Source organism: Bradyrhizobium cosmicum (assembly GCF_032290525.1).
GTDB classification, from domain to species: Bacteria; Pseudomonadota; Alphaproteobacteria; order Rhizobiales; family Xanthobacteraceae; genus Bradyrhizobium; species Bradyrhizobium cosmicum_A.
In genome coordinates this window covers 1-55,717 of record NZ_JASXTA010000030.1, presented here as the reverse complement: position 1 = coordinate 55,717, position 55,717 = coordinate 1, and the positions used below count along the sequence as shown (strand labels likewise).

At 65.1% G+C, this 55,717-nt stretch carries 54 protein-coding genes and 2 pseudogenes; 15 read left to right on the top strand and 41 right to left on the bottom strand.

From position 1 onward, the window contains the following. Positions 1 to 350: 350 nt before the first annotated feature. Positions 351 to 2,015 (top strand): PAS domain-containing methyl-accepting chemotaxis protein, encoded by a 1,665-nt coding sequence (locus QSV46_RS35025; protein ID WP_314962492.1) that lies wholly within the window; start codon positions 351 to 353, stop codon positions 2,013 to 2,015. Here QSV46_RS35025 and QSV46_RS35020 read toward each other — a convergent pair. After that, the gene (locus QSV46_RS35020) at positions 2,012 to 2,392 is read right to left on the bottom strand and encodes a cupin domain-containing protein (protein WP_314962489.1); all 381 of its coding nucleotides are present in this window, start codon (positions 2,390 to 2,392) and stop codon (positions 2,012 to 2,014) included. The two genes, QSV46_RS35025 and QSV46_RS35020, sit on opposite strands and share 4 nt — an antisense overlap. 91 nt (positions 2,393 to 2,483) lie before the next feature. Between QSV46_RS35020 and QSV46_RS35015 the strand changes: the two genes are divergently transcribed. From QSV46_RS35015 to QSV46_RS35000, 4 genes are all read left to right on the top strand, one after another. After that, complete coding sequence (locus QSV46_RS35015) at positions 2,484 to 3,272, top strand: SDR family oxidoreductase (RefSeq protein WP_314962486.1); 789 nt, start codon at positions 2,484 to 2,486, stop codon at positions 3,270 to 3,272. Between the two features lie 127 nt (positions 3,273 to 3,399). Beyond that, positions 3,400 to 3,831 (top strand): hypothetical protein, encoded by a 432-nt coding sequence (locus tag QSV46_RS35010; RefSeq protein ID WP_314962484.1) that lies wholly within the window; start codon positions 3,400 to 3,402, stop codon positions 3,829 to 3,831. 285 nt (positions 3,832 to 4,116) lie between these two features. Beyond that, on the top strand, positions 4,117 to 4,458 hold the full coding sequence (locus tag QSV46_RS35005; RefSeq protein ID WP_314962482.1) for a hypothetical protein: 342 nt from the start codon (positions 4,117 to 4,119) through the stop codon (positions 4,456 to 4,458). Positions 4,459 to 4,858: 400 nt separating this feature from the next. After that, the gene (locus QSV46_RS35000; protein WP_314962480.1) at positions 4,859 to 5,221 is read left to right on the top strand and encodes a hypothetical protein; all 363 of its coding nucleotides are present in this window, start codon (positions 4,859 to 4,861) and stop codon (positions 5,219 to 5,221) included. A gap of 107 nt (positions 5,222 to 5,328) precedes the next feature. Here the strand turns inward: QSV46_RS35000 and QSV46_RS34995 are convergent, their stop codons facing one another. The 4 genes from QSV46_RS34995 to QSV46_RS34980 form a co-directional block, all read right to left on the bottom strand. Next, the gene (locus QSV46_RS34995; protein ID WP_314962478.1) at positions 5,329 to 5,742 is read right to left on the bottom strand and encodes a VOC family protein; all 414 of its coding nucleotides are present in this window, start codon (positions 5,740 to 5,742) and stop codon (positions 5,329 to 5,331) included. Between the two features lie 39 nt (positions 5,743 to 5,781). Continuing rightward, positions 5,782 to 6,318 (bottom strand): SRPBCC family protein, encoded by a 537-nt coding sequence (locus tag QSV46_RS34990; protein WP_314962476.1) that lies wholly within the window; start codon positions 6,316 to 6,318, stop codon positions 5,782 to 5,784. 90 nt (positions 6,319 to 6,408) lie between these two features. Continuing rightward, the gene (locus tag QSV46_RS34985) at positions 6,409 to 7,695 is read right to left on the bottom strand and encodes an RNA polymerase sigma factor (RefSeq protein ID WP_314962475.1); all 1,287 of its coding nucleotides are present in this window, start codon (positions 7,693 to 7,695) and stop codon (positions 6,409 to 6,411) included. Beyond that, complete coding sequence (locus QSV46_RS34980) at positions 7,692 to 8,060, bottom strand: YciI family protein (RefSeq protein ID WP_314962472.1); 369 nt, start codon at positions 8,058 to 8,060, stop codon at positions 7,692 to 7,694. The genes QSV46_RS34985 and QSV46_RS34980 overlap by 4 nt, the downstream gene beginning before the upstream one ends. A gap of 144 nt (positions 8,061 to 8,204) precedes the next feature. Here QSV46_RS34980 and QSV46_RS34975 point away from each other — a divergent pair, with 144 nt between their 5' ends. Next, the gene (locus tag QSV46_RS34975) at positions 8,205 to 9,170 is read left to right on the top strand and encodes a glyoxylate/hydroxypyruvate reductase A (protein ID WP_314962469.1); all 966 of its coding nucleotides are present in this window, start codon (positions 8,205 to 8,207) and stop codon (positions 9,168 to 9,170) included. 24 nt (positions 9,171 to 9,194) lie between these two features. Here the strand turns inward: QSV46_RS34975 and QSV46_RS34970 are convergent, their stop codons facing one another. Continuing rightward, complete coding sequence (locus QSV46_RS34970; protein WP_314962466.1) at positions 9,195 to 10,055, bottom strand: LysR substrate-binding domain-containing protein; 861 nt, start codon at positions 10,053 to 10,055, stop codon at positions 9,195 to 9,197. A 107-nt stretch (positions 10,056 to 10,162) separates the two neighbouring features. Between QSV46_RS34970 and mdcA the strand changes: the two genes are divergently transcribed. The 3 genes from mdcA to QSV46_RS34955 are packed head-to-tail and all read left to right on the top strand — an operon-like array spanning position 10,163 to position 15,129. Then, positions 10,163 to 11,809 (top strand): malonate decarboxylase subunit alpha, encoded by a 1,647-nt coding sequence (gene mdcA / locus QSV46_RS34965; RefSeq protein ID WP_314962463.1) that lies wholly within the window; start codon positions 10,163 to 10,165, stop codon positions 11,807 to 11,809. Between the two features lie 13 nt (positions 11,810 to 11,822). Continuing rightward, a complete protein-coding gene (locus QSV46_RS34960; RefSeq protein WP_314962461.1) occupies positions 11,823 to 13,112 on the top strand; it encodes a malonyl-CoA decarboxylase in 1,290 nt (429 codons plus the stop codon). A gap of 49 nt (positions 13,113 to 13,161) precedes the next feature. Continuing rightward, entirely contained in the window at positions 13,162 to 15,129 is a 1,968-nt protein-coding gene (locus QSV46_RS34955; protein WP_314962458.1) for a methyl-accepting chemotaxis protein, read from the top strand. Positions 15,130 to 15,149: 20 nt separating this feature from the next. Here QSV46_RS34955 and QSV46_RS34950 read toward each other — a convergent pair whose 3' ends face one another. Continuing rightward, a complete protein-coding gene (locus QSV46_RS34950) occupies positions 15,150 to 15,800 on the bottom strand; it encodes a TetR/AcrR family transcriptional regulator (protein ID WP_314962456.1) in 651 nt (216 codons plus the stop codon). A 117-nt stretch (positions 15,801 to 15,917) separates the two neighbouring features. Between QSV46_RS34950 and QSV46_RS34945 the strand changes: the two genes are divergently transcribed. Next, positions 15,918 to 16,562, top strand: a complete 645-nt coding sequence (locus QSV46_RS34945) for a glutathione binding-like protein (RefSeq protein WP_314962453.1) — start codon at positions 15,918 to 15,920, stop codon at positions 16,560 to 16,562. A gap of 44 nt (positions 16,563 to 16,606) precedes the next feature. On the opposite strand, the gene QSV46_RS34940 is transcribed toward QSV46_RS34945, so the two are convergent. The 8 genes from QSV46_RS34940 to QSV46_RS34905 form a co-directional block, all read right to left on the bottom strand. Further along, a complete protein-coding gene (locus QSV46_RS34940; RefSeq protein ID WP_314962451.1) occupies positions 16,607 to 17,911 on the bottom strand; it encodes a TRAP transporter large permease subunit in 1,305 nt (434 codons plus the stop codon). Positions 17,912 to 17,942: 31 nt separating this feature from the next. Next, positions 17,943 to 18,536, bottom strand: a complete 594-nt coding sequence (locus QSV46_RS34935; RefSeq protein WP_314962448.1) for a TRAP transporter small permease — start codon at positions 18,534 to 18,536, stop codon at positions 17,943 to 17,945. A 10-nt stretch (positions 18,537 to 18,546) separates the two neighbouring features. Continuing rightward, positions 18,547 to 19,548 (bottom strand): TRAP transporter substrate-binding protein, encoded by a 1,002-nt coding sequence (locus QSV46_RS34930; protein WP_314962445.1) that lies wholly within the window; start codon positions 19,546 to 19,548, stop codon positions 18,547 to 18,549. Between the two features lie 34 nt (positions 19,549 to 19,582). After that, positions 19,583 to 21,241, bottom strand: a complete 1,659-nt coding sequence (locus QSV46_RS34925; RefSeq protein WP_314962442.1) for a hydantoinase B/oxoprolinase family protein — start codon at positions 21,239 to 21,241, stop codon at positions 19,583 to 19,585. Between the two features lie 2 nt (positions 21,242 to 21,243). Further along, positions 21,244 to 23,328 carry a hydantoinase/oxoprolinase family protein gene (locus QSV46_RS34920; protein ID WP_314962441.1) on the bottom strand — a complete coding sequence of 695 codons (2,085 nt, stop codon included), beginning with the start codon at positions 23,326 to 23,328 and terminating at the stop codon, positions 21,244 to 21,246. Positions 23,329 to 23,467: 139 nt separating this feature from the next. Continuing rightward, positions 23,468 to 24,283, bottom strand: a complete 816-nt coding sequence (locus QSV46_RS34915; protein ID WP_314962438.1) for an NAD-dependent protein deacetylase — start codon at positions 24,281 to 24,283, stop codon at positions 23,468 to 23,470. 55 nt (positions 24,284 to 24,338) lie between these two features. Then, positions 24,339 to 25,175, bottom strand: coding sequence for an SDR family oxidoreductase (locus QSV46_RS34910; RefSeq protein ID WP_314962437.1), 837 nt, complete (start codon positions 25,173 to 25,175; stop codon positions 24,339 to 24,341). Between the two features lie 72 nt (positions 25,176 to 25,247). Further along, positions 25,248 to 26,567 carry a solute carrier family 23 protein gene (locus tag QSV46_RS34905; protein ID WP_314962435.1) on the bottom strand — a complete coding sequence of 440 codons (1,320 nt, stop codon included), beginning with the start codon at positions 26,565 to 26,567 and terminating at the stop codon, positions 25,248 to 25,250. Between the two features lie 125 nt (positions 26,568 to 26,692). On the opposite strand from QSV46_RS34905, the gene QSV46_RS34900 reads away from it, so the two are divergent. Next, entirely contained in the window at positions 26,693 to 28,021 is a 1,329-nt protein-coding gene (locus QSV46_RS34900) for a dicarboxylate/amino acid:cation symporter (RefSeq protein WP_314962434.1), read from the top strand. A gap of 265 nt (positions 28,022 to 28,286) precedes the next feature. Here the strand turns inward: QSV46_RS34900 and QSV46_RS34895 are convergent, their stop codons facing one another. The 3 genes from QSV46_RS34895 to QSV46_RS34885 are packed head-to-tail and all read right to left on the bottom strand — an operon-like array spanning position 28,287 to position 31,404. Then, on the bottom strand, positions 28,287 to 29,534 hold the full coding sequence (locus QSV46_RS34895; protein WP_314962432.1) for an amidohydrolase family protein: 1,248 nt from the start codon (positions 29,532 to 29,534) through the stop codon (positions 28,287 to 28,289). A 17-nt stretch (positions 29,535 to 29,551) separates the two neighbouring features. Continuing rightward, the gene (locus QSV46_RS34890; protein WP_314962431.1) at positions 29,552 to 30,049 is read right to left on the bottom strand and encodes a GAF domain-containing protein; all 498 of its coding nucleotides are present in this window, start codon (positions 30,047 to 30,049) and stop codon (positions 29,552 to 29,554) included. Beyond that, positions 30,046 to 31,404 carry an MFS transporter gene (locus QSV46_RS34885; RefSeq protein ID WP_314962428.1) on the bottom strand — a complete coding sequence of 453 codons (1,359 nt, stop codon included), beginning with the start codon at positions 31,402 to 31,404 and terminating at the stop codon, positions 30,046 to 30,048. Before QSV46_RS34885 ends, QSV46_RS34890 begins: the two co-directional genes overlap by 4 nt. Before the next feature lie 108 nt (positions 31,405 to 31,512). On the opposite strand from QSV46_RS34885, the gene QSV46_RS34880 reads away from it, so the two are divergent. After that, on the top strand, positions 31,513 to 32,439 hold the full coding sequence (locus tag QSV46_RS34880) for a LysR family transcriptional regulator (RefSeq protein ID WP_314962425.1): 927 nt from the start codon (positions 31,513 to 31,515) through the stop codon (positions 32,437 to 32,439). Between the two features lie 4 nt (positions 32,440 to 32,443). Here the strand turns inward: QSV46_RS34880 and QSV46_RS34875 are convergent, their stop codons facing one another. Genes QSV46_RS34875 through QSV46_RS34835 form a run of 9 tightly spaced genes read right to left on the bottom strand, consistent with a single transcriptional unit; the run spans position 32,444 to position 40,575 of the window. After that, positions 32,444 to 32,791 (bottom strand): RidA family protein, encoded by a 348-nt coding sequence (locus QSV46_RS34875; protein ID WP_314962422.1) that lies wholly within the window; start codon positions 32,789 to 32,791, stop codon positions 32,444 to 32,446. 13 nt (positions 32,792 to 32,804) lie between these two features. Continuing rightward, a complete protein-coding gene (locus tag QSV46_RS34870) occupies positions 32,805 to 33,926 on the bottom strand; it encodes an FAD-dependent oxidoreductase (protein ID WP_314962419.1) in 1,122 nt (373 codons plus the stop codon). Next, positions 33,923 to 35,341: an NAD(P)/FAD-dependent oxidoreductase gene (locus tag QSV46_RS34865; protein ID WP_314962416.1), complete on the bottom strand. Its 1,419-nt coding sequence runs from the start codon at positions 35,339 to 35,341 to the stop codon at positions 33,923 to 33,925. The genes QSV46_RS34870 and QSV46_RS34865 overlap by 4 nt, the downstream gene beginning before the upstream one ends. Further along, complete coding sequence (locus QSV46_RS34860; protein WP_314962413.1) at positions 35,338 to 35,634, bottom strand: (2Fe-2S)-binding protein; 297 nt, start codon at positions 35,632 to 35,634, stop codon at positions 35,338 to 35,340. The genes QSV46_RS34865 and QSV46_RS34860 overlap by 4 nt, the downstream gene beginning before the upstream one ends. Before the next feature lie 28 nt (positions 35,635 to 35,662). After that, the gene (locus tag QSV46_RS34855) at positions 35,663 to 36,799 is read right to left on the bottom strand and encodes an FAD-dependent oxidoreductase (protein WP_314962410.1); all 1,137 of its coding nucleotides are present in this window, start codon (positions 36,797 to 36,799) and stop codon (positions 35,663 to 35,665) included. An 8-nt stretch (positions 36,800 to 36,807) separates the two neighbouring features. Then, positions 36,808 to 37,614 carry an ABC transporter permease gene (locus QSV46_RS34850; RefSeq protein WP_314962407.1) on the bottom strand — a complete coding sequence of 269 codons (807 nt, stop codon included), beginning with the start codon at positions 37,612 to 37,614 and terminating at the stop codon, positions 36,808 to 36,810. Continuing rightward, on the bottom strand, positions 37,611 to 38,486 hold the full coding sequence (locus tag QSV46_RS34845) for an ABC transporter permease (RefSeq protein WP_314962404.1): 876 nt from the start codon (positions 38,484 to 38,486) through the stop codon (positions 37,611 to 37,613). The genes QSV46_RS34850 and QSV46_RS34845 overlap by 4 nt, the downstream gene beginning before the upstream one ends. Further along, positions 38,483 to 39,517: an ABC transporter ATP-binding protein gene (locus QSV46_RS34840; protein WP_314962402.1), complete on the bottom strand. Its 1,035-nt coding sequence runs from the start codon at positions 39,515 to 39,517 to the stop codon at positions 38,483 to 38,485. The genes QSV46_RS34845 and QSV46_RS34840 overlap by 4 nt, the downstream gene beginning before the upstream one ends. A gap of 23 nt (positions 39,518 to 39,540) precedes the next feature. After that, on the bottom strand, positions 39,541 to 40,575 hold the full coding sequence (locus tag QSV46_RS34835) for an ABC transporter substrate-binding protein (protein WP_314962399.1): 1,035 nt from the start codon (positions 40,573 to 40,575) through the stop codon (positions 39,541 to 39,543). 276 nt (positions 40,576 to 40,851) lie between these two features. On the opposite strand from QSV46_RS34835, the gene QSV46_RS34830 reads away from it, so the two are divergent. Next, the gene (locus tag QSV46_RS34830; protein ID WP_314962396.1) at positions 40,852 to 41,766 is read left to right on the top strand and encodes a LysR substrate-binding domain-containing protein; all 915 of its coding nucleotides are present in this window, start codon (positions 40,852 to 40,854) and stop codon (positions 41,764 to 41,766) included. Here QSV46_RS34830 and QSV46_RS34825 read toward each other — a convergent pair. Genes QSV46_RS34825 through QSV46_RS34785 form a run of 9 tightly spaced genes read right to left on the bottom strand, consistent with a single transcriptional unit; the run spans position 41,756 to position 50,530 of the window. After that, a complete protein-coding gene (locus QSV46_RS34825; RefSeq protein WP_314962394.1) occupies positions 41,756 to 43,129 on the bottom strand; it encodes an amidohydrolase family protein in 1,374 nt (457 codons plus the stop codon). The two genes, QSV46_RS34830 and QSV46_RS34825, sit on opposite strands and share 11 nt — an antisense overlap. Next, the gene (locus tag QSV46_RS34820) at positions 43,126 to 44,709 is read right to left on the bottom strand and encodes an ABC transporter substrate-binding protein (RefSeq protein WP_314962391.1); all 1,584 of its coding nucleotides are present in this window, start codon (positions 44,707 to 44,709) and stop codon (positions 43,126 to 43,128) included. Before QSV46_RS34820 ends, QSV46_RS34825 begins: the two co-directional genes overlap by 4 nt. Positions 44,710 to 44,731: 22 nt before the next feature. Beyond that, a complete protein-coding gene (locus QSV46_RS34815) occupies positions 44,732 to 45,388 on the bottom strand; it encodes an aspartate/glutamate racemase family protein (protein WP_314962389.1) in 657 nt (218 codons plus the stop codon). 8 nt (positions 45,389 to 45,396) lie between these two features. After that, complete coding sequence (locus tag QSV46_RS34810) at positions 45,397 to 46,281, bottom strand: polysaccharide deacetylase (protein WP_314962387.1); 885 nt, start codon at positions 46,279 to 46,281, stop codon at positions 45,397 to 45,399. Next, a complete protein-coding gene (locus QSV46_RS34805; RefSeq protein ID WP_314962544.1) occupies positions 46,268 to 47,083 on the bottom strand; it encodes an ABC transporter substrate-binding protein in 816 nt (271 codons plus the stop codon). Before QSV46_RS34805 ends, QSV46_RS34810 begins: the two co-directional genes overlap by 14 nt. A gap of 15 nt (positions 47,084 to 47,098) precedes the next feature. Continuing rightward, on the bottom strand, positions 47,099 to 47,863 hold the full coding sequence (locus tag QSV46_RS34800) for an amino acid ABC transporter ATP-binding protein (protein ID WP_314962385.1): 765 nt from the start codon (positions 47,861 to 47,863) through the stop codon (positions 47,099 to 47,101). After that, positions 47,860 to 48,717, bottom strand: coding sequence for an amino acid ABC transporter permease (locus tag QSV46_RS34795; RefSeq protein WP_314962383.1), 858 nt, complete (start codon positions 48,715 to 48,717; stop codon positions 47,860 to 47,862). The genes QSV46_RS34800 and QSV46_RS34795 overlap by 4 nt, the downstream gene beginning before the upstream one ends. Beyond that, positions 48,714 to 49,541 (bottom strand): ABC transporter substrate-binding protein, encoded by an 828-nt coding sequence (locus QSV46_RS34790; protein WP_314962382.1) that lies wholly within the window; start codon positions 49,539 to 49,541, stop codon positions 48,714 to 48,716. The genes QSV46_RS34795 and QSV46_RS34790 overlap by 4 nt, the downstream gene beginning before the upstream one ends. A 32-nt stretch (positions 49,542 to 49,573) precedes the next feature. Continuing rightward, positions 49,574 to 50,530, bottom strand: a complete 957-nt coding sequence (locus QSV46_RS34785) for an N-carbamoyl-D-amino-acid hydrolase (protein ID WP_314962379.1) — start codon at positions 50,528 to 50,530, stop codon at positions 49,574 to 49,576. A gap of 151 nt (positions 50,531 to 50,681) precedes the next feature. On the opposite strand from QSV46_RS34785, the gene QSV46_RS34780 reads away from it, so the two are divergent. Further along, positions 50,682 to 51,608: a LysR family transcriptional regulator gene (locus QSV46_RS34780; protein ID WP_314962377.1), complete on the top strand. Its 927-nt coding sequence runs from the start codon at positions 50,682 to 50,684 to the stop codon at positions 51,606 to 51,608. A 27-nt stretch (positions 51,609 to 51,635) separates the two neighbouring features. Continuing rightward, positions 51,636 to 52,349: a type 1 glutamine amidotransferase gene (locus QSV46_RS34775; RefSeq protein WP_314962375.1), complete on the top strand. Its 714-nt coding sequence runs from the start codon at positions 51,636 to 51,638 to the stop codon at positions 52,347 to 52,349. Between the two features lie 289 nt (positions 52,350 to 52,638). Here QSV46_RS34775 and QSV46_RS34770 read toward each other — a convergent pair whose 3' ends face one another. The 5 genes and pseudogenes from QSV46_RS34770 to QSV46_RS34750 form a co-directional block, all read right to left on the bottom strand. Beyond that, positions 52,639 to 53,106, bottom strand: a complete 468-nt coding sequence (locus QSV46_RS34770; RefSeq protein WP_314962373.1) for a nuclear transport factor 2 family protein — start codon at positions 53,104 to 53,106, stop codon at positions 52,639 to 52,641. Positions 53,107 to 53,184: 78 nt separating this feature from the next. Continuing rightward, positions 53,185 to 53,616, bottom strand: coding sequence for a YbgC/FadM family acyl-CoA thioesterase (locus QSV46_RS34765; protein ID WP_314962542.1), 432 nt, complete (start codon positions 53,614 to 53,616; stop codon positions 53,185 to 53,187). Next, positions 53,613 to 53,861 (bottom strand): DUF3768 domain-containing protein, encoded by a 249-nt coding sequence (locus tag QSV46_RS34760; protein WP_314962540.1) that lies wholly within the window; start codon positions 53,859 to 53,861, stop codon positions 53,613 to 53,615. The genes QSV46_RS34765 and QSV46_RS34760 overlap by 4 nt, the downstream gene beginning before the upstream one ends. A gap of 96 nt (positions 53,862 to 53,957) precedes the next feature. Continuing rightward, positions 53,958 to 55,191 (bottom strand): annotated as a pseudogene (locus tag QSV46_RS34755) (ISL3 family transposase); the annotation flags it as partial. A gap of 404 nt (positions 55,192 to 55,595) precedes the next feature. After that, positions 55,596 to 55,717, bottom strand: a pseudogene (locus QSV46_RS34750) (IS110 family transposase); the annotation flags it as partial.

Genomic DNA, 55,717 nt, shown 5'->3' with positions numbered 1-55,717 from the left:
CCGCCCGCCCTCACCTTCAAGACGAACCAACCCTGACGGAACCGACAGGGCGCCGGCAATTATTCCGGAGGTCATTGCGACCGCCGCTAGCGTGCATTCCCGGCAACAGACGCAAAAATAGTTCGAGACGCGCCCGTACAAATACGGCCCCGCCTATGAACTCCGCTGTGCATATAAATCTGGAATGCTTGCACCATGAGCGACATGGCCGGCGCACCTGAAACTACGGAACGGGCGCAAATCGGTGCAAGGGTTTACAGTTGTTCAACACGCTCATGCAACTTTTCTGATCAGGCGAGACGGCGCGGGACCCTGCCGATTCGCTTCGAAGCCATTGCGCGGAGCATCACGTGTTCAATTTTCAAAGCAAGAAAGTCAGGCACGCCGTCGCCGAGGTCGAAGCACTCGACCGGTCACAGGCCGTGATCGAATTCGGGCTCGACGGCACCATCCTCGATGCCAATGAGAACCTTCTCAAGATGAGCGGCTATACGCTCTCGGAGATCAAGGCCAAGCATCACAGCATCTTCGTCAGCCCGGCCGAGCGCGAGAGCGCGCGCTACCGCGACTTCTGGGCCAGCCTGAACCGCGGCGAATTCCAGACCACGCAATACAGGCGCTACGGCAAGAACGGCAAGGAGCTCTGGATCCACGCCTCTTACGCGCCGCTGCGCGATGCGAATGGCAAGGTGGTGAGCTTCATCAAGTTCGCCACCGACATCACGGCCTACAAAATGAGGAGCATGGAGGAAGCGGGCAAGCTCGCCGCGATCAGCCGCGCCCAGGCCGTGATCGAGTTCAACATGGACGGCACCGTCGTCACCGCCAACGAGAATTTCCTGAGCGCGATGGGCTATTCGCTGGACGAGATCCAGGGCAAGCATCACAGCATGTTCGTGACGCCGGAGGATCGCGCCAGCTCTGCCTATGCCGATTTCTGGGCGCGGCTGAACCGCGGCGAGTTCGAGGCCGCCGAATACAAGCGGCTGGGCAAGGGGGGCAAGGAGATCTGGATTCTGGCGACCTACAACCCGATCCTCGACGAGACCGGCAAGCCGTTCAAGGTGGTCAAGTTCGCAACTGATGTCACCGCGCAGAAGATGAAGGCAGCCGACAATGACGGTCAGCTCGCCGCGATCCAGAAGTCGCAGGCGGTGATCGAGTTCAACATGGACGGGACGATCCGCACCGCCAACCAGAACTTTCTGAACGCGGTGGGCTATTCGCTGGCCGAGATCAAGGCACAGCACCACTCCATGTTCGTCGCGCCGGACGAGAAGAACTCGGCGGCCTATCGTCAGTTCTGGGAAGCGCTCAACCGCGGCGGATACCAGGCGGCCGAATACAAGCGGCTTGCCAAGGGCGGTCGCGAGATCTGGATCCAGGCTTCCTACAACCCGATCTTCGATCTCAACGGCAAGCCCTACAAGGTGGTGAAATACGCTACCGACGTCACCGCACAGGCGATCGGTCGCAAAAAGGCCGACAATGCGCGCGGGCTGATCGAGGCTGTCGCCGCCGGCAGCGAGCAGATGAGCGCCTCGATCCGCGAGATCTCCGAGACCATGACCAAATCACGCGAGACGTCGAAGGTGGCGACGACGCGCGTCGAGGCCGCTGACGGCCAGGCGCAGCGACTGAATGCGGCGGCGCAGGCAATGAGCGGCATCGTCGAGATGATTTCGGGCATCACCGGCCAGATCAACCTGCTCGCACTCAATGCCACGATCGAATCGGCGCGGGCGGGCGAAGCCGGCCGCGGCTTCGCGGTGGTTGCTTCCGAAGTGAAGAGCCTCGCCAACCAGGCCAAGCAGGCGACCGACACGATCACCTCCGAAATTGACGCGCTGAACACGATCTCCGGTGATGTCGCCAGTTCGCTGACCGCAATCAAGGCCGCGATCGCAGACGTCAACGAGTTCATCGCCTCCACCGCCGCCGCGGTCGAGGAGCAGAGCATCGTGACGGCCGACATGTCGGCCAACATGCAGCGTGCCTCGGCGGAACTGTCCTAGTCCGCCGTCCACCGCCGCGTCGCTTCAGTCGCCCCATCCGGCAACGCCTCGAAGGCCGGCGCGGCCAGCACGGCGTGGACATGCAGCATCGCCGTGCCCGAATTGCGAAAACCGTGCTTGCGGTGGGCGGGAACCAGCAGCGACTGGCCGGCCGTCATCGCGATACGTTCGTCCTCGATCCACATCTCGGCCTCGCCCTCCCGCACCGACAGGACCTCCTCGACCGGATGGCTGTGCGTCGGCGCGCCGGCGCCGGAATCGACCCATTGCTCGAAGATGCAGAGCGCGGTTGCGCCATTGCGCGCGGATGTCAGCATGCGCGTCTTCACACCCCGCCGCCATTCCTCGAGCGGCGTCGCGCTGGGATCGATAAGCATGATCAGGGCCTTTCTCGTCGGGACCAAAGCGAAGTAAAAGACCACCCTGGGGGCGCCGCGCGTCCCTTTCGAACACAGGACAGATTAGCAAATGCCGCAGGCTCCGCAAAAAGTCGCTTTCGTCACCGGGGCCGCGCGCGGCATCGGGCTTGCGACCGCGAAGAAGTTCCTGGCCGAGGGCTGGCGCGTGGCGCTGCTCGACATCGAAGGCGAGTTGCTCGGCCACGCGGCCGCCGAGATCAGCCAGAGCGAAGCGACGCTGGCGCTGACCTGCGACGTTTCGGACCCGGAAGCGGTGGCCGCTGCGATGAAAACGGTCGAGCGGCGGTTCGGCCGGCTCGATGCGCTCGTCAACAACGCCGGCATCGCCGTGTTCGCGCCGCTGATGGAGACGTCGGAGGCCGACTGGCGCCGCGTGCTGGAGGTCAACCTCACCGGCCCGTTCCTCTGCACCAAGGCCGCGGTGCCCTTGATGCGCGACAGCGGCGGCGGCGCCATCGTCAACATCACCTCGATCTCGGCGGTGCGCGCCTCGACGCTACGCTCGGCCTACGGCACCAGCAAGGCGGGCCTTGCGCATCTGACCAAGCAGCTCGCGGTCGAGCTTGCCTCGCTCAACATCCGCGTCAACGCGGTCGCGCCGGGGCCGGTCGACACGGCGATGGCAAAGCAGGTGCACACCAGGGAGATCCGCGCCGACTATCACGACGCCATTCCGCTCAACCGCTACGGCCTGGAGGAGGAACTCGCCGAGGCGATCTATTTCCTGTGCTCGGAACGATCGAGCTACATCACCGGCCAAATTTTGGCCGTCGATGGCGGCTTCGATGCAGCAGGCATCGGCCTGCCGACACTGCGCGGCGAGCGGCGGAACGGGTAGGCACAGGATTTGTAGGGTGGGCAAAGGCGCTCTTGCGCCGTGCCCACCATCTCTCCGGATTCCCGGCGCCAATGGTGGGCACGCTACGCTTTGCCTACCCTACGATATCGAATGTTCGGAGTGCTCCATGCGACGCATCTTCTTCAGTGCCCTGATGCTCGCATCCGCGCTCTTCGCCGCACCTGCCGCAGCCGAAATCCGCATCATCCAGTCGCCGGGTGGACAGGTCGGACCGTTCCTCGATCTGTTCGAGAAGGTGCGCCAGAGCGGCGAGCGCGTGGTGATCGACGGTCCATGCCTGTCCGCCTGCACGCTGGTGCTGAGCATCGTGCCGGGCGAGCGCATCTGTGTGACGAAACGCGCCGTGCTCGGCTTCCATGCGGCGCGCTCGGTCGACCGGCGCGGACGCGTCTATGCCGAACCGGAGGCATCGGACGCGGTCCTCCAGGCCTATCCTGGCCCGGTACGCGACTGGATCAGCCGCCGCGGCGGTCTCTCGTCCAGATTGCTTTTGCTGAAGGGACGCGATCTGGCGGCGATCTATCCACGCTGCCGATGACCGCTCGGCGGTTGCCAGCCATATGACCGCGTGGAATCCGCTGCTGTCCCGCGATTAGGCAGTTTTGCAAAATTCCGACGGTCCGGACGCGAAATCCGCTCAACCGCTTCGCAATGCCTGCCCAATTTACGCAGTTTCCGGCTTTGCCCGGCCGTCTATGATGGTGGCGTCCAGATTGAGGCCGCTCCCGGGTCACGATGGCCGCAGGGCCGCCGCAATCCCAGCAGTGGTCACTGGGATGGTTCCGCTTTTTCAAGATTGCCATTTTCAAACGGTTCGCAAGCCATGCAGCCCATCGATTTTCGCTATCGCCTGTCAGACCAGGGGCGCATCGTCCTCGGCCAATTGAGCTCCGAAGAAACCCTCGAGTTCGAGCTGCTGTCGCGGCGCGATCGCGAGGGCCTGATGGACCTGTCGTCGGAGCTGCGCCTGCTCGAGCTTTATGTGAAATATGTCGGCGCGGGCGCTCAGCCTGTACTCGCGCGGTCGGTACCCGCGTGGCAGGCGAGCGAGGCACTGCAGCGACGAAGGCCGCCCGGACCGACGGCACGGCCGCGCAACTACATCCTTTCGATGCTGGTGATCGCAAGCGTCAGCTTCACGCTGATCGCCTTGCTGGTGAGCTAGCAGGCACCCGCTTCGTCAGGCCTAGTAGAATGCCTGGATCATCTGCGCCAATTCCATACTCACGCAGATGAGCATACCCCAAAGTGCAAAGTTGATCTGCAGCGCCGCCGCCATCGGTCGCTCCCTTCCAAATCACGTCCGCCCCAGTTTGTAGCTTTTATGAACGAATGATTAGCGATTCTGACGCGCAGTTCACAGCCTATTATTGCGCCAGTTGTTGTGCGATGCGGTCCGTGCCTTTTCACGAAGCGGCCTCACTGCTCACGCAAAGTGGTGCGAGAGCATGATTTCATATTCGGCCATGCCGGCCATGTCGTTTCCCTTAGGTTCCATTTAACTGGCGCGATGCAAGCTTCCGCATGCGGAATCTGTGTGTCGCGTACCGCACCAAGGGTTCGGCATGATGCGACACGGCCTCGTCTTGCTTACTTTTTGCGCAGCGCTCATCGGGTGCGCGGTGGCGCCGGCACAGGAGCGCCGGCCGATCGCGTGGGACGGCCTCGGCCACGATCCGAACAGAGTCTCCAGCCGTGCCGCTATCACAAAGCGGCGCGCGGTGAATCCGGCACCTGCGCAGGACGATCCCAATCAGGAGCGGGAAAAAGTGCTCGGCACGCTGCGTCCCTATTCCGAGGCGTGGTGGGCCGTTCACGACGAAATCGAAGCGGAGAACGACAGGCAGCTCGGTACGAAACTCGTGATCTGCCCTCGCTGCGTTCGCCAGCCCTCGCCGGACGAGGACGTGACCGGGTCGATCCGTTGAGAGACTACGGCCGATCGCGTCTGACGCGATCCTCCAAATGCGTCCCCTCTCCTGCAACGATGGAGAGGGGACGTGGCTCAACGAAGCATGCAGGCGACCCGCGCCTGTTACATGCCTTCTGCCGGGCAGTTCACCATCCAGGGGATGCCGAACTTGTCGACGCACATGCCAAAACCCTTGGCCCAGAACGTCTTGCTGAACGGCATGGTGACGGTGCCGTCGTCGGCCAGCGCGTTGAACTTGCGTTCGCCGTCCGCGGGGTCCGTGACCGTGAGCGAGATCGAAAAGCCCTGCGGCTTGTGAAAATGCTCCGGCGGCCCGTCCGAGGCCATCAGCACGCTGCCGTCGGGCAGCGACATCCGCGCATGCATGATCGTCTTCTCGCGGCCGGGCGCGGCGGGCACGTCCGGCGGCGCGTCCGACGCCCGCATCATGGCGTCGATCTTGCCGCCGAGCACCTTGGCGTAATAATTGAACGCCGCTTCGCAGGTGTCCTGATAGAACAGATAGGCATTCAGCATCGCTTCTCTCCTCTTCGCTTCCTTGAACAGTAGGCCTCGTTACTTCTCGGTAAGCTTCTTCAGGCTGGCGAGGCCGGCCTCGAAATCCTTGCCGATCATGCTGTCCATGTTGATGAAGACCTGCATCAGCTTGGACATGAACGGCGCCGGACCGTACATCGCCCATGTGACCAGTGTGGCATCGCCTTGCGGCACAAACGTGAACTCGGCGGTGTTGTGGCCTTCGAACGGGCGCTCGAAATCGAGCTTGATGCGGAGCTTCGACGGCGAGCTTGCCTCGAGGATCTCCATGTGGCCGGCGCCGACATTGTTGTTGCCGTCCCAGGCATAGGTCGCGCCCTTGCCTGCCGCGGTTCCGCCAAAGCTGCGCTTCATGGCGGGATCGCGGCTCTCATAGGGCGACCAGCCGGTCCAGCGGTGGAAATCGGCGACTTGCGGATAGATCGCATCGGCCTGCGCCCTCACGACGAGTGAGCGGTCGACACGGAAGGTGTCGGGTTTCGTCAATGCGAAGACGAGGACGGCGGCTATGCCGGCCGCGAGCACAAGGGCGATGATGGCAATGGCCTTCAGCATGAATAGCTCCCTGGATACGGGCCTAGGACGAACGGGGGAAGCCATGGGCGACACGATGAAGCGGATTTTTTTCACCGCACATTGCGCGTCCTACTTCGCCTTCGCGCCTTCCTTCACTTTCGGCTGGCTGTCCCGGATCAGGCGGTCGATGTGCATGCGGATGTGGGCGGCTTCGGCGGACGTATTGGCGAGCGCGATGGCGCGGTCGAAGGCGATGCGGGCTTCGTCGCTGCGGCCAAGCTGCATCAGGAAGGCGCCGCGCACGCCGTAGAAGTGGAAGTAATTGGCGAGCTTCGGCGCCAGCGGCTCGATCAAATCGAGCGCGGCTTGCGGCCCGCGTACCTTGGAGACCGCCACCGCGCGATTGAGCGTCACCACTGGCGAAGGCTGCACCACTTCGAGCGCGCCGTAGAGCAGGTCGATCTGGGTCCAGTCGGTCTCCTCCGGCGTCGCCGCGCGCGCATGCAGCGCGGCGATCGCGGCCTGGATCTGATAGGGACCGCTGCGGCGGTGGCGCATCGCCTTGTCGATCAGCGCCAGGCCTTCCGCGATCATGGCGCCGTTCCACAGCGAACGGTCCTGGTCGTCCAGCAGGATCAGCGAACCGTCCGCCGCAAAGCGCGCGGCGCTGCGCGCATGCTGCAACAGGATCAGGGCCGTGAGCCCCATGATCTCCGGCTCGCTCTGGAACAGCCGCAAGAGCAGCCGCGCCAGCCGGATCGCTTCCTCGCACAGCGGCTTTCTGATCTCCGCAGTGTCCCCGCTCGCGGAATAGCCCTCGTTGAAGATCAGATAGATCATCGCGGCGACACCGGCGAGCCGCTCGGAGCGCTCGACCGCGCCGGGCGCCTCGAACGGCACGCCGGCGTCGGCGACCTTCGCCTTGGCGCGGGTGATGCGCTGTTCCATCGCGGCTTCCGAGACCAGGAAGGCGCGCGCGATCTGTTTCACCGTGAGCCCGGAGACGATGCGCAGCGCCAGCGCGATCTGCTGCGTCGCGGGCAGCCCCGGATGGCAGCAGATGAACATCAGCCGCAAAATGTCGTCGCGATAGTGCGAGCCGTCGAGCCGCTCGGCGAGCGCACCTTCGGCATCGTCGAGATCGGAGATGGCCTGGTCGTCCTCGGGCAGCGGCTGTTGCTTACGGGTACGGCGCACTTCGTCGATCGCGACGTTGCGGCCGACCATGATCAGCCAGGCGGCGGGATCGCGCGGCGGCCCGTTCTGCGGCCAGGTTTTCAGCGCGCGCAGGCAGGCATTCTGAAAAGCCTCCTCGGCCGTATCGAGATCGCGAAAATAGCGCAGCAGCGCGCCGACCGCCTGGGGTCGCGCCGAGGTCAGCGCGGTCTCGATCCAGCCGGTGTCGGCCTCGCTCACGTCAGGTTTCCTCCCGGCCTGAACACGCCGACGGGACGCACCTCATAGGCGCCACCGGGATTGGCAGCGCCGAGGTCGCGTGCAACGTCGAGCGCGTCGTCGAGGTTCGTGCAGTCGACGATGTAGAAGCCGAGCAACTGCTCCTTGGTCTCCGCATAGGGGCCATCGAGCACCAGCGGCGGGTCTTCCTTGCGCAGCGTCGCCGCCGCGGTGGTCGGCAGCAGCCGCGCCACCGGGCCTAGTCGGCCTTGCTTGGTGAGGTTGTCCTGCACCACGGCGAGCTTCTTCATCACGGCCTCGTCCTGGTCCTTGCTCCAGGAGCCGACGAAGTCCTCATCGTGATAGCACAGGATCGCATAAAGCATGGGCAGCACCTTCCCTGAACGCTTGTTTTGAAGACGATCCTATATGCCCTGCCCCGACAGTGCTGCGGAAAAAATTTGCGAGAAAAATCCGCCAGATCGTGCCAAGGAGGGCCACCAAAAGCGGAACCCGACGAGGCACTTCGAATGACCAAAGGCGCACTGGCCGTCCTGATCAACAGCACGCAGCAGAACTGGCTGCCGGAGCGCTGGAAGGCGCGGTTCGAGGCGGTCTGCGGCGGCCGCCGCGTGGTGTTGCTGCCCGCTGCCGGACTCGATCCCACCGAGGTGCACTATGCCGCAGTGTGGAAGCCGGTGCCGGGCGACCTCGGCGCCTTTCCCAATCTTCGGGCGATCTTCAACCTCGGCGCCGGCGTTGATGCGCTGATGGCGGACGGGAGCCTGCCTGATGTGCCGCTGGTGCGCGTCGCCGTGCCCGACCTGACCAACCGCATGACCGAATACGTCGTGCTGCACGTGCTGATGCACCACCGCCAAGAACTCTATTTGCGGGACTCGCAGCGCGCAAAACGCTGGGAGCCGAAATATCAGTGGCCGGCGAGCGCGGTCACCGTCGGCGTCATGGGGCTCGGCACGTTAGGTGCCGATGCGGCCGACGTGCTGCGGCGGCTCGGCTTCCGCGTCGCCGGCTGGAGCCGCAACCCGCGTGCCATCGAGGGCGTCGAATGCTTCCATGGCACGGCCGGAATCGATGCGTTCCTGCGCACGACCGACATCCTCGTCAGCCTGCTGCCGCTGACGCCGGATACGCACGGCATCCTCAACCGTGACGTCTTCACCAAACTCAACCGCAAGAGCCCGCTCGGCGCGCCCGTGCTGATCAACGCCGGGCGCGGCGGCCTACAGAACGAAGCCGACGTCCTGGCCTGCCTCGACGACGGTACGCTGGGCGCCGCCTCGCTCGACGTCTTCGTGCAGGAGCCGCAGCCGAAAGAAAGCCGGTTCTGGACCCATCCGAAGGTGTTGCTGACCCCGCACAACGCGGCCGACACCGACGCGGATGCGATCTCGGCCTATGTCGCCGAGCAGATCGCGCGGTTCGAGGCCGGCGGCGCGCTGGAGAATGTGGTGGATCGGGGCAGAGGGTACTAGCTTGCCCGAAGGGGGCGATCCGGCTCAGATGGTTGGGCGCATCGGCCCCTGCGCGAGCGCGAGCAGCGCCGCGGCGAGCGCGACCGCAGCCTTGTCAGGCCGCGCCTTCTCATAGATCGCGAACTCGAGATCAGGAAGCGGCGGCAGCCCTTCCGCGACGCCGAGAACACGCAAGCCCGATGTGATCGCGCTGAGTGGCAGTGGCGTGATGGCGAGCCCCGCGACGGCGGCCGCGCGCACGCCGGTCAGGCTCGGGCTGGTGTAGACGATCTCCCAGGCGAGCTCGCTGTCGCGGAGCGCCGACAGAGCCGCATCACGCGAGACCGAGCGCTCGCGATACAGCGCCAATGGCACGGACACGCCCGGCACCAGATCGAACGTTTCGGCCGCGGCCCAGACCAGCGGCTCACGCCAAACCAGCCGTCCCTTTGACGTTCCGAGCGGACGCTTGGCGAAGACGAGATCGAGACGGCCCGCACCGAGCTGCTCGATCAGCTCCGCACTGACGCCGATCTGCACTTCGAGCTTGATCCGCGGATGGAGCGCGGCAAAGCGGCCGAGCGCGGGCGGCAGCGAGCCGCCGGCCACTTCCTCGACGACACCAAGGCGTACCATTCCTGACAGACGCGGCGCGCTCAGCCGTTCGCGTGCCGCCTCTTCGAGCAGAAGCAAACGGCGGGCGTCACCGAGCAGCATCTCCCCTTCGTCTGTCAGCGCGACACTGCGCGTCGTGCGCCGGAACAGCGGCCGTTGGGTTTCGGCCTCCAGCCGCTTGATCTGCTGGCTGATCGTCGACTGGGTCAGATTGAGCCGCTCCGCCGCGCGGTGGAAGCCGCCACAGTCAGCCACCGCGACGAAGGCCCGCAACAGTTCGAAATCGAGCATGCCATTGATCCGTATTTATGATCAATGGTATTATACAATATCATTTCTATAATCAATAATGGACGCCTACGTTCGCATTGGCCAACAGCAAGCGAACGAGGCTCATCATGTCAGGCTCATCACGACACCAGGCCGATCGCACGTCGCGGCTGACGCGCGCCCGGGACGTCTGCGGCTTCAGCGGAAAGATCTGCCCGGCCGAACGCGCGACGCAATCGCTCGAAACGATCATCGCGCCCGGCGACCGCGTCGCGCTCGAAGGCGACAATCAGAAGCAGGCGGATTTTCTCGCCACCGCGCTCGCCAAAATGGACCCGACTCGCGTTCACGACCTGCACATGGTGCAGTCGGTTCTGGCGCTGCCCGACCACCTCGCCGTGTTCGAGCGCGGCATCGCCAACCGCCTCGACTTTTCCTTCGCGGGGCCGCAGGGCCGCCGCCTCGCCGAGCTGGTCGCCGCGAAGGCCCTGAAGATCGGCGCGATCCACACCTATCTCGAACTCTATGCCCGGATGCTGGTCGACCTCACGCCGCAGGTCGCGCTCGTCGTCGCCGACAAGGCGGACCGCGACGGCAATCTCTACACCGGTCCGAATACCGAGGACACGCCGACCATTGTCGAGGCCGCCGCATTCCGCGGCGGCATCGTCGTGGTCCAGGTCAACGAGATCGTCGACCGGCTGCCAAGGGTCGACATTCCCGGCGACTGGGTCGACGTCGTGGTGCCGGGTCCGAAGCCGTATCGGATCGACCCGCTGTTCACGCGCGATCCCGCCAAGATCCGGGACGAGAACGTCCTGATGGCGATGATGGCCATTGCCGCGATCTACGAGCCGTTTCAAGTGGCGCGCCTCAACCATGGCATCGGTTACGCGACCGCGGCGATCGAGCTCATCCTGCCGACCTTCGCCGCGCAACGCGGGCTGAAGGGCAAGGTGGCGCGGAATTTCGTGCTCAACCCGCACCCGACGCTGATCCCTGCCATCGAGGCCGGCTTCGTCGACAGCGTCTATTGCTTCGGCTCGGAGCTCGGGATGGAGCGCTATGTCGCTCACAACGCCGATTTGTTTGCGGTCGGCGCCGACGGCAATTTGCGCTCGAACCGAGCGCTGGCGCAGATCGCCGGACAATATGCCTGCGACCTCTTCGTCGGCGGCACGCTGCAAATCGACGCGCAGGGCAACAGCTCGACCGCGACCCGCGACCGAATCACCGGCTTCGGCGGTGCGCCGAACATGGGCGCGGACGCGCGCGGCCGGCGCCATGACAGTCCGGCCTGGCTGCTCGCAGGGCAGGAGGCGGGCGAGAGCCTGCGCGGCCGCAAGCTGGTGGTACAGATGGTGCAGACGCGCCAGCCGAACGGCGCGCCGAGCTTCGTCGAGCGTCTCGATGCATTCGACCTCGCAGTCTCCGCCGGCTTCGCGCTGCCGCCGGTGATGGTCCATGGCGACGACGTCACCCACGTCGTCACGGAGCGAGGCGTCTGCAACCTGCTGCGCTGCCGTTCGGCGGACGAGCGCGAAGCCGCGCTTCGCGCCATCGCCGGCGACACAGATTTCGGCCGGCGCCAGTCCCCCGCGATCACGGAGAGCCTGCGCCGGAGCGGCATCGTGATGCTGCCGTCCGACCTCGGCATCGAAACGACGACGGCGACCCGCGACTGGCTCGCCGCCAAGACCATCGACGATCTCGTCACGGCATCCGGCGGATTCTACGAGCCTCCCGCAAAATTCCGCAACCACGCAACGGTTTGAGAAGGAGATGACGATGTATCCGGCCAGCCAAATTCCAGACGGCACCCTGCCCCCGCCCCCGCTCGATCGCGCCAGTCAGCTCGCGGCTTCGCTGCTGTCGGAGCGCGGCGAAGCCTCGGGCGCACTGATCGCACGCGAGCTGCACGACGCCATCCGGACGCTTGATCCCGCGGCGAGCTTCGGCTTTCAACGTTTCCTCGCAACCGCGTTTCAGCCCGACCAGGCGGCGCTGCGCGCAGCCGCCGAGCGCTACCTAGTGGACAATACGGCCGAGGCCGCTGCGCAATTGGCCAGGGCAGCCGATCCGCCGCGGCAGGAGGTCTTGCGCCGCATGAACATGGCGCCGGGCGGCACCGCAGCGCTGGCCGCGATGCGTAGCGAGATCGGCGCGCGGCTCGGCACGGAGCCCGAGTTGAAGCTGCTCGACGCCGACCTGAAGCATCTGTTCGCGTCCTGGTTCAATCGCGGCTTTCTCACGCTCCAGCGGATCGACTGGCAATCGCCTGCCGCGGTGCTGGAGAAGCTGATCGCCTATGAGGCGGTGCACGAGATCCGCGGTTGGGACGATCTGCGGCGCCGGCTCGCGCCCGACCGGCGCTGCTTCGCCTTTTTCCATCCAGCGCTTCCGGGCGAGCCGCTGATCTTCGTCGAAGTGGCACTGGTGGAGGGGCTGGCCGCCGCCGTGCCGCCCTTGCTGGTACAGGATTTCGACGCCGATGCGGCACGCGCGCGGGCCGCGCGCGCCGACACCGCGATCTTCTACTCGATTTCCAATTGCCAGGACGGGCTGCGCGGCGTCTCGTTCGGCAACTTCCTGATCAAGCAGGTGGTCGAGGAGCTGCGCAGCGAATTTCCGCGGCTCAATCGCTTTTCCACGCTGTCACCGGTACCGGGCTTCCGACGCTGGCTCGGCCGTCAAGCGGCCGACGACGGCCAGCTCTCGGCGCTATTGCGGGAGACCGACGGGCAGACGTGGTGGCAGGATCCTGTCGAGGGTGAACGCTTGCGCGCCGGCCTGCTGCGCTCATGCGCACATTATCTGACGCAACCGGTGACGGCCGGACGCCGGATCGATCCGGTGGCGCGATTTCACCTCGGCAATGGCGCTCGGCTCGAACGCATCAATTGGCTCGGCAACACCGCCCCGCGTGCGATCGAGGAATCCTTCGGGATCATGGTCAACTACCTCTACGACCACGACAGCATCGAGGAGAACCACGAGGCGTTCGCGCGGGACGGCCGGATCGTGCGGTCCGCGGCAGTGGACGCGCTACTGGGAGGCGACCCGTTCACGCTCTCTTAGCGAAAAGTTGATAGGCGTTCTTAACCAACGGTGAAAGAACGAGTCGGACATGCGGGCGAACCTCGGCCTCAGGATGCGGATCACGGTTGCGCTGGCGGTGACGGCGGCGGCAACCGCCCTGTTTGCCGTGCTCGGGGCGATGTGGATCATCGCCGGGATCATCGACCGCGCCGACCAGCGTGAGCTGCGCAGCCATTACGATGCGCTCCAGTCGCGCCTCACCGAAGAGTCCCGTCGCGCCGCCGCCATGAGCGCGGTCGTGGCCGCAATGCCCGCGACGCAGGACGCGATGGCCAAGCAGGACCGCAATGCCCTGGTCGCCCTATTCGGGCCGGTCTTTGCCGCAACCAAATCGAATTACGGCGTCGAGCAGTTCCAGTTCCATACACCGCCCGCGACGTCCTTCCTGCGGGTGCACCAGCCGGCGAAGTTCGGCGATGACCTCTCGAGCTTCCGGAAGACCGTCGTCGACGCCAACCAGGAGCACAAGGTCGTGGTCGGCCTCGAAGGCGGCGTCGCCGGGCTCGGCATCCGCGGCGTGGTGCCGATCGCGCAAGCCGGCAAGCATCTCGGCTCAGTGGAGTTCGGCCTGACCTTCGGCCAGTCCTTCCTCGACGACTTCAAGCTCAACCGCCATGTCGACATCGCCTTCCATCTCGCCGACGGTTCGGGCTTCAAGCTGTTTGGCGGCACGCTGAAGGGCAAGAGCTTCTTCGATGCGGACGATTACGGCCGCGCCGCCGGTGGCGACTTTACGGTACGGCAGGCCAGGCTCGACACGATGCCGGTCGCCGCCCTGCTCGGCCCGATCAGGGATTTTTCAGGCAAACCGCTCGGCGCCGTCGAGCTGGTGATGGACAACGCCGACTACGAGGCCTCCGCCGACGGTGCCTGGCTGCTGGCAATCGGCATCGCCGCGCTCGGGCTCGTGCTGGCAGCGATCGTCGGCTATCTCATCGCCCGCAGCATTTCGCGCCCGATCCTGTCGATCACCTCGGCGATGCGCGAACTTGCGGACGGCCATCTGGACGTCGCCATCCCCGTCAGCAGGGCGAATGACGAGGTCGGCGCGATGGTAAAGGCGGTCGCGGTGTTCCGCGACAACGCCGTCAGCTTCAACCGGCTCCAGGCCGGACAGGCCGACACCAAGGCGCAGTCCGAAGCGGAGAAACGGCGCGCCTTTGCCGCGCTCGCCGATAATTTCGAGGCCAGCATCCGCGAGGTCGTCACCACGGTGTCCGCGGCCGCGGTCGAGATGGAGCACACGGCGCGCTCGATGTCGGATATCGTCGAGCAATCGCGGCAGCAGACCCGCACGGTGTCATCTGCCTCGGCGCTCGCCTCGGAGAACGTGCAGACGGTCGCCGCCGCAGCCGAAGAGCTGTCATCGTCGATGACCGAGATCAGCCGCCGTCTCGCACATGCCACCGAAGTGGTGGGCAAGGCCGCCAGCGACGGACAAAGGTCCAACGCGCGCGTGCAGAGCCTGGCCGACGCGGCGCAAAAGATCGGCGACGTCGTCTCCTTCATCAACGGCATCGCGGGGCAGACCAATCTGCTCGCGCTGAATGCGACGATCGAGGCGGCGCGGGCGGGCGAAGCCGGCCGCGGCTTTGCCGTGGTCGCCTCCGAGGTGAAGGCGCTGGCGACGCAGACCGCGAAGGCGACCGAGGAGATCGGTGCGCAGGTGACGGCGGTACAAGGAGAGACCGCCGGTGCCGTGGACGGCATCCAGTCGATTTGCGCGACGATCCGAGAGGTCGACGAGATCTCGGCCGCGATTGCGGCCGCCGTCGGTCAGCAGGGCACCGCGACGCAGGAGATCGCGCAGAACGTCCAGCAGGCCGCCGCCCGCACCGGCGAGGTCTCGCAGAACATCGCAGGCGTCACCGACGGCATCGCCGCGACGGGAACGGCCGCGGAAGAAGTGTTGGGCTCGGCCATCGAGCTGTCGAAGCAGTCGCAGCGGTTGCGAGACGAGGTCGATCGCTTCCTCGCGCAGATTCGCGCGGCGTAGGCAGGATCCGGGACGACAGCCTACCCCTTAACCCCCACCATCATGTCGATCGCGCCCTTCACGATCGCCTCCAGATCCTTGCGCGAGACGCGGGCGCGGGAGCGGATGGCGATGGAGTGCACGGTCGCCGATGCGATCTGCGCCAGCACGGCGGGCTCGGCGCTCTCCGGCAGCTCGCCTTTCTCCTTTGCTCGCCGGAAGCAATTGGCAAACGCCTTGTCGAGCTCGGTCAGCCCATCCAGCACCATCGCGCGGATCTCGGGATCGCCAACCGCCTCGGAGGCCGCGGTCACCACAGTGAAGCAGCCGCGCGGGCCGGTCTCGCCGGAGAGGTAGATGTTCAGCGCGCATGCGAAGATGCCCTCCAGGCGCTGGCGCAGCGGCATCTCGTCGCGAAAGATCTCGGCCATCGAGGCGCGCGCGTCGTCGCGGTAGCGCTGGTAGCTCTTGATGTAGAGTTCGCGCTTGTCGCCGAAGGCACCGTAAAGGCTCGGCCGGTTCATGCCGGTGGCTTCGCTTAAGTCGTCCAGCGAGGTCGCGGCAAAGCCCTGCCGGCGGAACAGGTCGAGCGCCTTGCCGAGCGCGACGTCGGGCTCATAGGCGCGCGGCCGTCCGCGGCGCTTGGGCTGGTCGGATGCCGCTGCGGGCGGCCCTTTTGATTTTTGTACCATCTCGCAAAATAATCCTTGACCGTCGATATAATATGCAAGATGGTACAAAAATCAATCTGGCCAGGTTGAGCGACACTCACAAAAGTGACACCGAGGAATTGCCCAAGGAGGCCCAAGATGGATCTTTATTTCTCGCCGCTCGCCTGTTCGATGGCGACCCGCGTCGCCCTGTATGAAGCCGGCGCGGAGGCGAATTATCTCGAAGTCGATCCACCGACCAAGAAGGTGCTGAACGACGGCACCGATTTCCACTCCGTCAACCCGATCGGCCTGGTGCCGACGCTGCGCACCGACGAGGGCATGGTGCTGACCGAGAACGCCGCGATCCTGCAATACGTCGCCGACCGTTTTCCGCAATCCGGCCTCGGCGCCGTAGCAGGCATCGAGCGCACGCGGCTGCATCAATGGCTCTGCTTCATCGGCACCGAACTGCACAAGGGCCTGTTCATTCCCGTGCTTGACCGCAAGGCGCCGCAGGAGATGAAGGCCTACGTGCTGGAGAAGAACCTGTCGCGGCTCGACTATCTCGACAATTACCTGAAGGGCCGCGACTTCCTGCTCGACCATTTCAGCGTGGCCGATGCGTATCTCGTCACGGTCATCAACTGGACCATGGCGACGCCGCCGATCGAGCTCGCCAAATGGCCGAATGTGAAGTCTTATTACGAGCGCCTGCGCCAGCGGCCGTCGGTCGCGAAAGCGATTGCGGAGGAGTTCGAGCTGTACAAGGCCGAGCTCGTCAGGAAGAAGGCTGCGGCCTAAGACTGCTTGGTAAGACGCCGTCCCGGCTCGCGGCCGGGGCGGCGCTATCCGTACAGCACCCGCGGCAGGATCGTGACAATCCCCGGCCACAGCGTCAGCAGCAGCACGAAGCCGACCATGATGATCAGATACGGCATCGTGACGCGCGCGATATAGCCGAGGCCGTCGTCGGTCAGGCCCTGGATCACGAACAGGTTGAAGCCCACGGGCGGTGTGATCTGCGCCATCTCGACCGCGAGCACGAGGAAGATGCCGAACCAGATCTCGTCGAAGCCCGCGCCTTTCACGATCGGCAGCACGATCGGCAGCGTCATCACGATCATCGAGAAGCCGTCGAGGAAGCAACCGAGGATCAGGTAGAAGATGATCAGCACCACGATCAGCATGAAAGGCGACAGGCCTAGCCCCTTGACGAAGGCCGCGACTGCCTGCGGGATGCCGAGAAACGCCGCGGCGTTGCCGAGGATCGAGGCACCGAGCACGATCAGCGCGATCATGGAGCAGGTCACGACCGAGCCGATCAGCACGTCGCGCACCACCTGCTGCGACATCGAGCCCTGCGCCCAGGCCACCAGCGCCGCGCCGAGCACACCGACGGCGGCGGCTTCCGACGGCGTCGCGAGCCCGCCATACATCGAGCCGAGCACGCAGGCGATCAGGAAAAGCGCCGGCGCGAGATCCTTCAGCGCAGCAAAGCGATCACCCCACGGTACCTGCGAGAGCTTTGCCTCGGTCTCCGGCACCATCGCGGGCTTGAGCGTCGTGTGCAGCATCACCCACCCCATGAAGGTGGCGGCCAGCAGCAGGCCGGGCAGCACACCCGCGGTGAAGAGCTTCAGGATCGAGACGTCGCCGAGCACGCCATAGATGATCATGATGTTGGACGGCGGGATCAGGAAGCCGAGCGTGCCGGCGCCGGCGAGCGAGCCGATTGCGATGTCGCGGGAATAGCCGCGGCGCACGAGCTCGTTGAGCGACATGCGGCCGATCACCTGCGTTGTCGCGGCCGACGAGCCGGAGATCGCCGCGAAGATGGTGCAGCCGATCACGTTGACATGCAGCAGGCGGCCCGGCAGCAATCCGGCCCAGGGCGCGAGCCCCTGGAACAGCGAGCGCGACAGGCGGGTGCGAAACAGCAGCTCGCCCATCAGGATGAACAGCGGCAGCGCCAACAGCTCCTGCGTGGTCAGGATGTTCCAGGCGTATTGCGGCAACAGCTTGTCGAGCGGGATCGAGCGGAACATCGCGAGCAGCAGCGTCGCGGTGAGCGCAAGCGTGAGGCCGATCCACACGCCGCACGCCAGCAGCGCGAACAGGATCGCAAACAGGGCGACGACTTCGATGGTCATGCGATCCTAAATCCGGGAGCGGGCAAAGCAATCATTCGACGGGTGAAGCCTTCATGCGGTGGTCCTCCAGCGGCAGTCCCAGCACCGCCTGGATCGCGCGGGCGAGGAACTGCAGCGTGAGCAGCAGCATGCCGAAGGCGACCACCGCCTGCGGAAACCACAGCGGCGTATCGCTCGACGTCGAGACCTGACCGCGCACGAAGGCGCCGAAGGCGAACTTCGCCATCGCCGAGGTCAGGAACGCCATGAAGGCGAAGCCTGCCGCAGCCGAGAGGATCTCGAGCGCACGCTGCAGCGGCGCCGGCACGTTCTTCAGCAGCAGCACAACGCGGATGTGGCCGCCGACGCGCAAGGTCATGGCGGCGCCAAAGGTGAAGGACGCCGCCATCAGATAAGAAGAGTATTCCCACGCGATCGAGATCGACGGAGGAAAGAAGGAGAGGAAGTTCGAGAGGAAGCGCGTGGCGACCTCGCACAGCATCAGCAGCGTCAGCATCAAGAGACAGCCGCCGCCGATCCAGCCGTCGAGCCGGCCAAGACGGTCGATGCCGTCGAGCAGGAGACGCAGCGGCGCCGGAGCTGCTGCGTTCAGGCTCTGCGGAGCCTCGGGCGAGACGCTCACCACGGCTTCACCCTCATCCGCGCTTCATTTCGGCGAGATAAGCCTTCACCGGCTTGTCGGCCGCCGGCACGCGCTTGAGGAAGGCGTCGAGCTGCGGCGCGGTCTTGTTGCGGATCTCTGTCATCATCGCATCTGACACCGGGATCACCTCCATACCGCCCTCCTTCAGGCGATTGAGGCTGTCGACGTCGGCCTTGAGCGAGTTCGCCCAGAAGCCCGGCTCCATCTTGGCGGCGATATCCGCGACGAGCTTCTGCTGGTCAGCGCTGAGCGCTTTCCAGGAGTCGAGATTGACGGTGAGCATCTGCGACGACCATACGTGGTTGGTCGGATGGATGTACTTCAGAAACTCCCAGAACTTGCCGTCGACCCCCGACACCGCGGAGGTAGAGACGCCGGAGACAGCGCCCGAGGCAAGCGCGGGGATGGTCTCGCCCCAGGGAATCATCACCGGCGCCATGCCGACCACGGCGAGCATATCGACCGCGTTCTTGTCGGGCACGCGGATCTTGATGTTCTTGAGGCCCTCGACGTCGGCGACCTTGACCTTGAGGTGCAGATATTGCGTCGGCCACGGCACGATGTAGAGGATCTTCTGGTTGTTGCGCGCAGCGACCTTCTCGTATTCGGGCCGCACATATTTGTGCAGCACCTTGAGCTCGTCCATCGAGCCGCAGAGGAAGGGGATGCTCTCGACGCCCATGAAGGGCTCGTCGCCGACCTGCTGGATGTTGAGGACGTCGGCGAGCGGCACGAGGCCATCGCGCACCGCGCGAAGGTGCTCGGGCCCCTTGAAGCCGAGCTGGCCGCCGGCCTTCACGGTGATGGCGAGCGAGCCATTGCTCTGCTTCTTCACTTCCTCCGCGAAGGCCATCGCGTTCTGGGTGTGAAAATTGCCGTCCGGCCAAACCGTCGACATGTCCCAGTTCACCGTCGCCGCCCGCGCACGGGTCGAGATGTGGCCTGCCGCGAGCAGCGTCGCTGCGCCCGCAGTGAAGTTCCGTCGCGTGATCATTAAAGCCCCTCCGTTTATCAAGCGCGCTGACGCATCAACGCGTGTAGCCATAAACTGCAACCGCATTGTCGGCCGACACGAGGCCGCTTTCGATGTCGTCATTGACGGCCGCACGATCGCGCTCCGTGGGAGCGCCGATCCCGGCACCGCCGGGCGTCAACACCACCAGGCGATCGTCCGGCGGCACCTGCTGAAAGCCTTTTCCACGCAGCTTCTTGCCGGACTTCAACCCGACATAGCCCGCTTCGCCGTTGCGGCCGCCATCGCGCCCGCGCGGCGGATGGTCGATGCGGTCGAACGCCGCCAGAATGTCGAACGGCGCATCGACGCCGCTGCCGACCTCGATGATCTGGCCGAGGCCGCCGCGGGTGCGCCCTGCTCCGCCGGAATCCGGACGCAGCTCCTTGCGCCAGAAAATCAGCGGCGTCTGCGTCTCCGCGATCTCGACCGGCGTGCCGCGCACGCCGCTGGGATAGGCGGTCGCCGAAAGCCCGTCCTTGGCAAAGCGGGCGCCAGTGCCGCCATTGCTGGTCACGGCCATCGAGAACCCGTAATTGCCGCCGGCGCCTGAACGAGTCTGGCCGCGCACGTTGAGATTCCACAGGCACGAGGTGCCTTCCGCCGGAACGCGCTCGGGAATGATCTGGCGCAGGCAACCGAACACGACGTCGGGCAGCATCTGGCCGATGATATGACGCGAGGCCACCGGCGCCGGCTTCGGCGCGTTGAGGATCGCACCAGCCGGCGCCGATACCGTCAACGGCGAGAGCGAGCCGGCATTGTTCGGGATCTGCGAAGCGACGACGCAGCCGAGGCCGAACACGGTGTAGGCCGTCGTGTAGGAGAGCGGCACGTTGATGCCGAATTTCGAGGCGGCCGAGGTGCCGTCGAAATCGACATGGATGCCTTCGTCCGAGATCGTCAGCGTCGCCGCCAGCGTGACGGGCGCATCATAGCCGTCGACGACCATCGTGTTGTGCCAGCTTCCCTTCGGCAGTTTTGCGATCTCGGCCAGCACGGCCTCGCGCGAGCGCTCGCAGATGTAGTCGCCGAGCTCGTCGAGCGTGTCGATCCCGAACTCGGTCATCATCTCGACCAGGCGCTCGCAGCCGACGTCGTTGCAGCCGGCGAGCGAATAGGTGTCGCCCTCGGTATCGATCGGCAGCCGCGTGTTGGTGCGGATCATTGCCATCAGCGTCTCGTTGACGACGCCCTGGTCGATCAGCTTCAGCATGGGGATGTAGAGCCCCTCCATGAACACGTCGGTGGCATCAGGCCCGAAGCCGATGCCGCCGATGTCCATCAGATGACTGGTGCAGGAAAACAGCGCGACCGGCTTGCCTTCCTTGAAGCAGGGCGTGGTGACGACGAAATCGTTAAGATGGCCGGTGCCCATCCAGGGATCGTTGGTGATGTAGGCGTCGCCTTCCTTCATCGTCTCGATCGGGAAATGCGCGATGAAGTGCTTGACCGATTCCGCCATCGAGTTGACGTGACCGGGCGTGCCGGTCACCGCCTGCGCCAGCATCCGTCCCTTGAGGTCGAACACGCCGGCCGAGAGATCGCCGCATTCGCGCACGATCGGGCTGAAGGCGGTGCGGAGCAGCACCTGCGCCTGCTCCTCGACCACGGCGATCAGCCGGTGCCACATGATCTGAAGGTCGATCAGGCTCGCGCCACTTGCCTTGCTCATGATCAGGCCGCCTTCCGTTCCATGACAATGCTGCCGGCACCGTCGATATGGGCGTCGAAACTGTTGGAGACGAAGGTCGACGTCTCGTCCTCGGCGATCACGGCGGGACCTGCGATGGTCGCGCCGGGCTCCATGTCCTCACGGCGATAGAGCGGGATCTCGATCACCTCGCCTGCCCGGCCGTCGAAGAACTTGCGGCTGCCGGACGCCTTGCCGGCGGGCATGCGTGCCACATCGGCGACGCGCGGTGGATTGCGCGCTTCGGTCGTCGCGAGCACCGACCAGCTCAGCACCTCGATCGCGGCGCCAGGGATCGAGCGTTCGAACATCGCCGCATAGTCGGCCTCGAACTGTTGACGCAGGCCGGCGAGATCGGCACTCGCCAGCCGCCGGTTCGGCAGCGCGACCGAGATCTCATGACCCTGGCCGACATAGCGCATGAAGGCGGCACGGCGTTCGCGCACCGGCGCACCGGCGGCGCCGCTCTCGACTAGCGCGCGTGCTTCGGTCACCATCTCCTGGAGCAGGTCCGACACTGCCTCGGTGTCGAAATCGTCGAGGCGGACATGCCGGCTGCGTACCAGCTCATAGGCGATGGGAGCCGCCAGGAATCCGACCGCAGAACCGACGCCGGCATTCGAGGGCACGATCACCCGGGAGACACCGATCTTCTCGGCGACGCGCGCCGCATGCAGCGGCGCCGCGCCGCCGAAGGCGATCAGCGTGTGCTGGCCGACAATCTCGCCGCGCTCGACTGCATGCACGCGGGCCGCACTCGCCATGTTCTCGCAAACGACTTCGTGCACGGCATAGGCTGCGGTTTCGGCCGACAGGCCCAAGGGCTCGCCGACGGCGCGCAGCAGCGCCTGTTTCGAGAGTTCCGGGTCGAGCTTGATCGTGCCACCCGCAAAGGCATCGGGATCGATCATGCCGAGCGCGACATCCGCATCCGTCACGGCCGGACGCTGGCCGCCACGGCCGTAACAGGCCGGGCCCGGCTCCGAAGACGCGCTCTCGGGACCGACTGTGACGCGCTTCATGGCGTCGACATGCGCGATCGAACCGCCGCCGGCACCGATCTCGACCATCTCGATCACGGGGATGCGCACCGGCAAGCCCGAGCCCTTCAGGAAGCGTGCGGCGCGATCGACCTCGAACACGCGCGAGGTCTCGGGCTGGTATTTTTCGATCAGGCAGATTTTTGCGGTAGTGCCGCCCATGTCGAAGGAGAGCACCTTGCTCTCGCCCAGACGTGCCGCGATCTGTGCCGCGAAAATGGCGCCGCCGGCAGGCCCGGATTCGACGAGGCGCACCGGGAATCGCCGCGCCGTCTCGATCGAGGTGACACCGCCACCCGAGGTCACAAGATAGATCGCGCCGCGGTACTGCTCGACCTGCAAAGCATCGGACATGCGGGCGAGATAACCGTCGATCAGCGGTTGCACATAGGCGTTGGCGACCGCAGTGGACGTGCGCTCATATTCGCGGATCTCGGGGCAAACGGCAGACGAGACCGTCACGGAGATGCCGGGCATCTCCTCGCTGATAATTGCGGCCGCGCGGCGCTCATGTTCGGGATTGGCGTAGGAATGCAGGAAGGCGATCGCGACGCTCTCGACGTTCAGCGCACGCAATTTCGGCGCGAGGGCGCGCACCGATGCTTCGTCCAGCGGGAGGCGGACGGCGCCATGCGCATCGATGCGCTCGGGCACGGTGAAGCGCAGGGACCGCGGCGCCAGCGGCTTCGGCTTGTCGATGGCGAGGTCGTATTGGTCGTAGCGGCTCTCGGTGCCGATATCGAGCACATCGCGAAAGCCGTCGGTCGCGATCAGCGCCGTCCTGGCGCCGCGGCGCTCGATGATCGCATTGGTCGCCAGCGTCGTGCCGTGAATGAAAACGTCGATGTCGCTGATGTGCGCGCGCGCGTCAGTGAGAATGAGACGCATGCCGTCCAGCACCGCCTGCTCGGGCCGCTGCGGCGTCGTCAGCAGCTTGCGGGTCTTGCGCACCTCGCCCACGTCCAGCACGATGTCGGTGAACGTGCCACCGATATCGACGGCAAGCCGCACTTCGGCTCCCTCAAGCATTCCAAATTCTCCGCGCTGATCGTCAGGACTGGATCGAAAGCGCAGCAATTTCCATGCCATGGGCGACGAGAACACACTGCGCCCGGCTATTCTGCTTGGCACCTATGCAATAGGCAAGGTGTGTTCGCGTCGCGCCCGATCAGAGCAGGAATGCAAGCGCTGCTTCGCAGCGCTCCTCGACCTTCAGCGTCAGGAGATCGTCGGCGCGGGTGCGTCCGAGATTGACCGCGGCAATCGGAATATTGCGCTGCGCCGCCGCTTTGACGAAGCGGAAACCTGAATAGACCATCAGCGAGGAGCCGACGATCAGCATCGCGTCGGCCTGTGCCAGATGATCCTGCGCGGTGGCTACGACGTCGCGCGGAACGTTCTCACCGAAGAACACAACGTCGGGCTTGAGGATGCCGCCGCAAGCCTCGCAAAGAGGCACCCTGAACGAGGAGAAATCCGCGTGCTCGAGATCGGCGTCGCCATCGGGCGCATCCGCGGCGTCGAGCGTCAGCCATTCCGCATTGGCGTCGCCGAGCGCGGCCTGGAATTCGTCGCGCGGCGTCTTGCCACCACAGCCCATGCAGCGCACCAGATCGAGCCGGCCGTGCAAATCGATCACTTCGCGATGCCCGGCGGATTGATGCAGCCGGTCGACGTTCTGGGTCAGCAGCATCCCGCAGCGCCCATTGGCCTCGAGCCGCGCCAGCGCGCGATGGGCATCGTTCGGCTTTGCCTGCCCGAACCGCCGCCATCCGATCAGGCTGCGCGCCCAATAGCGCCGGCGCGTAGGCTCTTCCGACATGAAGGCCTGGAAGTTGACCGGCTGGGTCCGCTTCCAGTTGCCGTGACTGTCGCGATAATCGGGAATACCCGAGTTGGTGCTGCAGCCGGCACCGGTTAGCACGAACAGGTTTTCGTGCCGGCCGACGAAATCTTCGAGCGGGCGGTTTGCCAGGGAAGCCATGGCGGAGATGTAGTCTGCGGCGTCCGGTTTTGCCAGATGGCGGACGCAAACGGACTTAGCTCGCCCAGTTCTCGCGGAATTCGGGAAACAGCGTCAGGCCGCCACAGGCATAGATGGTCTGCCCGGTGATGTAGCTGGCATCGTCCGAGGCGAGGAAGGCGAACACGGCGGCGATCTCCTCCGGCGTGCCGACGCGCCCCATGGGAATGTGGCCGGTGACGACGCCGCGCTTTTCCGGGTCGCCGGTCCAGGCAGCATTGATCGGCGTGTCGATCGCACCGGGGCCGACCGCGTTGACGCGGATGCCGCGGCCGGCGAATTCGAGCGCCAGTGTGCGGGTCAGATTGGCCAAACCGCCCTTGCTGATCGAATAAGCGAGATAGCCGGGTTTTGGAATGATCTGGTGGACGCTCGAACAATTGATGATGCTGCCGCCGCCGCCGCGCGCGACGAAATGCGCCAGCGCCTTCTGGGCGCAGAGCACGGCGCCGTTGAGATTGACGTCGATGATGCGGCGGTAGGTGTCGACGTCCAGCGCCTCGCTCGGCGACTCCCGCTGGAAACCTGCATTGTTGACGAGACAGTCGAGGCGCTTCCAGCGCGCCAGGATGGTCTCGAACATCGATGCGATCTCTTCCTCGGCCCCGACATCGGCGCGAACGACGACATGATCGAGCTTGCCGTGACCGCGGTCGCTCGATGCGGTCCGCGCGAGCGCGAGCGTCTCCTCGGCTTTCTCGGGATGACCGAAATAGTTGATGGCGACCGTCGCGCCTTCCTGGGCGAGCCGGATGGCGACGGCGCGGCCGATGCCTTGTGAGGCGCCGGTCACCAGCGCGTATTGGCCGACAAGGCGCGAATGAAACGAGGTCGAGCGATCGGTTTGTGGCATGAGTTCTCTCCGGGATGCCTGATCATCGACGGAACCGGCTTTTTGTTCCATCCCTCAGCGCATCGCTGCGATTCATTCGGCGCGCCGGGCGAGCGGCGAAGTCAGGATCTGGTACAGGATGATGGCGCCGAAGGTTGCGGTGCCGATCCCGCCGATCGTGACCGTACCGAATTTGAGCGTGAGATCGCCGGCACCCGCGGTGAGTGCCACGGCGACGGTGATCAGGTTCGCAGGATTGGCGAAGTCGACCTTGTTCTCGACCCAGATCCGGCCCGCCATCGCCGCGATCAATCCGAACAGCACGATCGAGAGGCCGCCGATGACGGGCCCCGGGATCGACAGGATCAGCGCGCCGAATTTCGGCGAGAAGCCGAGCAGGATGGACACTGGGGCCGCGAAGGCAAACAACAGCGTCGAATAGACCTTCGTTGCCGCCATGACGCCGATGTTCTCGGCATAGGTGGTGACGCCGGTGCCGCCGCCGCAGGCCGCCACGATCGTCGCGAGGCTGTCGGCGAACAGGGCGCGGCCGAGATAGCGATCGAGGCTCCGGCCCGTCATGGCGCCGACGGCCTTGATGTGACCGAGGTTCTCGGCGACGAGAATGACCGCAACCGGCGCGATCAGAAAGATTGCATCGGCCTGGAAGGTCGGCGTGGTGAAGCTCGGCATGCCGAGCCACGGCGCGGCGGCGAGTGGCGCGAAATCAATCGGCTTGCCGAAGCCGAGGCCGTTCGCGAACAGAAAATACAAAAGATATCCGCCGATCGCGCCGAGGATGATCGGCAAGCGTCGCCACAGGCCAGGCGCGGCGACGGCCACCACGCCGATGAAGAGAACGGTCGCAAGCCCGATCCAGGTGTCGAGTGCATTGGCGCTCACCGCCTTGACTGCGACGGGCGCGAGATTGAGGCCGATCGCGGCGACCACCGCGCCCGTGACGGCCGGCGGCATCAGGCGCTCGACCCAGCCAGTGCCCGACCACATCACGATCAGCGCGATCACGCCATAGAGCACGCCGGCGCCGACGATGCCGCCGAGCGCAATCGACAGGTTCGGGTTCGGTCCGTGTCCGGCATAGCCGGTGGCCGCGATGACGACGGCGATGAATGCGAAGCTCGAGCCGAGATAGCTCGGCACGCGCCCCGCGACGATGGCGAAGAAGATCAGCGTGCCGATGCCGGAGAACAGGACCGCAACATTGGGGTCGAACCCCATCAGCAACGGCGCGATGATCGTCGAGCCCGACATCGCCACGCAATGCTGGAGACCGGAGACAATAGTCTGCCCCCATGGCAGCCGCTCCTCGGGCATGATCACGCCGGAGGACTTCAGAGTCCAACGCGGGAAATAGCTCTGCACTCGCTCTTCGGAGTCCGTCGCAGTCGGCATGTTCCCCCCAATTGCGGTGCAGCGACCGATCTTCGTGCGAACAGACAAAAATGTGATTGTCGCTTCTGCGGCGGCCATCACATGATGCAAATCAAACGAGATCAATACGTTCCGGGGCCTATTCTATGACACAAGTCGCGATCCAGCCAGCCATCCATCGACGGCAGCAGCCCTGGTACAAGATCCTCTACGTCCAGGTGCTGATCGCGATCGCGCTCGGGGTGCTCATCGGCTATGTCTATCCCGATCTCGGCAAGGCGCTGAAGCCGCTCGGCGACGGTTTCATCGCGCTGATCAAGATGATGATCGCGCCAGTGATCTTCTGCACCGTGGTGCACGGCATCTCCTCGATGGGTGACCTCAAGCGCGTCGGTCGGGTCGGGCTGAAGTCGCTGGTCTATTTCGAGACGGTCTCCACCGTCGCCCTCGCGGTCGGCCTCCTGGTCGGCGAGGTGCTGCAGCCCGGGCATGGCTTCAACATCGATCCCGCCACCATCGATCCGAAGTCGGTCGCGACCTACGTCACCAAGGCCAAGGAAGAAGGCATCGTTGCCCATCTGATGGCGATCATCCCTGACAGCTATGTGGGCGCGATCGCGCGCGGCGACCTGCTTCAGGTTCTGCTGATCTCGATCCTGTCGGGCTTCGCCATCGCCTTCCTCGGCAAGGCCGGTGAGCCCATTGCGGAGGCAATCGACAAGGCCGCGAAGATGTTCTTCGGCATCATCCGCATCATCGTCCGCGTCGCACCGATCGGCGCGTTCGGCGCGATGGCGTTCACGGTCGGCGCCTACGGCCTCGGACCGCTGCTCAACCTCGCCGCCCTGATCGGCACGTTTTATCTGACCAGCATGTTGTTCGTCCTGATCGTGCTGGGCTCGATCGCGCGGCTCGCCGGCTTCTCGATCCTGCGCTTCATCGCCTACATCAAGGACGAATTGCTGATCGTGCTGGGCACTTCGTCCTCCGAGACCGTGCTGCCGCAGATGATCCAGAAGATGGAGCATCTCGGCGCCTCACGCTCGGTGGTCGGCCTCGTCATCCCGACCGGCTACAGCTTCAATCTCGACGGCACCAACATCTACATGACGCTGGCGACGCTGTTTTTGGCGCAAGCGACCAACACCCATCTGACCATCTGGCAGGAGCTTGGAATTCTCGGCATCGCGATGATCACCTCGAAGGGGGCCTCGGGCGTCACCGGCGCCGGTTTCATCACGCTTGCCGCGACGCTCTCGATCGTGCCAGACATTCCGATCCAGTCGATCGCGATCCTGGTCGGGATCGACAAGTTCATGAGCGAGTGCCGCGCGCTGACCAATCTGATTGGCAACGGCGTCGCCTGCGTCGTCATCAGCATCTCCGAAGGAGAGCTCGACCGCGATGCGTTGCACGAGACCATGGCGCATCCGCTGGAGATCGGCGAAGCGCTGGAACCGGGTGGAGGCGCGTAAGACCGCGGCACACCTGAGGCGAGAGCCAGTCCGGTTCCGTTGCGGTAGTTTCCCGGAGTAGAAAGTTGGAGGGACACGCGTCACAACTGACGGCGTTGGGATCACCGAATAATACTGGTTTTTTTCCGCCCGACGCGCTGGGGGCAGGGCGTCGGGCTTTTGATGATCGCCGTGAGACGCGATGCGCCGGGACGGGCGCGCCGCCCCGCGCAACATCTTCGTCATGTTTGGACGGGCTGTGGCCTGGTGCGCTCGGGCGCCGCAGCTACGCAGCCAGCCTGTCGAACTGAACCTTGCCCGCCTTCATCACCAGCGGAATGCGTTCGCCCTGGCCGAGAAGGCACGCCACATCACGCAACGGGTTGCCGTCGACCACCAGCAAATCCGCAAAAGCTTCAGGCACGATCCGGCCGAGCTTGCCCTCCATGCCGAGCACCTCGGCGCCGATCATGGTCGCGCTGGCGATGACCTCGCGCGCGCCGAGAATTTCGGCGCGGATGCGGAACTCGTCGCTCTGCAAGCGCTGGGACGGTCCAAGCAGATCGCTGCCAAACCCCATCTTTACGCCTGCCTTGTGATAGATATCGAGCGAGCGCAGACCGGCGTCGCGCACGTCCGCGATCTTGGCAACGCTTTCCGGCGGCAGACCGTATTGCGCGCCTTCGTTGGCCAGAGCCTCGTAGGTGACGAGAGTCGGCACCACGTAGGCGCCCTTCTCGGCCATCAGGCGTGCGGTCGGCTCGTCGACGAGGTTGCCGTGCTCGATGGTACGCACGCCGCAGCGGACCGCGCGGGCGATGGCCGCCGCGGTATAGGCATGGGCGAGCACATAGGTCTGGCGGCCCCGCGCCTCCTCGACGATGGCGCGGATCTCGTCCTCGGAGTAGCCGAAGGCACCGACCGGATCGGTCGGCGAAGCGACGCCGCCTGAGGCCATGATCTTGATCTGGTCGGCGCCCATCTGGAGCTCCTCGCGCGCGGCCTTGCGAACGCCGTCGACACCGTCGGCGACGCGCGCCAGCGCGCCGACGCGCACGCAGCAGGGACAGGGCGCGTCGCTGGCGAGATAATCCGAACGCGCGCGCATGTCGCCGTGCCCGCCGGTCTGGCTGAGCGCGCGGCCGGAGACGAACAGCCGCGGACCGTCAGTCAGGCCGGTGTCGATGGCCTGCTTCAGCGCATGGCCGGCACCGCCGGCGTCGCGGACAGTGGTAAAGCCTCGCCGCAGCATGCCGCGGAGCAGCAGCGTCGAGCGCAGCGTCACCAGCACGTTCGGCATATGCACCTGCTGCGCCAGATTGAGCTCGACGGCGATCGCATGCACGTGCAGGTCGATCAGGCCGGGCATCAGCGTCCTGCCCCTCAGATCAATGGTCCGGTCCGCGGATGCCGGCAACGGCCGGTCCGACACCTCCTTGATCAGATTATCCTCGACTAGGACATTATATCCCTCCAGCAGGTCCGGCTGGAGCGGATCGAGCAGAGCGGCGTTCTTGAGGAGAATGCTGGGCATGGCGATTTCCAGTCTGGTCAGGACGGCGTGAGGAGCCCGGGCAAGGCGAGCTGGGCGAAGGGCAGGCACGCAGCGACGTCGTCCTCAACGTACCACCCCGCTTCGTGGAGCAGGTTCAGCGACCCGAGCGTGCGGCCGCGCCAGCGCACCGGCATGTTGAGCACGCTGGCGCAGCCGAGCGAGGCGATCAACTCGTGGTCGGAAAATACCGCGCGCAGATCGTCCGGCGTGCGGCCGATATAGGCCTCGCCGCAGTCGAGCACAGCCGCGGTCCACGGGCCCGGCGACAGCCGCTTGCGCGCGCCGGGAGGATATGGACCGGGGAGATTGGAATAGAGGCGCGCCGCCTCGCGGCTGTCGTCGTCATAGGTCAGGATCGTGAACAGCTTGTGCCCGATCGCCGACCTCAAGGCTTCGTCCAGCGCCGCGAACAGCGCGTCCGGCTGATCGGGCCTGCCCTGCGCGACAGCGACGGCGCAGAGAAGGGGATCGGCGCCGAGTTGCGCGCGCGTCATGCGACTTCACCCGCCGCAATCTCTTCCAGCGAACGGCCGCGCGTCGGCACGCCCATCAGCACGACGGTGAGCGCTCCGATCAGCAGGACACTGGTGGTGAGGCCGAACACGCCGGCGAAGCCGAAATTGGGATAGAGGTAGCCGACCAGGATCGGCGAGACGATCGCACCGATACGGCCGATCGCGGAGGCGAGCCCGGCGCCGGTGGTTCTGACCCGGGTCGGAAACACCTCGGCGGTATAGGCATAGACGCCCGCATAGGTGCCGTTCATGAAGAACGACAGCAAGATTCCCGCCAGCATGATGTGCTGGTCGCTCTGCGCGAAGGCGAGCCCGAGCGCGCTGACGCCGCCGAGCACCATGTAGGACGCAATCGTCGCCTGCCGGCCGATGCGCTCGTTGAACCAGGCGGCGCTGAAATAGCCGGGAATCTGCGCGCAATAGATCGCGATCGAATAGGCGAAGCTCTTGGTGATGCTCATGCCGTTCTGGACCAGAAGGCCCGGAATCCAGACGAAGAAGGAATAATAGCTGAAGGTGATCGCAAGCCACATGATCCAGGTCATGATGGTGATGCGCGCCTGCCGGCCCGCCAGGAGCGCCGCGAAGTTGGCGAGCAGCGTTCCGGCAGTCCCGACGGGTGGCGAGGTTTCCACGAGCGGCTGTGCAAGCGCATGGCCCTCGCGCGCAAAGCCCGCCTCGATCCGGTCGAGGATCGCTTCGGCTTCCTTCTCCCGTCCCCGGCTTTCCAGCCAGCGCGGCGATTCCGGCAAGGCCCTGCGCCACCACAACAGCATGACGACGGGCACCGCGGTGATCACCAGCACGATGCGCCAGCCGTTTTCGTAGGCGGGGACGATAAAGTAGCCGAGCAAGGCGGCAGCGACGAAGCCGAACGAGAAGAAGCCGGCCAGCGCGCCTGTAAAGCTGCCGCGGAAGCGCCGGGCCACGAATTCAGCCAGGTAAGGCGCGATGATCGCGCTCTCCGCGCCGGTGCCCATCCCGGCGACGACGCGGGCGGCGAAGAACGAGGACCAGGAGTCCACCGCCGCACTCACGATCGACGCGGCACAGTAGAGCGCCAGCGCCGACATCATCACCGCGCGGCGACCGATCAGGTCGCCCAGCGTGCCGGCGAGCAGGGCGCCGAACAGGAAGCCGATATAGGTGCTGCTGCCGAGCACGCCGATCTGGACGCTTGAGAGATTCCATGCGGTGCGCAACACCGGCAGGATGAAGGCCAAGACCGCCGCGTCCATCGCGTCGAACATGTAGCCGAGCCCACCCATCAGCAGCAGATGCGTGTGGAAACGTGCAAACGGAAGGCGCTCGATGCGCGCCGATATCATCGACATGAAGGTCCCCTCGATTCTCGCGGCCCGGCACGCCGCATCAGGGAACCATAGACAAAGTGACATTATCGTCATAATTTATAATCATGATCTAGCATATCACTGTGGTGAATGTCCGCCGTGTCGTTCCGCGCGCTCGACCTCAACCTTCTGAAAGTCTACGAGGCGCTGATGACCGAGGGCAGCGTCACTCGTGCAGCGAATGCGCTGACGATGACGCAGCCCGCGGTCAGCAACGCGCTCGCGCGGCTACGGGACGCGCTGGGCGATCCCCTGTTCGTGAGATCAGGCCCCGGAATCCGCCCCACCCAACGTGCTGTGGTGCTGTGGCGGCCGGTCGGGGAGGCGCTTGAGAGCGTGCGCGGCGCGCTCGACGAGCAGGTGTTCGACCCCGGCCGCGCGCAAACCGAGTTCACCCTGTCGATGTCGGATTACGTGGCCTCGCTGGTGATGCCGAACGTGCTGAACCATTTTGGCGGGATCGCGCCGAAGGCACGCGTTCATACTGTTCCCAACACGGTCCTGGAGATCGCCGATCAGCTCGAGGATAACCGGGTCGACTGCGTGCTGAGCGTCTATGTCAACGAGGCGCAGCAGCCGGCCGCGATTCGCTCACGTTCGCTGTGGACCGTCGACTATGCCTGCTTCATGCGGCGCGACCATCCGTTCGCCGTCCAGAAGCGGCTGAGCACGCGCGCCTTCCTCAACGCCCGGCATGTCGATGTGAGCCTGGCCGGCAAGACTCTGCCCTCCTATGATCTCTTCCTCGCCTCGCGCGGGCTGTCGCGCAATCTGGTCGCAACGGTCAATCATTACAGCGCCGCCTACGAGATCGTGCGGCAGTCCGATCTCATCGCTGTGCTGCCGCGCGATCTCCGCTCGCAGTCCCGCCATGCGCCGTTCCTGCACGCCATGCCCCTTCCGCTCCAAGCGCCGCCGCGCATCGTCAGCCTGTTTTGGCACCAGCGCAACGACACGGTCCCCGCGCAGCGCTGGCTGCGCGAGACCCTGGTCGGAATGTTCGCCGGATCGGACTGATCGGTCAGCCCTTGAGCGCGGTGACCACCACCTCGATCAGCGCGCCGCCGCCGAGATCGGCGACGCCGACGGTGGCGCGGGTCGGCAGATTGTCGCCGAAGAACTCGGTCCAGGCCGCGTCCATCTCCTTCTTCCTGGAGAGATCCGTGACGAAGATCGAGGCGCTGACCACGCGGCTCTTGTCGGTGCCGGCTTCCTTGAGATAGCCGGCGATCTTGCCGAGAATGTTGCGGGTCTGGTCACCCATCGAGACGGACGTGTCGTCGGCGATGGTGCCGCCGACGAAGACGAAGCCATTGGCTTCGACGGCGCGATGCATGATGGGCGTGCGGATGCTGCGGGTGATGCTCATGATGTCCTCGTGGTTAGAGCGTGGAGGGATGAAAGCGGTCGATGCCGAGATCACTGATGCGGGTCTGGGTGCCGCCATTGGCGATCAGCTCGGCCATCACCGCGCCGGCGCCGGGGCCGAGCTGGAAGCCGTGCAGCGAGAAGCCGAACTGGTGATAGAGCCCCTTGTGGCGGCTGCTCGGGCCGAACACAGGGATATCGTCCTTCATCTTGGCTTCGATGCCGGCCCAGGCGCGAACGATGGTGGCGCTGCGCATCACCGGGAACAGCTCGAACACGGTGCGGGCGCTGGTCGCGAGGCTCTTCCAGTCCAGCACCGTCTCGTTGCGATCCTGGTACGGCGTTGCCAGATGGCCGCCGCCGATCAGCACGGTGCCGTTGGCGAACTGCTTGAAGGAGAGTTTGCGCCCACGCAGGATCACGACGGGGTCGATGAAGTGCGGCACGCGCGAGGTGATCATCAGCATCGGCGCCACGGTCTCGACCGGAACCGGCTCGCCGAGCGCGGCCGCGATCTTGCCGGCCCAGGCGCCGGCGGCATTGACCAGCACCGGCGCGGCAAAGCTTTCAGTGCCAACGTCGACGTGCCAGAGGCCGTCGCTGTAGCGGATGTTGCCGGCCGCCACGCCCTCGCGCACGGTCGCGCCGAGCTGCTCGGCCTTGCGGCGGAACGCGGTCGTCGTCTGCGCCGGATTGGCCGCACCATCGCGGCGCGAGATGACGCCGCCGGGACAGGTCTCGGCCACCGCCGGCACGAGGCGCCGCAGTTCGATCGCGTCGATCAGCTCTTCATGGGTAAAGCCAAGCGCGTTGAGCTCGGCCACGCGTGCGCGGCAGACCGCAAGCTCCTCCTCGTTCTCCGCGACCAGCACCTGGCCGTAGCTCTCGAAGCTGCAATCGTCGTCAAGGAGATCTGAAATCTTCTCCCATATCCCCATCGAGCGAATCGAGAGAGGAATTTCAGGGATGTGCCGCGCGAGCTGGCGTACGCCGCCGGCGTTGACGCCAGAGGCGTGGCGGCCGGCATAATCCTTCTCGATCAGCACCGGCTTCATGCCGGCGAGGCACAGATGCAGTGCGGTCGAGCATCCGTGGATGCCGCCGCCGACGACGATCGCATCCACGTTTGTTGTCATCCGCGCACCACGGCCTTGATATCGTCTTCGCTCTTCGGGACGGCGGCGAGCTCGGCCAGGGTGATCGGCTTCACCGGTGCGCGCAGCCGGTAATAGCCGATCTCCTCCGGAGTCTTCCCGCGCGCCTGCGCCATCAGCTCGGTGACGGTGAGTCCGCAGAGCCGGCCCTGGCATGGGCCCATGCCGGTGCGGCGATAGGCCTTGAGCTGGTTCGGCCCGGTCGCACCGATCGCAACGGCGTCGAGAACGTCCTTTGCCGTCACCTCTTCGCAGCGGCAGACGATGATGTCGCCCGAGGGAATCCGGAACTGCGGCGCGGGGCGGAACAGCGTATCGAGGAAGACTCGGCCGCGCTCGGCCTTGGCGAGACCGGTGCGGAGTGTGGCCATGGCGGGAAGCTTCGCCGCGGCCGCGGGCGCCACTGCCTCCACCGCCGCGCGCGCCGCGATGCGGCCGCGGACGACCGCCGCATTCGCGCCGCCGATACCGGCGCCGTCTCCGGCGATCGCAATGCCGGTAACCGACGAATTGCCGCTCGCGTCCAGCACCGGCGACCAGCACAACTGCAGATCGTCCCAACGATGCTCGACACCGGCTGCCATCGCGAGATTGACGTTAGGCACCACGCCCTGATGCAGCAACAACAGATCGGCCGGAACGGTCTCGCGCTTGCCACCGGCGACATAGCTGACGCTCGCCAGTTGGCCATCACCGGCCGCAGCGAGCTCCGTGACGCCGGCGACAACCGGCACCTTCGCCTTCACCTCGCGCATCATCGACAGGCCCTTGGCGAAATAGGGCGAGGTCAGGAATGCGAAGGCGTGCGGGAGCGCCGCGAAATAATTGCCGCGCTCAGTGGTGTCGAGGATGCGATCGATGCGGCCGCCAAGACGCAGGATCTGCGCGGCGAGCAGCCAGAGTAGCGGCCCCTGACCCGCAATCACGGTGCGTCCGTCAGGCACCAGGGCCGATGATTTCAGCATGGTTTGCGCGGCGCCCGCGGTCATGACGCCCGGCAGCGTCCAGCCGGGAATCGGGAACGGCCGCTCGAGCGCGCCAGTCGCGAGGATCACGCGCCCCGCCTTGACGAAGGCGGAGGCGCCGCCGATGGAGACGGCAATCTCGAGATTGCGGTCGAGGCTCCAGACGGTGGCACGATGGATGACCTCGGCATTGCTCGTACGCAGCGACTGAACCAGATCGGCACCGACCCAATAGTCGGCCCCGAGCTGATTGCGATCGGTCACTGGCGTCGAGGCAATGGCGCGAAACACCTGGCCGCCCGGGCCGATATTCTCGTCGAGCAGCAGCGTCGAGAGGCCGGCTTCGGCGGAGGTCGCAGCGGCAGCGAGGCCGGCGGGTCCGGCGCCGATCACCACGACATCGTAATTCTCGCGCTTGGGAGCCACAGTCATTTCCCGATCTCCCGCTTGCCCTTCTGGATTTCGATCTGCATGCCCTCGGCGACGGGCACGAGGCAGCCCTGGCGGTTGCCGACGCCATCGATGGTGACGAGGCAGTCGAAGCACACGCCCATCATGCAGTAGGGCAGACGCGGCGCGCCGCTCACCGCGGTCGAACGGCGTGCGTCGCAGCTCGAGGCCAGCAGCGCTGCGGAAACAGTGTCGCCCTGGCGCGCCGCGACGGCAACGCCGTCGACGAAGATCTGCAATTGCGGGCGCTTGTCCTGCTCGGAACGTCTAAACATGGGATGCCTCTTGGCTCCTTCAATATCTCTAGTAGCCGCTGTTGTTCGCAGTGCCGACGGCGCCAAAACGGCTGGCGGAGAACGCGCCAACTAGCTCCGGCTCGAGCGCACCTTGCGCGACCATGCGCGCGATCTCGAAGGCGTGGTTGGAGGCGAGCGTCACGCCGGAATGGCAGCAGGCGACGAAGGCGCCGGGATGCGTCTCCGACTGGTCGTAGATCGGAAAGCCGTCCTGCGGCATGACGCGGATACCGGCCCAGCTCCTGACCACGTTGAGCCGCGACAGATGCGGGAACATCCGCTGCGCGCGATCGGTCATTACCGCGCTGATCGAATGCTTCAGCGTGCGATCGTCGAGCTCGTCCTCTTTGCTGTCGCCGATCATCACCGTGCCCTCGTCGGTCTGGCGGATCGTGGTGAGGGGATGCGGCAGGAACGGCATGGTGCGCTCGGTCACCACGATCTGGCCGCGGGTCGGGCCCATCGGCGCGGTGAGGCCGACCATCGGCGCGAGCGTCTGGTTGGCATTGCCGGCCGCGAGCACGATCTTGGCGGCGCGGAGTTCGCCCTTCGGCGTGGTCAGGTGGAATTCGCCGCCGCTCTTGCCGATCGCCGAGACCGGACGCTCCGGAAAATAGTCGATACCAAACGCCCTGAAGCCGGTGTGGAAGGCGCGAAAAGTGCGCAGCGAATTGACGTGGCCGTCGAGCGGACAATAGCTGCCGCCGGAAACTTCAGGTCCAATCAGCGGCAGCGACTTCTTCACCTCGGATGCGGACAGCATCTCCATCTTGTAGTCGGCCGCGCCGGCCTGGTTGTGCATGCGCTTGACCAGGTCGGTGCGCTGGCCGAATTCGTCCTCGCCGAGCGTCAGATGGAAGCCGCCATTCTGCTGAAGAGAGACATCGAGGCCGGTCTGTTGCTTCAGCTCCGAAGCGAGCCGGCCCCACGCTTGTGACGCCTGCACGGTCCAGACCGTATAGGCGGGCATGCCGAGGCCCTTGCTCTGGACCCAGACCAGCGCGAAATTGGCACGCGAGGCGCGCTTGGTGATGTCGCCTTCATCGAGTACGGCCACGCTCTTGCCGAGCCGACCGAGGCCCCACGCAATCGAGGAGCCGAGCAATCCGCCGCCAACGACGGCGACGTCGTAGTCCGTTCGCATAGATTCTCCTATCGTCCCGGATCGCTCTTGCCGGCGAGCACGCGGTCGAGCCCGTAGAAGCGGTCGAGCAGAATGAGGGCGGTCATGGTGATCGCGATCACGCAGGCCGAGACCGACGTCACCAGCGGATCGATGTTGTCCTGGATGTAGAGGAACATGCGCACCGGCAACGTCTCGGTGCCCGGTGCCGCAAGGAAGACGGTCATGGTGAGATCGTCGAACGACTGGATGAAGGCGAGCGCCCAGCCGCTGATGACACCCGGAAGGATCAGCGGCAAGGTCACGCGGCGGAACAGCGTCCAGCCCCCGGCACCGAGCGAGACCGCCGCCATCTCGACCGAAAGATCCATGCCGGTCGCGGCCGCGAGTGTCAGCCGCAGCGCGAACGGAAACACGATGATGACATGCGCGATGATCAGCGCGGCGAAGCTTCCGCCCATCCCCGCCGAGGTGAAGAAGCGCAGGAAGGCGATGCCGAGCACGACATGCGGGATCATCAACGGCGACAGGAACAACGCCGCCAATGCATCACGGCCGCGGAAGCGATAGCGCGCGATCGCGAGCGCCGCGGGCACCGCGAACAGCAGGGCCACGAGGGAAGAGAGTGCACCGAGCCCGAGGCTGACCCAGAAGGCGTGGACGAATTCGGGATAATTCGCGATCGCCCTGAACCAGCGCAGCGAAAAACCGTTGGTCGGCAGCGACAAAAAGCCCTCGGGCGTGAAGGCGACGAGGCAGACCACCAGGATCGGCGCCACCATGACGATGACGAAGATGGTGTGGAAGATCAGCGCGAGCGGGCCGTTCCGTCTCATCGGAACACCTCGGCATAGCGGCGCTCGATCAGCGCATTGCTGCCGACGACGATCAGCACCAGCGCAACCAGCAGCAGCGTTGCGACCGCCGCGCCCAGCGGCCAGTCCAGCGTGTTGAGAAACTCGTCATAGGCGAGCGTCGCCGCGACCTTGAGCCGGCGGCCGCCGATGATCGCGGGTGTCGCAAAGGCACTGGCCGAGAGCGAAAACACGATGATCGCGCCCGACAGCACGCCCGGCATGATCTGCGGCATGATGATGCGGCGGATGGTGGTGATCGGGCCCGCGCCGAGCGACATCGCGGCATTCTCGATCTGCGGATCGAGCCGCTGCAGCGCCGCCCACACCGACAACACCATGAACGGCATCATCACATGCGCGAGCGCGATCACCATCCCTGTTTCCGTGAACATGAACGGAATGGGAGAGCGCATCGCACCGGCGGACATCAACAGCTTATTGACGAGGCCGTTGTTGCCGCCGAACAGCAGCGCCCAGCCCAGCGTCCGCGCCACCACGGAAATCAGCAGCGGTCCTAGAATCACAAGCAGGAAAAAGCTCTTCCAGCGGCCGTCCATGCGGTTGAGGATGTAGGCCTCGGGCGCCCCGAGCACGGCGGTGAGCAGCGTGGTCAGGATTGCGATCCGAAACGTCCGCCAGAACATCTCGGCGTAGTAAGGATCGGTCGCGATCTCGCGCCAGTTCTTCAGGATGAAGACCGGCTCGATGCCCTTGTACTGGCCCCAGTCGTGGAACGACAGCATCACGGTCATCGCCAGCGGAATCAACAGCACGCCGACGAACAGCATCAGGGCGGGCGCGGTCAGCGCCCATGGCGCACGCACGTTGCGCTCTTCGGCGGCCGCGCTCATGCGACGCCTCTCACGCTCATGTCCTCCGGCCGCCAAGCCAACCGAACAGCCTCACCCTCGGCCGGCTGTCTCTCGCCATCATTCTGGCGAATCACGATCGCCGGGCCGCATTCGCTGTCGCACTGGAACAGCCAGTGATTGCCCTGGAAGATGCGCGTGACGATCTTTGCGCTGAGGCCCGCGTCGCCAAAGCCGATGCGCTCAGGACGAATGCTGACCATCACGGGACCGCTGAGGCCAACTGGCGCCGGCGCACTCCAGGAGCCCGCCGTCACCCGCGCCGGCGTCGCAGCCCGATCGATCGTCCCCGCAAAATCGTTGGTCTTGCCGAGGAATTGCGAGACGAAGGCCGAGGCCGGCTTTTCATAGGTCTCCTGCGGCGTGCCGATCTGCTCGATCTTGCCCTGGCTCATCACCACGATACGGTCGGACAGCGACATCGCCTCGTTCTGGTCATGGGTGACGAGAATCGTGGTGGTGCCGATGGTGCGCTGGATCTGGCGCAGCTCGATCTGCATCTCCTCGCGCAGCTTGGCATCGAGGTTCGACAGCGGCTCGTCGAGCAGCAGCACGCTCGGCTTGATCACCAGCGCACGCGCCAGCGCCACGCGCTGCTGCTGGCCGCCGGACATGCGGCGCGGATGACGGTCCTCGTAACCGGCGAGTCCCACCATCGCGAGCGCGGCACGGACGCGCTCGGCTCTTTCAGTGCGCGGCACGTTGCGCATCTCGAGACCGAAGGCGACATTCTCGGCCGCGGTCATGTGCGGAAACAGCGCGTAGCTCTGGAACACGATCCCCAGCCCGCGCTTGGCCGGATGGATCGCGGTCAGGTCCTTGCCCTCCAGCCGGATCGCGCCGCGGGTGGGGTCGAGGAAACCCGCGATCATCTGCAGGGTCGTGGTCTTGCCGCAGCCGGACGGGCCGAGGAAGGAGATGAACTCCCCCTTCGCGACCGACAGACTGAAGTCGTCGACCACAGTCTGCGCGCCGAACTGCTTGGCGACCCCATCGAGCTCGAGATAGGCCATGACGCTGTCTCCGCCGCGAACGATCAGCGTTCGACTTCGCGATTCCAGCGCTTGGTCCACTCCTCGCGCTTCTCGTTGATGACGGTCCAGTCCGGATTGTAGAGTTTTGCCGCGCGCTCGCCGATCGGTGCCATCTTGCCGAGGTCCGGTGGGATCACCAGTGACTTCAGCACCGGGCCGTAGCCGTAATCCTTGAGCATCACGAGCTGGGTCTTGGGGTCGAGCAGCATCTTGACGAAGCTGGACGCAAGCGGCGACGCATTCGGCTTGGTGATCGGACAGGCGGTCGTGAGCAGCGTCGCCGCGCCTTCCTTCGGGTAGACGAAATCGACGGGGAAGCCGGTGTTGGCAAAGCTCTGCACGCGGCCGGTGCCCCACACCGCAATCACGGCTTGGCCGGACTGGAACAGCTCGGTCATCTTGCCCGGCGACGGCTCATAGGCCAGCACGTTGGGATTGATCTGCTCCTTGAAGATCTTGAAGCCCGAATCGACGTTGGTCTCGCCACCGCCGTTCATCTTCGACAGCATCACCAGCGCTTCGAGGCCATAGGTGTTGTTGATTGGCGGGATCACGAGCTGCTTGGCGTATTTCGTATCCTTCAGATCGTTCCACGAAGTCGGCGGCGCCCAGCCCTTCTCGGCGAACACCTTGGTGTTGTACATCAGGCCGGTGGCGACGATGCCGATCGCGACCGCGCGATCATCCTTGAAACGGGCGGTGTCGTAGAGATCGGCCGGCAGGCCGTCGAGCTTGCCGCAGAAGCCGAGCTGGATCGCCTGGTACATCGGACCGTCGTCGACGATGGCGACGTCGATCTGCTGGTTGCCCTTCTGCGCCTGAAGCTTGGCCAGGGTGTCGGTGGAGTTGCCGGCGACGTATTCGACCTTGACGCCGTTCTCCTTCTCGAAGGCCGGAATCACCTCGTCGCGGATGGTCTTCTCGAACGAGCCACCATAGCCGGCGACATAGAGCGTTTTCTGCTGGGCCGAGGCGGCCGACGGGGCGGCAATGAGCGCCGCGATGCTGGCCGCTGTCAGGAGGCGAAGAGTCTTCATATGGACCGATCTCCAATACCGGAATGAGGTGACGTGCCGACGAGTCTCGCGGGCTGAAGCGCGTTGCCGCATTTCCTTCCGCGCAAATCCTCTCCGATCAGGGCTCCGGCCCCTGCTCGGCGGGCTTTGGCGCGATCTGGAGGTTCGAACCCCTCCAATCTGCCGAAAAAGCGGGCTGTCTCCAGTCCTGATGAAAAAGATCGCAAACACTGACTTCCATCGTCCAATGAATAATGGCACCCTCTGCATGCCTAAATGTTATGAATGGAAATTTGGATGGCGCGGATCAATTCGCGGCAGGTGGAGGCCTTCCGCGCGACGATGCTCACGGGCAGCGTGACTGAGGCGGCAGCCCTGATGACCGTGACGCAGCCGGCGGTCAGCCGGTTGCTGCGCGACCTCCAGGCGCTCTTGAAGATGGAGCTGTTCGAGCGACGCGGCACCGGGCTGGTGCCGACCGCCGCAGCGATGGCGCTCTATACTGAAGTGGAACGCTCCTTCGTCGGCCTCGAACGCATCACCGCCGCAGCCGAGGAAATCCGCGGCCGCCGCACCGGCTCGCTCCGGATCGCAGCACTGCCGGCGCTGTCGAACGGCTATCTGCCGCGGCTTACCGGTCACTTCCTGAAGGAGCGGCCGAACCTCAACCTCGCCTTCTTCGGCGTGATCTCGCCGATCGTGGTCGATTGGGTGCTGAACAACCAGTGCGACGTCGGCTTTGCCGAGGTGCCGATCGCGCATTCCGGCCTGCCGAGCCAGAGACTGCCGGCGCCGGCCCGCGTCGCGGTGCTTCCGACAGGTCACCGCCTTGCGGAAAAGGAAGTCCTGGAGCCGCGCGATTTCGAGGGCGAGACCTTCATCTCGCTGTCGGCGGGATCGTCGAGCCGGCACCTCGTCGACCAGGTCTTCCACCGCCACGATGTGCGCCGCGTGCTGCGGATCGAGACCACGCTGTCGGAGATCATGTGCGGCATGGTGTCGTCGGGACTTGGCGTCGCAATCTGCGATCCCTTCACGGCGCAGGAATTTTCCACCCGCGGCATCGTCGTACGCCGCTTCCTGCCGCGCATCGATTTCGAATTCTCCGCGGTCTTCCCGGCGCAACGCAGCCCCTCGCCGGTGGCGCTGGATCTGGTCGAGACCATGCGCAAGGCGCTCGCCGAGTTCGACGAGCCTGCTCTTAGCCGTTGAACGCGGCCTGCGCCTCCGGAAGGTCCCAGATCTTGCCGATCGCGGCGGTGCCGGCGGCCGTGATCGCCGCTTCGTCGGCGCCGAGATAGCGGCCGGCATCGACCAGCATGCGACCGTCGACCATGACCTGATCGATATTGGCGCGGTTGGCGATCGCGATCAGCGCGCGGCGCGGATCGAACAGCGGCTGGAGATGCGGATGGGTGAGATCGACCACGGTAAGGTCCGCAGTGGCGCCCGGCTCGATCCGGCCGAGATCGGGCCGCTTGATGACATCGGCGGCGATTGCCGTGTTCGCCTCGATCAGCTCCGGCGAATTGGCGACATCGGCGCGCTGCGACGTGATCTTGGAGATCAGCGAGGCGGCGTTGAGCTCGCCGAGCAGGTCCATGTTGTAGCCGTCGGTGCCGACCACGGTGCGGACGCCGTGCTCGGAAAAACGGCTGAACGCTGCGGTGACGCCGGCGCGTGCGAACACGCGCGGGCAATTGAGAACGGTCATGCCGCGGGCGGCCATCAATTTGAGATCACCGTCGCTGCTGAACATGCAATGCGCTGCCATCAGGTCCGGCGCCAGCAGGCCAAGCCAGTCCAGATACTCCGCCGGCGTGCGGCCGCCATAGCGCTTGCCGATGGTCTCGACCTCGGCCCGGCTCTGCGCCATGTGCGTGGTGATGGGCACGCCGAGTTCTCGCGCCCGCGCGGCACAGGCCTTGAGCAGATCGGGGCCGCAGGTGTCTGTGGCATGCGGGCTCATGGCGAGGCCGATGCGCCCGTCGCCGCGGTTGTTCCAGCGTTGATAGAGTGCATCCCACGTCGCCATGTCGGCAGTGCCGTCATCGCCGGAATATTGCACAACGCCGTCGGGACCGGCCTTGGCGTCGGACGTCGAGAACAGATAGGGCGCACCGTAGAAGCGGATTCCCATCTCCTCGGCGGCATCGAACATTTCGGGGATCGAATTGCGGAACGGCTCCATCACCGTGGTGGCGCCGCCCTTGAGGAGCTGAAGGATGCCGAGGCGCGCGACTGCGAGGCGTTCCTCCGCTGACAACAGCTCCGCGCCGCGCTTGGTGAGCGGCAGCAGCACCGTATAGACGATGCTCTGGTTGTTCTTGCGGCCGTTCCCGTCCTCGGTATGACTGCGCGCCACCGCTTCGGAGAAGCAATGATTGTGCAGGTTGAGCAGGCCCGGCAGCACGAAGCGGCCGGGGCGGTCGTAGACCTGATCCGCGCTCGGTCTGTCGCGCGTGATCGCTGCGATCTTCTTGCCTTCAACCAGGACCCAATGGTCGCGCAAGACATTCTGCGCGCCGTCTTTCCGTGACAGCACGTAGCTGCCGAAGATTGCTGTGGTGCTCATGCGGGACGTACGTTCCAGAACACGGCGGTGCCGTCGAGAATGCCGGTGATGGCCTTGCGATAGGCGGTCGGCTGCTTGTACAGGCCGATCGGAATATAGGGAATTTCCTCGAACGCCACCGCCTGGATCTGGCGGCAGATGCGCTGCTGCTCGGCGAGTTCGAAGGCCGCCAGCCACTGGCTGCGCAACGCCCCCATCTTCTCGCTCGTATACCAGCCTGCGACCTTGCCCTCGCCGCGGATGTTGGTGTTGCCGGCCGGGTTGAGCCAGTCGATGCCCTGCCAGTTGCCGACTGCGGCGCTCCAGCCGCCCTGCCCGATCGGGTCTTTCTTGAGCTGGCGCTGCAGCACCACGGCGAAATCGAGCCCGGCATATTCGACATTCATGCCGGCCTTTCGCAGTGAGTCGACTGCGATCTCGCCGAGCGGCTTCTGCGCCAGCGAGTTGGTGGGGATGAGCAGCACGATCTTCTCGCCATTGTAGCCGGCAGCCTTGAGATCGGCTTTCACCTTGGCGTAATCGCGCGGGCTGCGGAACACGTCGAGGCCGACGTCGCTCGCCATCGGTGTCCCCGGCGCAAAATAGCCGATCGGGGAGACCTGGAAGGCCGGATCGGTACCAGCGACCGCGGTCATGAACGCGGATTGATCGATCGCACCCAGCAAGGCGCGGCGGACGGCGGGATTGTCGAACGGCGGCTGCAGATGATTGAGGCGCAGCATGCAGGCGTAACCACGGGGATCGAGGATGCGCGTCTCGATGTCGCCGGCGGCCTTGATGATCGGCAACAGATCATGCGGCGTGGTCTCCTGCCAGTCCTGCTCGCCGGTCTGGAGCGCGGCGACGCCGGTGCCGGCATCGGGCGTGGTGGTCCAGACCACGCGGTCGTAATGCACGATCTTCGGCCCCGCGGTCCAATCCGGCTTGCCGTCGGTGCGCGGTTGATAACGTTCGAACCTAGCATAGGCGTTGCGGGCACCCTGCACGCGCTCGTCGGCGAGATAGCGGAACGGGCCGCTGCCGACGACCTCGGTCAGCGGCTTGAACGGATCCTGGTTCGCCAGCCGCTCGGGCATCATGAAGCAGGGATTGATCGCGGCCTTGCCGAGCGCCTGCGGCAGCAGCGGGAACGGACGCTTGAGGCGGAAGCGGATGGTCCGATCATCGGCTGCCGACAGTTCGGCGGTCGCCTCCAGCAGCTCGCCGCCAAAGCCGTCGCGCGCCGCCCAGCGGCGGATACTGGCGACACAGTCGCGCGCCAGCACACGCTCGCCGTCGTGCCAGAACAGCCCGTCGCGCAAGCTGAGGTCCCATTGCATCTGGTCGCCGGAGACGGCCTGGCCCGACAGCATTTGCGGCGAGACCTGGAGCGAGGCGCTCATGCCGTAGAGCGTGTCGTAGACCATGAAGCCATGGTTTCGCGACACCTGCGCGGTCGAGTAGATCGGATCGACGAAGGCGAGATCGATCACGGGAATGAAGCGCAACGTCCTCTGCGTTTCGGCGCGGACGATGCCCGGCAGCGAAAGCGCCGGCATGGCAGCGGCGGCCTTGAGGAGCGAGCGGCGAGAGACGGGCATTACAAAGGGCTCCTGAAGTATCTTACGTATTCAACAAGACGGCGCCGATCGCGGCCGCGACCGCCTGCTGCGTCGGCTCGACCACGGGCACACCGATCGCTTCCGCGATCGCCGCGCGATGTGACGCCATGCCGGCGCAGCCCATCACCACGACGTCGGCGCGGCATTGCGTGACCAGCGCGCGGCCCGCCTCGATCAGGCGTCCGCGGATGTCGGTGCCTGCCGTCTCGGCGGCACTCGCGCCGACCGACCAGCTTCCGGCATAGCGGCTGTCGACACCCATCACCCGCACCATCCGCTGCTGGCGGCGGATGCTCGACGGCGACAATGCGATCACCCCGAAACGTTCGCCCAGCATCAGCGCGCGAAAAATGCCGCATTCGGCGATGCCCAGCACCGGCCGGCGGCCGGCCACCTCGCGCACCGCATGCAGGCCGGGATCGCTGAAGCAGGCGAGCACGAAGGCATCCGCATCGTCGCGCGTGACGCGATTGACCAGCGGCATGACGACGCTGTCGGCGTCGCGCTGCGAGCTGATGCCCGGCGGTCCTTCGGCAAGACCGACCACCGCGATATCAGGTCCGCCCGCGATCCGTAGCGGCGCGACGGCCTGATCGATCGCCGCCGTCACCGATACGGAAGAATTGGGGTTGATGACGAGAATGCGGCGATGGGTCATGGTGCAGCCTAGCGGTTACCGGCCTCGTGGCGCAGGAAATTTTCCGCGATCTTCTCGCCGGTGGTGATCCAGACGTCCGGGCAGGATTTTGCGTAAGTCAGGAACTCACGCAACAAGCGCAGCCGCATCGGGCGGCCGCTGCATTGCGGATGCAGCACGGTCGTCACCATCGCACCCCAATCGCGCGTTTCGTCGAGCTCGTCCTTCCAGATCGAGAGCACGTGCTCCTTGGGGAAGATCGAGCGCGGGCTGAAGCGGGCGGAGAGGCCGTGCATCCAGTCGTCATAGCTCGCAGTCACCGGCAGCTCGATCGTGCCGGGCTTGCCGTCGGCGAGACGATGGCGATAAGGCCGCACGTCGTCGCGGAACGATGAGGTGTAGACGATGCCGTGACGCACCAGCGCGACGCGCAGCTCCTCGGTGAACTCGCCGTAGGGCGCGCGATAACCGGTCGGCCTGACGCCGAGCCGGCGCTTCAGCGCCTCGAAGCCGCGCTCCAGCTCGTCCTCGATCCAGGGATCGCCGGGATCGGGCAACAGATGATGATAGCCGTGATGACCGATTTCGTGACCGGCCTTGAGGATCGATTCGGCCATCGCCGGATGCGCATCGACCGACCAGCCCGTGACGAAGAAGGTCGCCTTGAGATCGAGCTGGTCCAGCAGTTCCAGGAGCTTCGGCGTGCCGACGCGCGCCTCGTAGCCGCCATAGCTCATGGTGATGAGCCGCTGCGCGTGCACGGCATCCTTGCTGGTCCAGGCGCTCTCCGCGTCGACGTCGAACGACAGGAACATCGCCGAAGTGTACGGCTTCGGCCAGGGATAGTCCGGCGCGGGATCCGCGGTGTTGGCCGGGATGAGCGGGATGCTCTGGAGTGCCTTACTGTCCAGCATTGATGGTCGCCTTCTCTATTGCATTGTCGCTCAGTTTCCACTTCGCCAGCAGGGTACGATACGTGCCGTCTGCAATCAGCGCATCGACCGCCTCGAGCATCGCCTGCTGCAGCGCCTTTTCTTTGACCGGCAGCGCGATGCCGGTGAATTGCTGCGCGATCGGCTCGCCCACGGCGGCATAGGTGCCGGGCTCGAGGTCCATGATGTAGGGTAGCGTCTCGTTGCCCTGGGCGGCCGCATCGATGCGGCCCTGCCTGAGCTGGGTGCGGGCGTCCGCCGAGCCGTCGGTGCCGACGAACTGGATCGGATTGCTGCCGCAATTTTTCTCGCTCCAGGCCGCGATCTGCGCCGGGAACATGGTGCGGCGGCTGGCGCCGACCTTCTTGCCGCAGAGCGATGCCGCGTCCTTGAACTCGGTCTTGCGCGACTGCTGCACGAAGAACTGCGGCCCGCTGCGCAGATAATCGACGAACGACGCGATCTCGTGCCGGCTGGCATAGTCGGTGAAGCCGGACAGAATGGCGTCCACCCGCCCAGTCGAGATCGACGGCATGAACTCGGCGAAACTGGTCTCCTGCCACTCGAGCTTGATGCCGAGCTTGCGGCCGATGGCTTCGCCGAGATCGATGTCGAAGCCGGACAGTGCGTTGGTGGCGGGATCGCGGAACTCCATCGGCGGATAGTTCGGCACGATGCCAACCTTGATACTGCCGCGCTTGACGATTTCCGCCGGCAGCTCAATCGCCCAAGCTTGAACACTCATGGCGCCGAAAAGCGCCGCCGCAACCACAAGCCTCTTCATCATCACGCCCCCATTTCAGATTACAGCGGAAAGAAATGCCTTGGTGCGCTCCTCGCGCGGCGCGCCCAATACGTCCGAAGCGCATCCCTGCTCGACGATCAGGCCCTGATCCATGTAGACGACGCGGTCGGCTACCTCGCGGGCGAAGCCGAGTTCGTGCGTCACCACCATCATGGTCATGCCGCTCTTCGCCAGCTCCTTCATGACCGCGAGCACCTCGCCGACGAGCTCGGGATCGAGCGCGCTGGTCGGCTCGTCGAACAGCATCAGCATCGGCTTCATCGCGAGCGCCCGCGCGATCGCCACGCGCTGCTGCTGGCCGCCGGAAAGCTGCGCAGGATATGAACCGGCTTTGGCCGCGAGCCCGACGCGACGGAGCAGTTCGAGCGCCTCCGCACGCACCTCTTCCAGCTTGCGACCCTGCACCTGCAGCGGTCCCTCGGTGATGTTCTCCAGCGCGGTCTTGTGCGGGAACAGATTGAAGCGCTGGAACACCATGCCGGTCTTTAGCCGCTGCCGCCCGATCTCGCGCTCACTGAGGCGATGGAGCTTGCCGCTTTGCTCGCGCACGCCAAGCAGCTCACCATCGAGCCAGATGCCGCCGGCATCGATCGCGGCCAGCTGGTTGATGCAGCGAAGCAGCGTGGTCTTGCCCGAGCCGGACGCGCCGATCAGACACATCACCTCGCCGGGCCAGACGTCAAGCGAGACGCTCTTGAGAGCCTGGAACTCGCCAAAGTTCTTAGCTACGGAGCGGATCGCGACGAGGGGATTTGTCATCGCGCGAACTGCAATGTGCCGCGCGCAAAACGGCGTTCGAGCAGCATCTGGAGCGGGGTCAGGATCGAGACCACGAGCAGATACCAGAGCCCGGCGACGATCAGCAGCTCGATCACGCGGGAATTGGCGTAGTAGATGTTTTCGGCGTTGTGCAGCAGTTCCGGATACTGAATGACGCTGGCGAGCGAGGTCGCCTTCACCATGCCGATGAACTCGTTGCCGAGCGGCGGGATCACCACGCGCATCGCCTGCGGCAGAACGATCCGCCGCAGCGCGCGCAGCCGTCCCATGCCGATCGCCTGCGCCGCCTCATATTGTCCGATGTCGACCGAGAGCATGCCCGCCCGCATCACTTCCGACGTATAGGCGCCCTGGTTGATGCCGAGCCCGAGCAATGCTGCGAGGAACGGCGTCATGACGTCGACGGCCCGCGCGCTCCACAGGCCGGGAATGCCGATGGTCGGAAACACCAGCGCGAGGTTGAACCACAGCAGCAATTGCAGGATCAGCGGCGTGCCGCGGAACAGCCAAGTGTATCCGGCCGCGACCGACTTCAGCACCGGATTGGGCGACAGCCGCATGACCGCCACCACGATGCCGAGAAAGATGCCGAGCGCCATCGCCAGCATCGCCATCACCATGGTGTTGACGATACCTTCGAGGATGACCTTCACTGTCAGGAAGCGGCTGACATAGGACCATTCGATCTGACCGTTCGCAAACGCGCGCGCAATTGCCGCCAGCACGAGGACGATCAAGGCCGCGCTGATCCAGCGAAACCAGTGCGGCTCGCGCGCGACCCGCATCCCCGACAGGTCGGGAAAGCCTTCCGCGAGTGCCGGTGCCGGCTTCATTGCGGCGCCGCGTTCAGCATGGGCTGGGCGACCGCGTTCGCACCGAGGCCCCATTTGTCGAGAACGGCCTTGTACGAGCCGTCGGCGATCATCGCGGTGAGCTTCTCCGTCACCAGCTCGCGGAAGGCGGCGTCATCCTTGCGGAACATGATGCCTTGAAACCCTTTGGCAAAGGGCTCGCCGACGACGCGGTATTTGCCGGGCTCCTGCGTTTGCGCATAAGGCAGCGTCTCACTGCCCTGCACGGCGGCGTCGATGCGACCCTGCTTGAGCTGGTTGCGGACGTCGATCGAGTTCTCGCCAGGGACGTACTGGATGGCGGGCTTGCCGGCCGCCTCGCAATTCTGCTTGCTCCACTTCTCGATCTCGACCGGGAAGCTGGTGCTGCGGGTGGTGCCGACCTTCCTGCCGCAGAGATCGGTGGCGTCCTTGGCCCCGTTGTCCGCCATCACGAAGAACTGCGGGCCGGTCCCGAGGTAATCGACGAAATCGGCAGTCTCGCGCCGCGAGGCGCGGTCGGAGATACCGGAAAGGATGAAATCGGCGCGTTTGGTCTGGAGCGACGGGATCAGCTCGGCAAACGGCGTCTCGCTCCAGACGATCTTGAGGCCGCCGAGCCGCTTGGCGAGTTCGTTCGCCAGATCAATGTCGAGCCCGACCAGCTCGTTGGTAGCGGGATCGCGATATTCCATCGGCGCATAGGTGGAGTTGACCGTGAGCTTCAACGTGCCCGCCTGCTTGATCTCCGCCGGAAGCTCGGCCGCCTGGGCCGACATCACGGCAGCCAGAGCTGCGAAACCAAGGAAGTACGAGGGACGCATCATGTCAGCTCCTTTGTTAACGCCGTGCCATTCAGCTAGTCCGCGTCGAGAACGGCCGGCTCGATGACGCCGGCGCGTTCGGTGATCACCCTGTATTGCTCGGGCCGCCGGTGGGCGGCGAAATTGAACATCTTGTCCTTGCCCTGGCGGCAGAGATCGAGATCGATGTCGGCGACGATGACCTCGTCCGCGAGCGTCTGCGCCTGCGCAACGATGCGGCCGTTGGGATCGACGATACAGGAGCCGCCGATCAGCCCGGAGCCGTCCTCCTCGCCTGCCTTCGCGACCGAGATCGCCCAGGTCGCGTTCATGTAGGCATTGGCCTGGGTCACCAGCGTCGAGTGGAAGGTGCGCAAGGCGCCGTCTTCCGTGGCTCCGCCATTCGGATCGTAGGCAGCCGAATTGTAGCCGATGCAGACGAGCTCGACGCCCTGCAGGCCGAGTACGCGCCAGGATTCCGGCCAGCGGCGATCGTTGCAGATCATCATGCCCATGATCGCGTGGGCCCAGGCCGAGCCCGCGCGGAAGGCGGGGAAGCCGAGGTCGCCATAGTCGAAATAGCGCTTCTCGAGCTGCTGGTAGCGCGCACCCGGACGCGGCTCGACCGAGCCCGGTAGATGCACCTTGCGATAGCGGCCAAGAATCTCGCCGTCACGATCGACCAGGATGGCGCAATTGTAGCGGCGGCCGTCCGGCGTCAGTTCGGCATAGCCGACATAAAAGCCGACGCGCAGCGCGCGCGCACGGTCGAACAGTTTGGCCACCGCCGGGTTCGGCATGCCGCGCTCGAAGTACTGGTCGAGCGCATCGCCTTCGAGCAGCCAGCGCGGAAAGAAGGTGGTGAAGGCAAGCTCGGGAAATACCACGAGGCTGGCACCGCGGCCGGCCGCTTCCTCCAGCATGTCGAGCATACGCTTCAGCGTATGCTCGCGCGTATCGGCTTTTTGCGTCGGCCCCATCTGTGCGGCGGCGGCGCGAAGGACACGAACCAAGATTGCCTCCAATCTGTGCGCAGTGCTGCCTCAATGGGCGAATGAACCCTTTGATGCGACGTGCAAATCCGCTGCCATTACGCGGAAGCAGGGCTGCAAAATCAATTCGTTCTGCTATGATGTTTTGGCCCAGAGTATAATTGGCAGTGATATGAACCTGCGCCAGCTCGAGATCCTGCGTGCCGTCATCCGCCATCGCACCACGGTGGCGGCGGCGGACGAACTTGCGCTGTCGCAACCGGCAGTGAGCAACGCGCTGAAGACGATGGAGGCGCAGGCGGGTTTTGCGCTGTTCGAGCGCGTCAACAACCGGCTGTTTCCGACTTCGGAAGCGATGGCGCTGTACAAGGAGAGCGAAGCGATCTTCGCGCTGCACGCCAAGCTCGAGAGCCGCGTGCGCGACCTGCGTGAGAACCGCTCCGGGCATCTTGCGATCGTGGCAACGCCGCCGCTCGCCTACAGCATTATCCCTTCCGCGCTGTCCGGCTTCCTGCGCCGCCGCCCGGAGACGCGGGTGTTCTTCGACGTGCGACGCTACGAGGGCATCATCGAGGGCGTGCTCAGCCGCGTCGCCGAACTCGGCTTCGCACTCGGCCTGACGCATCATCCCGGCATCGCGCATGAGGTGGTGCACAGCGGCGAAATGGTGTGCGTGCTGCCGCCGCAGCATCCGCTTGCCGACAGACCGGTGATCTCGGCAGCTGATCTCTCCGGCCTGCCCTTCATCGGGCTGGAGCGTGGCACGCGGCTCGGCGAGGCCGTGCGCGACAGTTTTGCCCGTGCCGGCGCGCCATTCCAGCCGACCGTCGAGGTGCGCTATTGCAACACGGCCTGCGTGCTCGCAGCGGCCGGCGTCGGCGTTGCGGTGGTTGATCCCTTCTCGCCGCGCCAGAACGGCGGCCTCGGCCTCGTCGTCCGGCCATTCACGCCGACCACGCACGCCATCGCCTATATGCTGTGGTCGGAAGCCGAGCCGCTGTCGCGCCTGGCAAAGGCGTTTCTCAACGAGATCCGCAAGGAAAGCGCGCTGCTGGAGCGCACAGCGCCACACCAGCAACATGGGGCAGAAAGCGACTGAGCTTTGCAACCTTTGACCTGGGGGCACATGGCACGCATCACCATCATCGAGACCGGTCAGGTCCCGCGAAAGTACCGCGAGCGGCACGGCTCGTTCCCGGACATGTTCGAACGCATGGTCCGCGCCGAGGATCCGGCGGCCACATTCGACGTGGTCAGCATCCCGAATGGCGACGCGCTGCCCGATCCGGGCAAGCTCGAGGCCGTGCTGATCACCGGCGCTGCCGCCGGCGTCTATGACGGGCTCGACTGGATCGCGCCGCTGGAAGAGTTCGTGCGCGCCGCTTACGCCAACAAGACGCCGATGGTTGGCGTCTGCTTCGGCCATCAGCTGATCGCGCAGGCGCTCGGCGGCACCGTGCGCAAGTCGGAGAAGGGTTGGGGCATCGGCCGGCACGTCTATCGGGTGCTGCCGGAGAACGGCGTCGTCGACGGCGAAGCGATCGCGATCGCCGCCTCGCATCAGGACCAGGTGATCGAGCCGCCGAGCGATGCGCTGACGATCCTCTCGTCGGAGTTCACGCCGCATGCCGGCCTGCTCTACGCCAATGGCGTCACGCTGACCGTGCAGCCGCATCCGGAGTTTGACCTCGGATTCGCGGAAGTTTGCTGCGAGCTGCGCGACGGCAAGGCGCCGGATGACGTCGTGGCTGCAGCGAGAGCGTCGCTGGCGGAGCCGATGGACAACGCGAAGCTCGGTGGGGCGATTACGAGATTTCTCGCAAAGCGCAGGGTGCTCTAGTCGCGCAGTGCCTTTTCTTCTACCCTGAAGGGACAAGGGCAAGAATGCCCTCTGGATCTTCAGGCTAGGCTGATAGAGAATGAGCCCAATTCGTCGCGCAATAAGCCTGATGTTTGCACTGATCCTTATTGTCGTAGGGCTGGGCGCTCTAGTCTATCTCTTGTTCTTTGCACTTCGGTGGAAGGGGTGGATGCTAATGGCGGCCGGCTTTGTGGCGGCGCTAGGTGGTCTGTGGTTTTGGGAGGACTTCCCAAAACTAAAAGGCAAGAGCGATTAAGTAATTGGGTAATCAGAACGGGTCCGTCCCCAGCCCCGCCACATCGGCCGGCCGCGGCCCCGGCGCCGCCCAATGAAACCGGCGGTCCGCCTCCGCGATCGCAATGTCGTTGATCGAGGCCTCGCGGCGCCGCATCAGGCCGTGCTCGTCGAACTCCCACTGCTCGTTGCCGTAGGACCGATACCACTGGCCGGTGGCATCGTGCCACTCGTATTGGAAGCGCACGGCGATGCGGTTTTCGTCGAAGGCCCAGAGGTCCTTGATCAGCCGATACTCCTGCTCCTTCTCCCATTTGCGGGTGAGGAACGCGACGATCGCCTCGCGACCCTGAAAAACCTCGGAGCGATTACGCCAGCGGCTGTCCTCGGTATAGGCGAGCGAGACGCGCACCGGATCGCGTGAATTCCAGGCGTCCTCGGCCATGCGCGCTTTCTGCGTGGCGGTCTCTCGGGTGAAGGGCGGAAGCGGCGGGCGCGACATGATGGCCTCATCGGTTGGTCGAGGCCGCAATCTATCGCCGCATGCGGCGGAGTCGATAGGCGATCAGCTATCGGGCGATCACGAAATCAGATCGGCCCTCATCAGCGTCCGGATTGATTTCGGGATTGGTTGCGCGCGGCCGCCGCTGATGAAGGCGACGCGCACCTCGGCCTTCACCAGTACCTCCTCAGCTCGCCGCACCTCCTGCGCCAGCATGATCGAGGCGCCCTTCACCGCAACCGGCCATGTCACGACATCGAGCACGTCGTCCATGCGCGCGGGCTTGAGGAAATCCAGACGCATCGAGCGCACGACGAAAGCAAAGCCCGCGCCCTCGGTTTCGACCTGGTCGAACAGCGCCTGCTGCTCGGCCCCCATCAGCCGCAGATGATTGGTGCGCCCGCGTTCCATGTAACGCAGATAGTTGGCGTGATAGACGATGCCGGAAAACTCTGGCTTGCCGAAATCGCAACACAGCGCCTTGATTTCATTGGGGCGTTGGAGGGCTATAGCGTAAACAAGCGTAGATTTCTACGTCCCTTCCAGCGCGAACCGTAGCACCTTCGGGATTCGTCAATGGCGCCGAAGTCGTGCTCGCCGTGCGGATCGTTATCCCGCGTAAAGCTGTCGCGCCTGCGCACCGCTTCGAGCAACTCGGCCAAACGATCCGGTTCGAGGCAGGTCACGCCCCGGGGGTTGCGCCGGAAATTTTCGTTAAGGCTGCGGATTTTGTCGGTTTGGGTGTCGTTGAGCATTTGAGTTTCTCCCGTTGGCCATCGGCTGCACCATCGCGGCCGGTCGGGAGAATTCGAGGCCGGCAGGACCGAACGGGCAGGCAAGGAGGCTCCGCCGGCAACCGTTACGGTCTCGGCCTTGCTTAGGTGGTCGCGCTTCGTTGTCAGCAACTGCGCTATCGTCCTGGCGGCGGGGACCTTCTGCAATTGTTGACGGCTGATAGTCTCGGCGCGTCGCCGTCGCGTGGCCCATTCCCCCACCACGCGCAGCGATCCCTTAAAGCCTTGCCCTCTCAAACGGCGCCAGAGTTCGGCATCGTTGCGACAGCCGCCTCACCACTGCGCGTCTAGAAACGGGTGCTTTGACGGGTGCGGAACATATCCGTACCGCCGCCGCGGCTAATTTGGCGAACCAGATTGCGACTATGTCCTGTGCGGCGGACGATCTCCTTGAGCGGCACACCGTCGCTGACAAGAGCCGCAATTGCGGCATAGCTTTCCTGGCGCCGCAGATAGCCCTGATAACGAAGCTTTTCCGCGCAGGTCAGCAGTTTAGGATCGATCGTCGTCGCCCCGATTGCGGTTCGGACTTTGCTCATGGAGCGGCGAACCGCATCAAGAAAGGCCGCGCTCGCGTTTTCCATCAGACGCCAGCGGTCGGCGACCTGGATGGCGTTCGGGAGCGCCCTAGCTGCTGCCTCGCCATATCCACCACCGCGATCTCGCGACACAATGTTGATGCCCGGGTGCTTCGACAGCACGCCTGAACGGTCGCCGTTTCCCGGTCGGGCAGCAAAGCAACGATCCGCCGACGCTCCAAATCGCACACGATGGTCCCGTACCGACGGTTTCTCCGGAACGCCCAGTCATCGATACCCACAACAAGCAATGGATCCGTCGGCATCGCCGTCCGCTGGCGGACCACCCGCAGCAAGGTATCGTTGTTGACAGGCAGCATGAGCCGCTTGGCAAAGCTTGCTGCCGGCCGGCCGCCGAGCGCCAACCCCAGGTGATGGACAATGTGTTCGAGCCGTGCCGTCCGACGCCGTCGAAGCGGAACGACGTCTTCTCCGAATCGCTCCGCGAAGATCCGCCGGCGGCAATGCGGCACCTCACATGTGAAGCGCCGCGTGAGCAATCGGAGGCGCACCTTTCTGCCGGCTGATGGCAAATCGGCAACGTGCCGGACGTAGCGGCTATGGATGCGGCCCGACGCTGTCGCGCACAAAGGGCACTGAGCCTCCGCAGCTTCCGACCTAACAGCCAGAATAAGTGAATCCACTGAGTCACTTACGCCATCAAGCACCAAACCACTCGGTACTAGCGATGAGATTTGAAAGCCCGTCCGCATGGCGCTGATTCTCCGTTTGAGAACCACAGTCGCCCGGCAAACTTCATCAGAAATGAGTCAGACCCCAATATTGCCCCCCTAAGCCGGGGGATCGGCGTCCAAAATTGGCTCTGACTCATATGTGGAACGTATATGGACCCCGCCCGATTGCAACGACTGGCTTGATCAGGATCGACGGCCACAACTGCTGACGTATATCCGGCTTCTTGATGCGGCTGGACAACGTCTCCGCCGCGAGCCTCGATGGTTTTCGCCCGCTTCCACCTCAACGGCCCCGAGACATCGGCGCAAGCCGTGCCGGTCCACACATCAGGTTCGGGAAGCGACGGGGTGACCGTTTCGCCATCTCCTGCCATTTGTTGCAATTGCCGGTGAGACCTCCTTTCCTTGATTGCCGCTTCGCTTCAGGCCGCCTTCACCGAAAGCGCCGGCTCATAAGCCGCGCCGCGTGTGAGCATAGCCCACACGATCCGCGCGTTCTTGTTGGCAAGAGCCACGGCCGCGACATTGGGATGGCGCCGTTGCC

Coding starts and splice junctions, on each gene's coding strand:
- QSV46_RS34875 (WP_314962422.1), bottom strand. CDS start 32,791: ATGAGCATCACCCGCAGCATCCGCACGCCCATCATGCATCGCGCCGTC.
- QSV46_RS35010 (WP_314962484.1), top strand. CDS start 3,400: ATGCGACGCATCTTCTTCAGTGCCCTGATGCTCGCATCCGCGCTCTTC.
- QSV46_RS34840 (WP_314962402.1), bottom strand. CDS start 39,517: ATGGCCTATCTCGAGCTCGATGGGGTCGCCAAGCAGTTCGGCGCGCAG.
- QSV46_RS34990 (WP_314962476.1), bottom strand. CDS start 6,318: ATGCTGAAGGCCATTGCCATCATCGCCCTTGTGCTCGCGGCCGGCATA.
- QSV46_RS34845 (WP_314962404.1), bottom strand. CDS start 38,486: ATGAGCGCGGCCGCCGAAGAGCGCAACGTGCGTGCGCCATGGGCGCTG.
- QSV46_RS34870 (WP_314962419.1), bottom strand. CDS start 33,926: ATGACAACAAACGTGGATGCGATCGTCGTCGGCGGCGGCATCCACGGA.
- QSV46_RS35005 (WP_314962482.1), top strand. CDS start 4,117: ATGCAGCCCATCGATTTTCGCTATCGCCTGTCAGACCAGGGGCGCATC.
- QSV46_RS34820 (WP_314962391.1), bottom strand. CDS start 44,709: ATGCCCGTCTCTCGCCGCTCGCTCCTCAAGGCCGCCGCTGCCATGCCG.
- QSV46_RS34760 (WP_314962540.1), bottom strand. CDS start 53,861: ATGCTCAACGACACCCAAACCGACAAAATCCGCAGCCTTAACGAAAAT.
- QSV46_RS34790 (WP_314962382.1), bottom strand. CDS start 49,541: ATGATGCGTCCCTCGTACTTCCTTGGTTTCGCAGCTCTGGCTGCCGTG.
- QSV46_RS35000 (WP_314962480.1), top strand. CDS start 4,859: ATGATGCGACACGGCCTCGTCTTGCTTACTTTTTGCGCAGCGCTCATC.
- mdcA (WP_314962463.1), top strand. CDS start 10,163: ATGTCAGGCTCATCACGACACCAGGCCGATCGCACGTCGCGGCTGACG.
- QSV46_RS34910 (WP_314962437.1), bottom strand. CDS start 25,175: ATGCCACAAACCGATCGCTCGACCTCGTTTCATTCGCGCCTTGTCGGC.
- QSV46_RS34975 (WP_314962469.1), top strand. CDS start 8,205: ATGACCAAAGGCGCACTGGCCGTCCTGATCAACAGCACGCAGCAGAAC.
- QSV46_RS34895 (WP_314962432.1), bottom strand. CDS start 29,534: ATGCCCAGCATTCTCCTCAAGAACGCCGCTCTGCTCGATCCGCTCCAG.
- QSV46_RS34770 (WP_314962373.1), bottom strand. CDS start 53,106: ATGTCGCGCCCGCCGCTTCCGCCCTTCACCCGAGAGACCGCCACGCAG.
- QSV46_RS34885 (WP_314962428.1), bottom strand. CDS start 31,404: ATGTCGATGATATCGGCGCGCATCGAGCGCCTTCCGTTTGCACGTTTC.
- QSV46_RS34955 (WP_314962458.1), top strand. CDS start 13,162: ATGCGGGCGAACCTCGGCCTCAGGATGCGGATCACGGTTGCGCTGGCG.
- QSV46_RS34805 (WP_314962544.1), bottom strand. CDS start 47,083: ATGAAGAGGCTTGTGGTTGCGGCGGCGCTTTTCGGCGCCATGAGTGTT.
- QSV46_RS34945 (WP_314962453.1), top strand. CDS start 15,918: ATGGATCTTTATTTCTCGCCGCTCGCCTGTTCGATGGCGACCCGCGTC.
- QSV46_RS34795 (WP_314962383.1), bottom strand. CDS start 48,717: ATGAAGCCGGCACCGGCACTCGCGGAAGGCTTTCCCGACCTGTCGGGG.
- QSV46_RS34800 (WP_314962385.1), bottom strand. CDS start 47,863: ATGACAAATCCCCTCGTCGCGATCCGCTCCGTAGCTAAGAACTTTGGC.
- QSV46_RS34995 (WP_314962478.1), bottom strand. CDS start 5,742: ATGCTGAATGCCTATCTGTTCTATCAGGACACCTGCGAAGCGGCGTTC.
- QSV46_RS34915 (WP_314962438.1), bottom strand. CDS start 24,283: ATGGCTTCCCTGGCAAACCGCCCGCTCGAAGATTTCGTCGGCCGGCAC.
- QSV46_RS34830 (WP_314962396.1), top strand. CDS start 40,852: ATGGCGCGGATCAATTCGCGGCAGGTGGAGGCCTTCCGCGCGACGATG.
- QSV46_RS34810 (WP_314962387.1), bottom strand. CDS start 46,281: ATGCTGGACAGTAAGGCACTCCAGAGCATCCCGCTCATCCCGGCCAAC.
- QSV46_RS35015 (WP_314962486.1), top strand. CDS start 2,484: ATGCCGCAGGCTCCGCAAAAAGTCGCTTTCGTCACCGGGGCCGCGCGC.
- QSV46_RS34850 (WP_314962407.1), bottom strand. CDS start 37,614: ATGAGACGGAACGGCCCGCTCGCGCTGATCTTCCACACCATCTTCGTC.
- QSV46_RS34920 (WP_314962441.1), bottom strand. CDS start 23,328: ATGCTTGAGGGAGCCGAAGTGCGGCTTGCCGTCGATATCGGTGGCACG.
- QSV46_RS34855 (WP_314962410.1), bottom strand. CDS start 36,799: ATGCGAACGGACTACGACGTCGCCGTCGTTGGCGGCGGATTGCTCGGC.
- QSV46_RS34950 (WP_314962456.1), bottom strand. CDS start 15,800: ATGGTACAAAAATCAAAAGGGCCGCCCGCAGCGGCATCCGACCAGCCC.
- QSV46_RS34775 (WP_314962375.1), top strand. CDS start 51,636: ATGGCACGCATCACCATCATCGAGACCGGTCAGGTCCCGCGAAAGTAC.
- QSV46_RS34925 (WP_314962442.1), bottom strand. CDS start 21,241: ATGAGCAAGGCAAGTGGCGCGAGCCTGATCGACCTTCAGATCATGTGG.
- QSV46_RS34900 (WP_314962434.1), top strand. CDS start 26,693: ATGACACAAGTCGCGATCCAGCCAGCCATCCATCGACGGCAGCAGCCC.
- QSV46_RS34940 (WP_314962451.1), bottom strand. CDS start 17,911: ATGACCATCGAAGTCGTCGCCCTGTTTGCGATCCTGTTCGCGCTGCTG.
- QSV46_RS34780 (WP_314962377.1), top strand. CDS start 50,682: ATGAACCTGCGCCAGCTCGAGATCCTGCGTGCCGTCATCCGCCATCGC.
- QSV46_RS34880 (WP_314962425.1), top strand. CDS start 31,513: ATGTCCGCCGTGTCGTTCCGCGCGCTCGACCTCAACCTTCTGAAAGTC.
- QSV46_RS34825 (WP_314962394.1), bottom strand. CDS start 43,129: ATGAGCACCACAGCAATCTTCGGCAGCTACGTGCTGTCACGGAAAGAC.
- QSV46_RS34815 (WP_314962389.1), bottom strand. CDS start 45,388: ATGACCCATCGCCGCATTCTCGTCATCAACCCCAATTCTTCCGTATCG.
- QSV46_RS34930 (WP_314962445.1), bottom strand. CDS start 19,548: ATGATCACGCGACGGAACTTCACTGCGGGCGCAGCGACGCTGCTCGCG.
- QSV46_RS34980 (WP_314962472.1), bottom strand. CDS start 8,060: ATGCTTTATGCGATCCTGTGCTATCACGATGAGGACTTCGTCGGCTCC.
- QSV46_RS34860 (WP_314962413.1), bottom strand. CDS start 35,634: ATGTTTAGACGTTCCGAGCAGGACAAGCGCCCGCAATTGCAGATCTTC.
- QSV46_RS34835 (WP_314962399.1), bottom strand. CDS start 40,575: ATGAAGACTCTTCGCCTCCTGACAGCGGCCAGCATCGCGGCGCTCATT.
- QSV46_RS34960 (WP_314962461.1), top strand. CDS start 11,823: ATGTATCCGGCCAGCCAAATTCCAGACGGCACCCTGCCCCCGCCCCCG.
- QSV46_RS34865 (WP_314962416.1), bottom strand. CDS start 35,341: ATGACTGTGGCTCCCAAGCGCGAGAATTACGATGTCGTGGTGATCGGC.
- QSV46_RS34890 (WP_314962431.1), bottom strand. CDS start 30,049: ATGACGCGCGCGCAACTCGGCGCCGATCCCCTTCTCTGCGCCGTCGCT.
- QSV46_RS35020 (WP_314962489.1), bottom strand. CDS start 2,392: ATGCTTATCGATCCCAGCGCGACGCCGCTCGAGGAATGGCGGCGGGGT.
- QSV46_RS34905 (WP_314962435.1), bottom strand. CDS start 26,567: ATGCCGACTGCGACGGACTCCGAAGAGCGAGTGCAGAGCTATTTCCCG.
- QSV46_RS34970 (WP_314962466.1), bottom strand. CDS start 10,055: ATGCTCGATTTCGAACTGTTGCGGGCCTTCGTCGCGGTGGCTGACTGT.